This is a genomic window from Actinocatenispora sera (assembly GCF_018324685.1).
Classification (GTDB): Bacteria; Actinomycetota; Actinomycetes; order Mycobacteriales; family Micromonosporaceae; genus Actinocatenispora; species Actinocatenispora sera.
The window spans coordinates 172576-227843 of sequence record NZ_AP023354.1; the positions used below are offsets into that span (position 1 = coordinate 172576).

The window sequence follows — 55268 nt, forward strand, 5'->3', positions numbered from 1 at the left end:
TCGGTGGAAGCCGGTGGCGGTGGTGCGCTTCGCCCGGGCCGGCGATGCGTACCGCCGGGCTGCGCGACGCCGGTACGGCCGAGCAGTCCACTGTGGATAGTCGGCCGCGGCGTGGCAGAATCGGCGCGTGTTGACCCCGATCCTCGCCACCCTCGGCTACGTCACCGACGGCCGCAACGTGCTGCTGATGCACCGCGACAAGCGGCCCGACGACCTGCACTACGGGCACTACAACGGGCTGGGCGGCAAGCTCGAGCCGGACGAGGACGTCGCCGCCGGCATGCGCCGCGAGATCGCCGAGGAGTCCGGCCTCACGGTCGAACGGATGACCCTGCGCGGCACCATCTCCTGGCCCGGCTTCGGCCACCACGGTGCCGACTGGTTCGGCTTCCTGTTCCGGATCACCGAATGGCGGGGTACCGCGCACGCCGGCAACCACGAGGGCACCCTGGAGTGGGTGCCGCTGGAACGGCTGTTCGAGCTGCCGATGTGGCCGAGCGACCGGCTGTTCCTGCCGATGGTGTTCGACGACGACCCGACGCCGTTCCACGGCTGCATGCCCTTCGAGCACGGCGAGATGACCTCCTGGTCGTACTCCCGCTGACGCCGCCGTCCCCGGCAGACCGTCTACTGTGGATGTGGCGGCGCCCAGGCGCGGGCCGACCGTCCGCCGGCGCGGGCTGCTCACCGCGGCCGGGTTGCGCGCCGCGGGCCGGCGGCCCGGCGGGGGGTCGGGTGGCCGGGCGGTGATGCGGCGGCGAGCATGTCGGCGGCCACCGGACACCGGGCCGGAACGCGGCGTCGTAGGCTCACGTCATGTTCACGGTGTTGTTGACGATTCACGTGGTACTGGCGGTCTTCCTGGTCGGCCCGGTGGCGGTGCTCCCGATGACCGCGCTGCGCGCGATCCGGCAGCGTGACGCCGCCGGAGTACGCAGCGGTGCGCGGCAGACCGCGGTGTTCGGGTTCGGCTCGATCCTGGTGTTCCTGTTCGGCTTCGGCGTGATGGGCAGCAAGCCGGACTGGTTCAGCTTCTCCGACCTGTGGCTGCTGCTCTCGGTCATCGCGTACGTCGTGGCGATCGTGCTGACGCTCGCCCTGGTGGTGCCCGACCTGCGGCGGGCGTCCCGCGCGCTGGAGGCCGACCCGGTCGACGACGCCAAGCTGGCTGCGCTGCGCGGCCGGATCAGCGCGATCGCCGGGCTGGCCAGCCTGCTGTTCCTGTTCATCGTCGTGCTGATGGTCGCCCGGCCGTTCTGATCCGGCCGCGCCGGGCGGTGGCCGCGTCGGTCGGTGGCCGCGCCGGGCTGCCCCCGCGAGGTCGTGCCGACCGGAGGGTTCGGTCGGCACGGCTGACCCGGCCGACGCCGAGAGGACGAGCGCGGCGGCGCTCAGGACTCGGGCTGCGGGTAACCCGGAGCGTGCCGCGGCCAGGGGGCGGCCGCCTCCAACTGGGCAGCGACGCCGAGCAGCAGCCACTCGCTGCCGGGCGGGCCGACCAGTTGCACGCCGACGGGCAGGCCGTCCGGCCGGGTCCCCGCCGGTACGGTCAGCGCCGGCAGCGCCGCCACGTTCCAGGGCGCCGCGTACGGAGCGTAGCGCACCGCGGTCAGCACGTTGGGCAGCCAGCCGCGGGACGACCAGCGGCGGGCGGCCGGCGGCGGCCCCGCCAGTACCGGTGTGAGCAGCAGGTCGTGCCGTTCGAAGAAGGCCAGGCTGTCGTCGCGCCACCGCTCCGCGTCCGCCTGGCGGACCAGCCCGTGGCCGAAGGCGAACGCGCCGATCCGGGCGTGCCGGCGGGTACGCGGCTGCAGCGTCTCCGGGCCGAACCGCTCGGCGTCGGCGTACGCGGCGGCGAACCAGCGGGCCATGGTGGCCTTGACCAGCCGGGGCGGGTAGTGCGGGTCGGCCCGCCGGGCGCTGTGCCCGAGCCCGACCAGGACCCGGGCGATCCGGCCGACGGCGTCGCGTACCGGGGTGTCGGGCAGCACGCCGACCACGGGGCTGCGCAGCGAGACGGCGACGTTCAGCCGGGGCGGTTCGGCGGGCCGGCGGCCGACCAGCCGGCCACCGCTGTCGGCCAGTACGGCGTGGCCGAGCGCGGCGTCCGCGACCGTCCCGGCGAGGATGCCGTTCTCCGCCATGCCGAACCAGTCGGTCTCGCCGATGTCCGCCGGCACCACGCCGCGGCCGGGCTTGAGCGCCACCAGGCCGCAGCAGGCGGCCGGGATGCGCAGCGAACCGAGACCGTCGTTGCCGTGCGCGATCGGCACCATGCCGGCGGCCACCGCCGCGGCCGACCCGCCGGACGAGCCGCCCGGCGTGTGGTCGAGCTGCCACGGGTTGCGGGTGATCGCGGTCTCGTCGTCGGTGACCGGGAACAGCGCCAGCTCCGGCATCCGGGTGGTACCGACGACGACGGCGCCGGCGCCGCGCAGCCGGTGGACCACCTCGTGGTCGGCCTCGGCGGGCGGCAGGCTCGCGGCGGCCGACCCGTACCAGAGGGTCTCGCCGGCGATCGGCACGTTCTCCTTGACGGCGACCGGGACCCCGGCGAGGGCGAGCCCGCCGAGGTCGGGCAGGTCGTCGATGACGTTCGCCTCGCCGAGCGCGGGCACCGTGCGGACCTCGCGGAAGGCGTGCAGTTGCGCGTCGGCAGCGGGCAGCGCGCGCAGGTGCTCGTCGACCACCTCACCGGCGGTGGCGTCGCCGCGCCGTACCGCCCGCGCGATCTCGCCCGCCGTGGCACCGACCCAAGCCATGACCCCGCCCCCTTTTCGGCAGCAGCGCGTCCATGGTGCCAGTCCCGGCCCCGATGCAGACATCCAGGTACAGCATGTGACACGAGATCACGTACGGTCACCCGGCGCGGGTTCGGGCCACTACTGCGGGATGGGGCCGTAGGCGCCGAGGCCCTCGACGACGAGGCCGTCGCGCAGGCGGAGCACCTCGCTGACCGAGCGGCCCGCCTCGTTGCGGTAGTTGATCACCACGGTGTCCAGGCAGACCTGTACGCCGGTGACGGTGAAGTGCAGGTTGGGCAGCCGCGCCAGCCCGGCGGTCCAGTACTCCCGGAGGGCCGGCTTGCCGACGATCGTGTCGGTGCCGACGACGGTCGCCGCGAACGGGGACCGGAACACCACGTCCTCGGCGTAGCCGGCGAGGACCCGGTCGAGGTCGTGCGAGTTCCAGTTGGCTGCCCAGCTCACGGCGAACCGCAGCGCGTCGTCGATGTCCACACCGGCACCCTACCGGCGCCGGTGACGCGGCCCGGGCACCATTTCCAGATGCTGGGCGAGCCGCGGGTTCGCTTGGCGCACAAGCGAACCCGCACGCGGGTGACGGCGCGACCCGGCCGCCGTGGCGGACCGGCCGCGCCGCGACGGGACCGTCAGGCGAGCGCCTGGTCGAGATCGGCGAGCAGGTCGTCGACGTTCTCGATCCCGACCGACAGCCGGACGAGGTCGTTCGGCACCTCCAGCGGCGAGCCGGCAGCGCTGGCGTGGGTCATCCGGCCGGGGTGCTCGATCAGCGACTCGACCCCGCCGAGCGACTCGGCCAGGGTGAACAGCTTCGCCCGGTCGCAGACCCGGACCGCGGCGTCGGTGCCGGCGGCGAGCCGGAAGCTGACCATCCCGCCGTACCGGCGCATCTGCTTCGCCGCGGTCTCGTGCCCGGGGTGGGTCTCCAGGCCCGGGTACAGCACCGAGGCGACGGCGTCGTGGTTGGCCAGGAACGCGGCGACGCGTTCGGCGTTGTCGCAGTGCCGGTCCATCCGTACCGCGAGGGTCTTGGCGCCGCGCAGGGTCAGCCAGGCGTCGAACGGGCCGGCCACCGCGCCCATCGAGTTGGAGTGGAACGCGATCGCCTCGGCGGTCTCGTCGTCGTCGACCACCAGCGCACCGCCGACCACGTCGGAGTGCCCGCCCAGGTACTTGGTGGTGGAGTGCACCACGACGTCGGCACCGAGCTGCAGCGGCCGCTGCAGGTACGGCGAGGCGAACGTGTTGTCCACCACCAGCTTGGCGCCGTGCTCGTGGGTCAGGCCGGCGAGCGCGGTGATGTCGGCGATCGACAGCAGCGGGTTGGTCGGCGTCTCGCACCAGACGAGCTTGGTGGAATCGGTCAGCGCCGCCCGCACGCTGTCCACATCGGACAGCTTGGCCGCGGTCCAGGACAGCCCCCACCGCGCGGCGACCTTGCTGAACAGCCGGAACGTCCCGCCGTAGGCGTCGTCCGGGATCACCACGTGATCACCGGGCTGGCACAGGGTGCGCAGCAGGGTGTCCTCGGCGGCCATCCCGGATGCGAACGCGAAGCCACGCCGGCCGCCTTCCAGCGCGGCGAGGCAGTCCTCCAGGGCGGCCCGGGTCGGGTTCTTCGTCCGGGAGTACTCGTAGCCTTCCCGGGTGCCGCCGACCCCGTCCTGCGCGTAGGTGGACGTGGCGTAGATGGGTGGGATCACCGCGCCGGTGCGGGGATCCGGCTCCTGCCCGGCATGGATGGCAAGAGTCTCGAAACTCTGGTTCATTGGGCGAGCCTAACGGGTCGGTCGGCCCTCGGGCGCCGACCCGGGCCGGCCCGTAGGGTGTTGCCGTGGCGGACTGTCTGTTCTGTGCGATCGTGGCCGGCGCGGTGCCGGCGCAGGTGGTACTCGACGAGCCGGTCGCGGTGGCGTTCCTGGACGCGCGGCCGGTCTTCAAGGGCCACACCCTGGTGGTACCGCGGGTGCACCGGACGACGTTGACCGATATGCCGGCAGACGACCTCGGTGCCTTCTTCGGCGTGGTGCAGCGGATCACCGGTGCCGTGCAGACCGGACTGGGCGCGGCGGGCAGCTTCGTGGCGCTCAACAACACGGTCAGCCAGAGCGTGCCGCACCTGCACGTGCACGTGGTCCCGCGCAACCGCAAGGACGGGCTGCGCGGCTTCTTCTGGCCCCGGACGAAGTACGCGGACGAGGCCGAAGCGGCCGACTTCGCCGCCCGGATCCGCGCGGCGCTGTAGCCGCTGCCGCCGGGAACAGCGGGCGGGCCGATGCCGTTGCTACTGGTGAGTCACCAGCGAGTTTCGCCGGTGAATCACCAGCGAGGAGGGACGACGTGAACCTGTTCGGCCACTCGACCAGGATGCCCACCGCCGACCAGCTGCTGCCGGGCCGACCGGAGGCGATGCCGGTCGCCGACCGGCACACCGTGCTGGACGCGCCGCTGCGCGGCCCCTGGCCCGAGGGCTACCGGGTCGCCGTGTTCGGGATGGGCTGTTTCTGGGGCGCCGAGCGGATCTTCTGGCAGCTGCCAGGGGTCTACTCGACCGCGGCCGGCTACGCCGGCGGCAGCACTCCGAACCCGACGTACGAGGAGGTCTGCTCGGGTGGCACCGGGCACGCCGAGGTAGTGCAGGTGGTGTACGACCCGGCGAAGGTCTCGTACGAGCAGCTGCTGAAGACGTTCTGGGAGAACCACGACCCGACGCAGGGCATGCGGCAGGGCAACGACCGCGGCACCCAGTACCGGTCGATCGTGTTGACCACCGACGCCGAGCAGGCGGCCGCCGCGGAGCGCACCAAGCAGGCGTTCCAGCCGGAGGTGACCGCGGCCGGGCTCGGCGCGATCACCACCGAGATCGCGCCGCTGGCCGAGTTCTACTACGCCGAGGACTACCACCAGCAGTACCTGTCCGACGCGAAGAACCCGTACGGCTACTGCAATCACGGCCCGAACGGGCTGAGCTGCCCGATCGGCGTGGCCCGCACCGGTTCCTGACCGACGATCGCCACCAGACGGTACGACGGGAGTCGCTCGACGCGGCTCCCGTCGGTGTCTGCCAAGGCAACCCTTCGTGACCAGTCGCGGACGTTGCCGGCGTGGCACGAAGACGGGATGAGCCGATTCGCGAGCCACCTGTACCTTCGTGTTCGACGCACCGGAAAGCGGGAAGCGCGCCGGACACGCTGGTAGAACACGAGGGAGCAGCTCGATGAGCGACGAGACCTACGAGGCCGACGTCAACGGCGACGGTGTCGACGACACCATCGACGTGCAGCACGACGGCAACGACACCGAGTACCTGATCGACACCAACGGTGACGGCACCGCCGACTACCAGGGCGTCGACGAGGGCAGCGACGGCACCCTCGACGCCGTCGAGGCGGACACCAACGGCGACGGCACCGCCGACGTGACCGGCACCTACGACAGCAACGGCAACCTGACCTACGCCGCCGCGGACACCGATGGCGACGGCAGCTACGACCAGGCGGTCGCGCTGGGTTCCGACGGGCAGTACCACGAGGCCGACTACTCGGACCCGAACAACCCGTACATGAACACCTGAGCACCGCTCGACCACGGCGGGCCGCCCCGGTTTCGGGGTCGGCCCGCCGTCGTTTTTGCCGCGGTCCACCCGGCGGTCGGGCCGGGTCCGGGCAGTACCCTCGCGGCATGTGGTTGCGCGCGGGGGTACCGGAGGACACTCGGCGGCTGCTGGCGATCCAGCGGGCGGCGTCGCTCGCCGCCTACGGCCACATCTTCCCGGCCGAGCAGTACCCGTTCCCCGACCAGCAGGTGCTGGCCGAGTCCTGGGCGATGCTGACCGACCCGACCTGCCAGGTGCTGGTCGGCGTCGGTGACGACTCGACCGCGGTCGGGTTTGTCACCCGGCAGGCCGACCTGATCTCCCGGCTGTACGTCGATCCCGCGTACTGGCGTCGCGGGTACGGTGCGCGCCTGCTCGCCGCCGCCGTGGACGGCGCCCGGGCGGACGGGCACCGCAGCGCCCGGCTGTGGGTGCTGGCGGACAACCGCAACGCGCGCTCGCTGTACGAGCGGCACGGGTGGCGGGTCGACGGCCGCACCGGCACCGCCGGCTTCCCGCCGTACCCGACCGAGATCGGTTACCGGTTGGAGCTGGCCGAGGACGCGGTCACAACCGCCGACGCAGCAGCGCCACCGCCTTCGCGAAGTACCGGTGATCGGTCGGCCGGCTGAGGAACTGCACCAGCGCGAACACGTCGATCGCCTCGGACACCGCGCGCCAGTCGGCCGGCAGCGGCCCGCCGGCGGCCCGGAACGCCGCGACGAACCGCTCGGCGTACCCGGCGGGTCGGTCGGCGGCGAACCGCAGCGCGTTGCCGAGGTCGAACATCGGCGATCCGGCCAGCGCGAACTCCCAGTCCAGTACCGCGCTGATCCGCCAGCCGCCGGGGTCGCGCACGGCGAGGACGTTCTTCGGGTTGTAGTCGCAGTGCACCAGCCGCGCCTCGTCGCGGACGGTCTCGACCAGCGGCGCGGACCTCTCGGCCAGCGCCTGCAGCGCGTCGAGTTCGGCCGGGCTGAACGCGGCCGCGGCGTTGCTTCCCGGCAGCTGACCGGCGACGAACTCGGCCAGCCCGGTCGCCACCGGCCCGCCGCTGACGGTCAGGTCGGGGCCGAAGAAGCCGGGCCCGGCGAAGCGGACCGATCCGATCGCGGCGAGCGTCTCGCCCATCGCCGCGCCGATGCCGGCCGCATCCCGCGCCGTGCCGTACCCGATGACGCGGTCGCCGGGGGTGCCCGCGGAGAACGCGGAGACCAGCAGCGGGTCGCCGAGCAGCGCGCCGGCCGGGTCGGCGAGCAGCGGCTCGGGCACCGGTACCGCGGTGTCGGCGAGCCGCGCGGCGAGCGCGGACTCCACCGCGCAGGCGGCCGGATCGAGGTACCGGCGCAGCACGTACCGGTGGCCGGATGCGGTGCGCGCCAGCACGTTGCGGTTGCGGTACCCGCCGGTCAGCGGGCGCACCGCGACGATCGGCGCGCCGAGCCGGTCGCCCACGGCGGCCAGCTCGGCGGCGGTGAACCCGAACCGGTCGAGGACCGTGCCGGCGCCGGCAGGCATCAGGCGGTGGACAGGTAGGCGAGCAGGTCCTGCCGGGTCAGTACGCCCTTGGGCTTGCCGTCGACCAGCACCAGGGCGGCGTCCTCGTGCTCCAGCAGCGCGATCGCCTCGCCGACCGGCTGGCCGGCGCCGATCATCGGCAGCGCCGCGGACATGTGGCCCTCGATCGGGTCGTGCAGGTGCGCCTTGCCGGTGAACACCGCGTCGAGCAGGTCGCGCTCCTTCACCGAACCGACGACCTCGGCGGTGACGACGGGCGGTTCCGCCTTGACCACCGGCATCTGGCTCACGCCGTACTCGCGGAGGATGTCGATGGCGTCGCGCAGCGTCTCGGTGGGGTGCACGTGGACCAGTTCGGGCAGGGTGCCGCGCTTGCCGGCGAGCGCGTCGCCGACGGTGGCGGTCTCGCCGCCGGTGGCGAGGAAGCCGTAGCGGGCCATCCAGCCGTCGTTGAAGATCTTCGACAGGTAGCCGCGGCCGCCGTCCGGCAGCAGCACCACGACGATGTCGTCCGGCCCGGCGGTCTCGGCCACCCGTACCGCCGCGGCGGCGGCCATGCCGCAGGAGCCGCCGACGAGCAGCCCCTCCTCGCGCGCCAGCCGGCGGGTCATCTCGAACGAGTCGGAGTCGGAGACCGGGACGATCTCGTCGCACACGCTCCGGTCGTACGCATCCGGCCAGAAGTCCTCGCCGACCCCCTCGACCAGGTACGGCCGTCCGGTGCCGCCGGAGTAGACCGAGCCCTCCGGGTCGGCGCCGACGATGCGCACCGCACCGTTCGAGATCTCCTTGAGGTACCGGCCGGTGCCGGAGATGGTGCCGCCGGTGCCGATGCCCGCGACGAAGTGGGTGATCCGGCCCTCGGTCTGGTCCCACAGCTCCGGCCCGGTGGTCTCGTAGTGCGACCGCGGGTTGTTCGGGTTGGAGTACTGGTCGGGCTTCCAGGCGTTGGGGATCTCGCGCACCAGCCGGTCGGAGACGTTGTAGTAGGACCGCGGGTCCTCGGGCGCCACCGCGGTCGGGCAGACCTCCACCCGCGCCCCGTACGCCCGGAGCACGTTGATCTTGTCCTCGCCGACCTTGTCGGGGCAGACGAACACGCAGTCGTACCCCCGCTGCTGCGCCACGATGGCCAGCCCGACACCGGTGTTTCCGCTGGTCGGCTCGACGATGGTGCCGCCGGGCTTGAGCTCGCCGGACGCCTCGGCGGCGTCGATCATGCGGACCGCGATGCGGTCCTTGACGCTGCCGCCGGGGTTGAAGTACTCGACCTTGGCGAGCACGGTGGCCCGGGTGCGCTCGCCGATCACGTTGCGCAGCCGGACCAGCGGAGTGTCGCCGATCAGGTCGACGACAGAGTCGTGGTAACGCACGCCGTTGTGCTCCTTCGTTCGCGCCGGGAGGCCCGGCCACCGCCGGTGATGTGCTGTCGAGCTTAACGATGACTCGATTCCCACGGATGGCGGCGGGTGTTCTCATCTTCTACATTTCGTAGTAGCTTCTACTTATGGTAGAAGTTCGGCATCGTGCGGCGATCCCCGTGGCCGCCGACTGGGCAGACCGGCGGCTGGCCGGCGCCCGCCCGCTACGCACGCTGTTCAACAAGGTCTTCCCGGACCACTGGTCGTTCATGCTCGGCGAGATCGCGCTCTACTCGTTCGTCGTCCTGCTGCTCACCGGCACCTTCCTCGCGCTCTTCTTCACCCCGTCGTCCGCGGAGGTCGTCTACCACGGCTCGTACCTGCCGTTGCGCGGCGTGCGGATGTCCGCCGCGTACGCGTCGTCGCTCGACCTGTCGTTCGACGTGCGTGGCGGGCTGATCCTGCGGCAGATCCACCACTGGTCCGCGCTGCTGTTCATGGCCGCGATCGTGGTGCACATGCTGCGCACGTTCTTCACCGGCGCGTTCCGCCGGCCGCGCGAGCTGAACTGGATGGTCGGGTTCCTGCTGTTCTGGCTCGGATTCACCGAAGGGCTGCTCGGCTACTCGCTGCCCGACGACGCGCTGTCCGGCACCGGGCTGCGCATCGTCGACGCGATCATCATGTCGATCCCGGTCGTCGGCAGCTGGATCTCGTTCTCCCTGTTCGGCGGCGAGTTCCCCGGCACGGTGATCCTGGAACGGTTCTACATCCTGCACGTCTTCGTGGTCCCCGGCATCATTCTCGGGCTGATCGCGCTGCACCTGGCGCTGCTGGTCAAGCAGAAGCACACCCAGTGGCCCGGCCCGGGCCGCACCGAGCACAACGTGGTCGGGCACCGCATGTTCCCGGGCTTCGCGGCCAAGGGCGGCGGCTTCTTCATGATCGTGTTCGGCGTGCTGGCATTGCTGGGCGGCCTGATCCAGATCAACCCGGTGTGGCTGTTCGGGCCGTACCAGGCGGCCGTCGTGTCGTCCGCCTCGCAGCCCGACTGGTACGTGATGTTCCTGGACGGGTCGGTGCGCCTGTTCCCGGCCTGGGAGCTGCGGTTCTCGCTGCTCGGCCACCGGTACACCGTGCCCGCGGTGTTCTTCGCCGGGGTGCCGCCGCTGGTCGGAATGCTGCTCGGCGGGCTGCTGTACCCGTTCACCGACCGGCGGCTCACCCGCGACCGGGCCCACCACAACCTGCTGCAACGACCCCGCGACGTACCGGCGCGTACCGGGCTGGGCGCGATGGCGGTGACGTTCTGGCTGGTCCTGACGCTGTCCGCGGGCAACGACGTGATCGCCGACAAGTTCCACGTCAGCCTCAACGCGATGACCTGGGCCGGCCGGATCGCGCTGCTCGTCGCACCACCGCTGGCCTACTGGCTGGCGTACCGGATCTGTCTCGGGCTGCAGCAGCACGACCGGGAGGTTCTTGCCCACGGCGTCGAGACCGGCATCATCACCCGGCTGCCCAACGGCGCGTTCGTCGAGGTGCACCAGCCGCTGGCGGACGGCGACGAACCCGTGCCGTACCGGGGATGGGCGGTGCCGAAGAAGCCGAACCGGATCGGCGTGCTCGACCCCCCGGTGAAGGGGTTCTTCGTCCCCGTGCAGCCGGCGCCGGACGAGCCGGCACCCGCCGAACTCACCGGATCCCGGCGTTGACGCCGGCGGGTCGATTCTGGCGAGGCGTGTCGCTTCTAGCGGGAGGCGTCGCCCACCGGGCCGAACCGGGCTTCCGCGGGGCGCCGGCCACCGGCCGGGGCGTCGTCCGGCTCGGGCCGGTCGCCCGCCGGGGGCTGCTGCGCCCCGGCGCCGGCCGCGCCGGCCGGAGCACCGGGGTACCGAGCCGCACCCGGATGCTGGCCGCCGGGGTGGCCGGCGCCGTACTGCGGTCCGGGCGCGCCGGGGGGCGGCCCGGCGGGGGCGCCGGCACGGGAGCGCTCCCAGGACAGGAACCGCTCGCCCTCGTCGAGCAGCGCACCGGCCAGCCACAGCACCGCGACGCCGTCGTCGGCCAACCCGAACATCAGCAGGAACGCCTCCGGTACCAGGTCGATCGGCGAGACGACGTAGACCAGGGCGACGAGCATCGCGGCCAGCCGGCCCCAGGTGAGGCCGTCGTACTCGCCGTGCATCCGGGCCCGGAACAGCCGCGGCAGCGCGCCGATCCGCCGCGGCAGGCTGGCCCCGCCGCGGGCCAGCAGGGCCCGGCCCAACGCCCGGAACCCGTTGTACCTGCGCTGTGCACCACTACCGGCCATCGACGCCTCCCGGGGTCATGTTGTCCCCATGGTGCCTGTACGTCGCCATCAGTGGAAGGCTCGCGGTCCCGGCGGGTCTCGGGGCAGGCTGGGCGGTATGGATCTCGACGAGGCACGCGCCGTGGTGCGCGACCAGCACCACGCGGTACTGGCAACCATGAAGAAGGACGGCACCCCGCAGCTGAGCCCGGTGACCGTCGGTGTCGACGGCGACGGGCTGATCGTCGTCAGCACCCGGCAGACCGCGTACAAGACGCGGAACCTGCGGCGCGATCCGCGCACGTACCTGTGCGTGCTGCCGGACGGGTTCTTCGGCCGGTGGATCCAGATCACCGGTACCGCCCAGATCGTGGAGCTGCCGGACGCGATGGAGCCGCTGGTCGACTACTACCGCCGCACCGCGGGCGAGCATCCCGACTGGGACGAGTACCGGGCGGCGATGGTGCAGCAGCGCCGCGTCCTGGTCCGGATCACGCCGCTGTCCGCCGGCCCCGACCGGCAGGGCTGACCGATACGGACCGGTCCGGGCCGCCATCCGCCCGGCCGGGCGGATGAGAGGCAACAGACAGGTCGAACTAGCGCGGTCCGGCTAGCTTGAAGGGAGAGATCAACAACGAGGGAGAGATGACATGAGCCGTGCGTCTCGGGCCCATCGCATTGCCCTCGCCGCCGCGTACGGGGGCGGCGGCCTCGGGCTGCTCGGGGCGGCGGCCACCGGGCTGCTGTTCGGCGAGGCGCAGCTGGCGAAGTGGACGATCAAGGTGCCGGACGGGCCGGTGCCGAACTGCGACGGCGACTACGGCACCCAGTTCGCCGCTGACGGGGTCGAACCACTGACCGTCGCCGTGCTCGGCGACTCCACCGCCGCCGGGATGGGCGCCGAGCTGCCCCGCCAGACGCCCGGCGCGCTGCTCGCCAACGGCCTCGCCGACATCCTCCGCCGACCGGTCCGGCTGCACTGCTTCGCGGTGGTCGGCGCCCTCACCGCCGACCTGTACCCGCAGCTCAACCAGGCGCTGGAGCTGCAGCCCGACGTCGCGGTGGTGCTCGTCGGCGCGAACGACGTGACGCACGTGGTGCGGCCGCCGGTGTCGGTGCGGCACCTGTCCCGGGTGGTCGGCCAGCTCGCCGCGGCCGGCAGCCGGGTCGTCGTCGGTACCTGCCCGGATCTGGGTACGATCCGGCCGATCCGGCAGCCGCTGCGGTGGGTGTGCCGCCGGTGGAGCCGCGAGCTCGCCGCGGCGCAGACGATCGCCACGGTCGAGGCCGGCGGGCGCACCGTGTCGCTCGGCGACCTGCTCGGGCCGGAGTTCCTGGCCGCCCCGGAGGAGCTGTTCAGCGCCGACCACTTCCACCCCTCCCCCGCCGGGTACGCGAAGGCGACCGCCGCGCTGCTGCCGACGGTGGCGTCGGTGCTCGGCGGGCTGGGCGAGCCGGCGGAGGAGAAGCTGACCGCCGCCATGCTGCGGTCGCTGCCGCACGCCGCCGCGGCCGCGGCCGACCGGGCCGGTACCGAGGTCAGCGCGGCCGGGCCGACGCCGGCCGGTGGCCGGTGGGCGCAGCTACGCCGTCGGGTGCGTTTGCTCGCCGCCCGCCCCACCGACCCGCATCCACCCGGGACAATGGTGACGGAGCCAGCGACGGAAGGCTGAGCCGTCGCCGGACCGGCGAGAGACGGGAGCGCGCGATGAGGGCTGGCCAGATCGTCCGTTTCGCCGGTCGCGGCGTGCTCGTGTCCACCGCGGGGTTCGTGCTGATGTCGGTCGGGCTGCTCGCCGTCGAGGCCGGACTCGCGCTCGGCCGGCGGTACGGGCAGCCGGCGATCGGCCCGGGCATGCGCGCCACGTTCGGGCCGGCGCACGCACCCGTGCTGAAACTGGCCATGCTGGGCGATTCCACCGCCGCCGGCGTCGGCGTGCACCGGGTGGACGAGACGGTCGGCGGTCAGCTCGCGACCCGGCTCGCCGAGACCGGCGTACGGGTCGCGCTGACCAGCGCCGCGGTCTCCGGTTCGCGCACCGCCGACCTCGATCCGCAGGTGTCGCGCACCCTGCTGGTCGACCCGCCGGACCTCGCGGTGATCCTGGTCGGCGGCGCGGACGTGGTGCACCTGACCGCGCCGAGCCGGGCTGCCGCCGAGCTCGCCGCCGCGGTCACCCGGCTGCGGGCGGCGGGCATCGCCGTCGTCGTCGGTACCTGCCCGGATCTGGGCGCCTGCCGGGGCATCGGGCAGCCGCTGCGGGAGCTGGTCGGGCTGGTCGCGCAGCGGCTGGCCCGGGCCCAGGTGTCCGCGACCCGCGCCGCCGACGGCGTACCGGTCGATCTGGCGGCCGCGGTGGGCCCGCTGTTTCGCGCCGATCGGGGCATGGTGAGCTCCGACGGGTTCCACCCGTCCGCGGACGGCTACCGGATCTGGGCGCACGCGCTGTACCCGGCGGTCGCCGCCCTGCACGGGTCGACGTACTAGCCGGCGGGTCGTCCGGCGCTGGCCGCGGGTACTACCCAGCGGTAACATTCGGCCATGGCTGAAGCAGTGATTGTGGCGACGGCGCGGTCGCCGATCGGTCGGGCGGTCAAGGGCTCGCTGCGCGAGATGCGGCCCGACGACCTGGCGGCGTCCATCATCCGCGCCGCGCTCGACAAGGTGCCCGAGCTCGACCCGACCACCATCGACGACCTCTACCTCGGCTGCGGCCTGCCGGGCGGGGAGCAGGGCTTCAACATGGCCCGGGTGGTTGCCACGCTGCTCGGGTACGACACGCTGCCCGGCGCGACGATCACCCGGTACTGCGCATCCTCGCTGCAGACCACCCGGATGGCGTTCCACGCGATCAAGGCCGGCGAGGGCGACGTGTTCCTGTCCGCGGGCGTCGAGTGCGTCTCCCGGTACGCCCGGGGCAACTCCGACGCGCTGCCCGAGGAGGCGCAGGCGCTCGTGGGCGGCGGCTGGCAGAACCCGACGTTCGCCGCCGCCCGGGAACGCTCGGTGACGCGCGCCGGCGGCGGCCAGCCGGACTGGACCGATCCGCGCGACGACGGCGAGCTCCCCGACATCTACCTGGCGATGGGCCAGACCGCGGAGAACCTCGCCCAGGTGTACGACGTGAGCCGCGCCGCGATGGACGAGTTCGGCGTGCGCAGCCAGAACCTCGCCGAGAAGGCGATCGCGAGCGGCTTCTGGGCCCGCGAGATCACCCCGGTGACGCTGCCCGACGGTACGGTCGTGTCCACCGACGACGGCCCGCGCGCCGGGACGACGCTGGAGGGCGTCGCCGGGCTCAAGCCGGTGTTCCGGCCGGACGGCCGGGTCACCGCCGGCAACTGCTGCCCGCTCAACGACGGCGCCGCCGCGGTCGTGGTCATGAGCGACACGAAGGCCGCCGAGCTGGGGCTGCGGCCGCTGGCCCGGATCGTGTCCACCGGGGTGTCCGCGCTGTCGCCGGAGATCATGGGGCTGGGCCCGGTCGAGGCGTCCCGGCAGGCGCTCGCCCGCGCCGGCATGACCATCGACGACATCGACCTGGTCGAGATCAACGAGGCGTTCGCCGCCCAGGTCATCCCGTCGTACCAGCAGCTCGGCATCCCGCTGGAGAAGCTGAACGTGTCCGGCGGCGCGATCGCCGTGGGGCATCCGTTCGGGATGACCGGGGCGCGCATCACCGGGACGCTGCTGAACAACCTGGACTGGCACGACAAGCGGTTCGGGCTGGAGACCATGTGCGTCGGCGGCGGGCAGGGCATGGCCATGATCATCGAGCGGCTCGTCTGATCGGAGCAACGACCACGGCGCCGGCCGGGCCCGGGCGCATCGCCGCGCGTTCGGCCGGCGCTCCCGGGGCCGGTTTCGGAGTCCCGCGTACGGGCTGCGGCGGCCCCGAAGCAGACCCTAGAGGTCGATGACGACCTTGCCGGGGACGTGCCGACCGGCCTGGAGTTCGGCCGCACGCCGGACACGGCTGACGACCGGCGCCCGGGACCTGCTCGACGAGCTGCCCCCGGCGGCGGCGCTGCGGCGCTGGATGGACCAGTTCGGAGACTGGATCGCCACCAAGAACGGCATGCTGGACACGCTGCTCGCGATGATCGACGCGGGCGAGGTCGCCCATGCGCAGACGCGCGCCGAGCTGCTGACGGCCATCACCACGATCTGCGACGCGGGCCGCGTGGCCGGCGATCTCCGCTCCGACGTCACCGCCGAAGACCTCGCCGCCGCGCTCATCGGCATCTTCACCGTGTACCCGCGGCCCGGGCACGACGCCGGAGCGAGCCGCCTGCTGGACCTCCTGATGGACGGCCTCCGGCCCGCCTCGCGCCCGAGTCGCCCCGAACCGGCCGGGCGCGGCGCCGCATAGCCACCTCGTGCGGGGCAGGCCCACGGGACGGCATCGTCGGCTCGCGGTCAGCCCGGCGAGCGCGGCGGGCCGACGCCTCGGCCGCCTCGTGCCGTCAGTGATGCGGCTCGGGAAAGAGGGTGCGGTGCGTGGCGCGCAGGGCCGCCTCGGCCCGGGTCAGGACCGGCCTGGGGGCGTCGGCCAGGTCGGTGGCCACCACCCACAACTGGTCAGGCAGGGCCAGATCGTTGTCCAGCCGGGGCACCGGCCGGGCCGGGCGCGACTCCGCCTCGGCGCCGAGATCGGCGAGCTGCTGCACCAGGTCGTACAGCACGTCCGCGCGATGACGCGTGGCGCCCGGCTCGCCGGCGGAGTCGGGCGTCGGCGTGATGCGGGCGGCCCAGGCCCCCGGCGACCAGTGTGCGGTGCCACCGACCAGCCGGCGGGCCAGCTGCGCGAGCTCGGTCACCGGCGCAGGTAGCCGAGCATCCGCAGGATCTGCCAGTACAGGAAGATGAGGCCGACGAGCAGGGCGAACGCGCAGTACCACGCGTACTTCTGCGGTGCGCCGGCCCGGATGCCCTCCTCGACCGCGGCGAAGTCGAGCACGAACGTCAGCGCGCCCACCACGATGCAGACCAGGCTGAACACGATCGGCAGCCAGCTGACCCGGCCGGTCACGCTGTACTGGATCAGGCCGGGGTTGTGCCCGAAGGCGCTCAGCACCAGGTTGAACACGCTGAGCACCACGACGCCGATCAACGCGCCGATGACGAACTTGGTGAACTTCGGCGTCGCCCGCAGCACCCGGAACTTGTACAGCACGGTCATGCCGGCGAAGATCGCGAACGTGCCGACCACGGCCTGCAGCACGATGCCCGGGTAGAAGCTCTCGAACACCCGGCTGACCGTGCCCAGCAGCAACCCCTGGGCCACCGCGTACACCGAGATGACGGCCGGGTTGGTGATCGGCCGGAACCAGGAGAACAGCGCGATGCCGACGGTCGCGATCGCGGCGACCGCGAGCAGCACCCCGGCGAGTGGGCCGGCGGAGGGCAGCAGCACCCAGCTGAGCGCGCCGACCACACCGGTCAGCCCGATCAGGCCGAGGGTGCGGATCACGACGTCGTCGATGGTCATCGGGCGCACCTGCGGCGCCACCATGCCGGGCGTCGTCGGGTACGGCGTCTGGGTGCCGTACTGCCCGTAGCCGGGCTGGCCGTAACCCGGCTGGCCGTAGCCGGGCTGGCCGTACTGGGGGCCGTAGCCCGGCTGGCCGTAACCGGTCTGGCCGTACTGCTGGCCGTACTGCGGGGCGCCGCCGGCCGGCACCCTGTCCCGCACCGCGTTGCGCAGCATGCGGTTGAGCATCGGGTTGGAACTCCTCAACGCCGCCTCCTCGTCGCGTCCACCCAGGTCGGCGGCTGTGCGTGCCGACCGGCACCGATCCAGCGTACCGGCCGGCAGCGCGCGATTGCCCACCCGCGACGACGAACGGCACGTACCGGAGTGTTTCGACTCCGATCAGTGCCCAACGCCCGCAGCGCCGAGTTGGCCCGCGGCCTTGGCGGAGCGGAGGACGTCGGCGGTCTTGACCGAGCCGAGTGCGTCAGCGGCCCTGTGCGGAGCCGAGGACGTCGGCACCGTCGGCGGAGCCGAGGACGTCAACACCGTCGGCGGAGCTGACGTGCACGTAGTCGACGACCATCCGGGCCGGGAACGGGGTGGTGCCGTCCGGGCTACCCGGCCAGTCGCCGCCGACCGCGAGGTTGAGGATCGGGAAGAACGGGTGGTCGAACACCCACGGGTTGCCGTTGGTGTCGGCCGGCGTTCGGGTCTCGTAGGCATGGCCGTCGACCGACCAGACGACCCGGTTCGGCGACCAGTCGAGGGCGAAGGTGTGGAAGTCGTCGGCGAACGCCTGCCCGGCGGGCAGCGAGTAGGTGGCGCCGGGGCCGGCGGCACCGGAGTACCCGGGGCCGTGCATGGTGCCGTGCACGGTGCCGGGTTCGAACCCGACGTTCTCCATGATGTCCAGCTCGCCGCAGCCGGGCCAGCCGGTGCTGCCGATGTCGTCGCCGAGCGCCCAGAACGCCGGCCAGATGCCCTGCCCGGCGGGGATCTTGATCCGGGCCTCGAAGTGGCCGTACGCCTGGCTGAACGACCGCGCCGTGTTGAGCCGGGCGGAGGTGTACTGGCAGGTGCCGTACCAGCAGCGGTAGTTGGCCGGGTTCTCCTTGCGCGCCGTGATGACGAGGTGCCCGTTGCCGTCGAGGGCGGCGTTGGACGTCGAGTCGGTGTAGTACTCCAGCTCGTGGTTGTTGCCGCTGTTGTCGCCGATCTCGTGGATCCACCTGCCGCCGTCCGGCGCACTGCCGGCGGCACCGTCGAAGTCGTCGGTGAACGTGGTGGTGGCGTGCGGCCGTACGGGTGCCGCGCCGGCGGTGGGGGCGCTCGCGGTGGCGAGCACGGTACCCAGCAGGGCGGCGGCGAGGGCCACCGGGCGTCGGGGGATGCGCATCGGATACTCCTTCCGGCGGCGTAGGGAGCCGCTAATCGGAAATAAGGTGAAGTATTCGATTGTCGAGCTTCGAACCTTGAGTCCGGCTTGTCAATATTTCAAGCCTTGTACGCAGCGGGCGCGGTCAGCGGTCCAGCTCCGCGGTCGGTACCGCCGGGGTCGCGTCGTGGTTGAAGCCGCTCGCGGCGGCCGGCTCGCGCGGCACCCGCCGCTCCGGGTGGTCCAGCTTCGCCACCGCCCGGCGCAGGTCGGCGAGCAGCAGGTCGGCCATGTCGACGGACAGCCCGTGCCGGACCACGATCCGCTGCACCGCCGTCTCCTGCTGGTCCGGCGGCAGCGTGTAGGCGGGCACCAGCCAGCCCCGGGTACGCAGCTCCTCGGCCAGCTCGAACAGGTCGTACCGGTGCTCACCGGCGGCCAGCTGCCAGGTCACCGCCGGGATGCCCCGGCGCGGGTCCGCGTCGTACACCAGGTCGAAGTGACCGAGTTCGGCGACGCCGGCGGCGATGTGCTGGGCCACCTCGTACGCGGCCGCCTGCACCTTGGTGTAGCCGGTCCGGCCCAACCGGACGAAGTTGTAGTACGAGGTGATCACCTGGCCGCCGGGGCGGGAGAAGTTGAGACCGACGGTCGGCATCTCGCCGCCCAGGTAGTTCACGTTGAACACCAGCTCCTTCGGCAGGTCGTCGGTCTCGCGCCAGAGGGCCCAGCCGCTGCCCACCGGCGCCAGCCCGGTCTTGTGCCCGGATGCGTTGATCGACTTCACCCGTGGCAACCGGAAGTCCCAGCGCAGGTCCGGCGCGCAGAACGCGGCGACGAACGCGCCGCTCGCCGCGTCGACGTGGATCGGGACGTCCAGCCCGGTACGTTCCTGCAGTTCGTCCAGCGCCGCCGAGATGCCGGCGACATCCTCGAACAGGCCGGTGAACGTCTGCCCGAACGTCGGTACCACCGCGATCGTGTTCTCGTCGCAGCGCGCCACCGCCGCCTCCGGGGTGAGCAGGTGCCCGGCCGGCATCGGTACCTGGCGGATCTCGATGTCGAAGTAGCGGGCGAACTTCTCCCAGCACACCTGCACCGGGCCGCAGACGAAGTTCGGCCGGGAGTGGTCCTTGCCGGCCGCCTGCCGACGGCTACGCCAGCGCCACTTCGCCGCGAGGCCGCACAGCATCGCGGCCTCCGACGACCCGACCGTGGAGGTGCCGACGGTGTGCGCCGGATCCGGCGCGTTGAACAGGTCGGCCAGCATGTGTACGCAGCGGCGCTCCAGCTCCGCGGTCTGCGGGTACTCGTCCTTGTCGACGATGTTCTTGTCCATCGACTCGGTCATCAGCCGGCGGGCCTCGTCCTCCAGCCAGGTGGTGCAGAACGTCGCCAGGTTCATCCGGGACGCGCCGTCGAGCAGCAACTCGTCCCGGATCAGCTGGTACACCTGGCGGGCGCCGCGTTCGGCCGACGGGAACCTCTCCTTCGGCGCCGGCCGGACCATCACCGAGCTGGCGAACAGGTCCTCACCCACGGCCCCGTCACCGGTCTCCTGCGCTGCGCACATCACTGCCTCCCCCACGGCGATCCGGCGGCCACGCCGGTGCCCCGCAGCCTAACGACGCGACGGGTACGACATGCGCCGCTCGCCGCGATCCCGGCCGGCGCCGCGGGCCGTACCGATGGGTAACAGGTTCGCCGGGCGGCCTTGCCCGGCCGTTGGCGGCGGTTCTATGTTCATGAGGAAATTTCGCGATGTACCTCGTGAATACCCCCACACCGGACCCCCAAGGAGCCCCCCATGCCCCTCCCCCGCCTTCGGGGCCGGCGCGCGCTCGCCGCGCTCGCCAGCCTCGGCGCCGCCGCGGCCACCGTGTTGGCCGGCCCGGCCATCGCGCACGCGGACGGCAACGACGCCCCGGCGTACCACGAGTACGTGGCGCTCGGCGACTCGTACACCTCCTCGTCGGGCTTCGCCAACCTGCCCGACACCAGCTACGTTCCGCTCGGCTGCGCCCAGTCGGTGAACGACTACCCGCACCAGGTGGCGGCGCTGCTCGACGTCGACAAGTTCACCGACGCGTCCTGCGGCGGCGCCACCACCGACGACTTCACCGGCACGCAGAGCGTGCTCGGCGGCAGCAACGCACCCCAGTTCGACCGGCTGACCGCGACGACCGATCTGGTCACGATCGGCATCGGCGGCAACGACATCGGGCTGGTCGGCCTCGCCACCACCTGTATCGAGGACAGCCTCACCGGCAAGTCCTGCAAGAAGCACTACACCTCCGGCGGCACCGACCAGATCTCCGCGAAGATCGCCGCCGCCGAACCGAAGCTGGAAGCCGCGATCGACGGGGTACGCGCGCGCTCCCCGCAGGCCCGCATCGTGCTGGTCAACTACCTGGACGCGGTGCCGGACAACGGCAAGGCCTGCTTCCCCCGGGTACCGATCCTCAGCAACACCGACATGGCGTGGTTCACCGCCAAGTTCAAGGAGATGAACGCGATGCTGGCGACCTCGGCGGCGGGCGCCGGCGCCGACCTCGCCGACACGTACACCCCGACGATCGGCCACGACGCCTGCAAGGCGCCGACCACCCGGTACGTCGAGCCGCTGACCATCCTGTCCCTCAACCCGGTCGGCAGCCTGTCGGTTCCGTTGCACCCCAACGTATCCGGCGCCAACGCCCAGTCCCAGATCGTCTTCGACCGGATCCGCCAGGGCTGACGGGTCGACCGCCGCCGCTCCACTGCGGCGGCGGTCGCCCCGCACTCCCGTCCCGGCGCCGGGCGCCCCGATGCTGGGAGCTACTTCCCGTGCGGTGCGGTCGTTCCGGCCAGGCGCCGCGTCGTGGCGGTGCGGCCGCCCGCTGCCGTCACGGCAGCGCGTGCGCGAGCCGGTGCGCGGCGAGCAGGGCGGTCGCCCGTTCGTCCGGTGCCGCCGCCGCGGCCACCACCAGGCCGCGCAGCGCGACGTCGAGCACCGCCTCGAACGTGCCGGCCGGATCCTTCCCCCGCCGACGCTCCTGCTGCACCGTGCCGACCACGGTGGTCAGCATCAGGTGCCAGCCGAGATGCGCGATCGCCCGGTCGACGCCGGCGGCCACGAGCCGGTCGACGAACCGGCGCAGCACGACCGGGCCGAGGGCGGTACCGCCGGCGCGGGACAGCAGCAACGCGGCGCGTTCCGGATGGTCGAGCAACTGCGCGCGCAGCCCGCCGGCGACCGTACGAACCCACTCCGGCCACGGCTCGTCGGTGTCCGGCAGCACGAGCTCGGCCAGGAACCGTTCGGCCACCGCATCGAGCAGCTCCTCCCGCCCGCCGACGTGGTTGTACAGCGCGTTGGGGCGCACGCCGAGCGCCGATGCGAGCGCGCGGAGGCTGAACCGGTCGTACCCGTCGGCGTCGATCAGCTGCTCGGCGCGGGCCAGCACGGCGTCCCGGCTCAGCCGCTGCCCGGCCGGCGGCGCACCGCGCCGCCTTGCTATATGACTGCCGTCCATATAGCCTCCCTCCCGAGGAGTAAATGTACGCCGTCCATAAACGATCGGAGGAGCCATGCCGTTCTCGGTAACCGGCCGGTGCGCGCCGGTGCGCCCCACGACACCGTTGCCGCGGCGCGGCATGGCCGTCTGGGCGATCGCCACCGTGGCGTTCTTCGCCGCCGTGGGCGGGCTGCCGCGGAGCTGGACCGGCGTCGCCGGCGGCCTGGGCTCGCTGCTGGTGACCGCCGTGATCCTCGGCGCGGTGACGGCCGTCGCGCGCCGGAACCTGGACCGCTGGCTCACCGCGCCGTACGTGCTGGCCGTGCTCGCGGCGGTCGTCGGCGACGTGGCGCTGTTCCGGCACGGCAGCGTGCCCGCCGTGCTGGTCGGGCTGCTGCCCGCCGCCGCCGGGCTGTGGAGCTGGTCCCGACGAGGGGGAGGAACACGATGACGGCACGCGACGCGCTGGCCGGAGCGCTGCTGGTCAACGCGGTACCGCACGCGATCATGGGCATCGCCGGCAAGCGGTGCATGACCCCGCTGCGCGGCCCCGAGTCCGGCCCGGCCGCGAACCTCGCCTGGTCCGCGCTCAACCTCGCCGGCGGGGTCACGCTGCTGGCGACCGGCTGGCGCGGCATCGACCAGCGCACCGCGGACTGCCGGCTCGGCTGGGTCACCGTCGGCACCTTCGCCATGACCGCGTTCGGCGTCGGGTACGAGCTGAGCCGCCGGCTGCGGCGGGAAACCGCCTGACGAACGGCATCGCCGGGTGCCGGGTCAGGCCGCCGGCGCCAGCGCGGCGGCCGGATCGTCGGCGTACGGCCGGATCGACCGCACCGGCTCTCCGATCCGCACGGCACCAGGAGAAACGTTGCCGCTACGGCAGGGCCACGTCACCCGTTGCGGAGCCGGCGGCGGGGCGCGCCGGGCCGCCGGGGCCGGGCGACGGAGCGGGTGGCGGCCGCCGGCAGGGCGAGACCCGCGGCGCGCAGGGCGTCCCCGAGGCCCTGCGCGGCGAGCCGGTCGGCGGCCTCGTTGCCGGGATGACCGGCGTGGCCCTTGACCCAGTGCCACTCTACCTGGTGCCGGCTCGTCGCCGCGTCCAGCGCCCGCCACAGGTCCTCGTTCTTCACCGGCTGCCGGGCGCCGGTCTGCCAGCCGTTCCGCTTCCACTTGGCCAGCCAGGCGGTGACCCCGTTCCGCACGTACGTGGAGTCGGTGTACAGGTGGACCCGGGCCGGCCGGGTCAGCGCGTTGAGCGCCTCGGTCGGCGCGGTCAGCTCCATCCGGTTGTTCGTGGTCGACTCGACCTGGCCGCCGCACAGCTGCTTCTCGTGCTCGCCGTAGCGCAGCAGCGCACCCCAGCCGCCCGGCCCCGGGTTCGGTACGCAGGCCCCGTCGGTGAAGATCTCCACCACCGCACCGCTCGCATCGTCGATCACGCACACACCCTATGAGGTACCCGGGCGCTCGAGGCGGTCCGGGCGGAAAGCCCGTGGTGGGCGGGCTGCCGGTACGGGCAGGATGGGCGGATGGACAGCAGGCCGGAACCCGCGGTCGTCACAACCACGACGGCCCGGATCCCCGCCGGGGTGCGCACCGCGGTACTCGTCGAAGGCGACAGCGACGAGGCCGCGGTGACCATCGTGGCGGCCCGGCGCCGGCGCGACCTCGCCGCCGAGGGCATCGCGGTGGTACCGATGGGCGGGGTGACCAACATCGGCCACTTCGTCCGGCTGCTCGGCCCCGGCGGGCTCGGCGTCGCCCTGGCCGGCCTGTACGACTCCGGCGAGGAGCACGTGGTCCGCCGGGCGCTGGCACGCGCCGGCCTCGGCGCCGCGCAGACCCGCGTCGAGCTCGCCCGGCTCGGCTTCTTCGCCTGCGTCGAAGACCTCGAAGCCGAGCTGATCCGCACCCTCGGCATCCCGGCGGTCGAGCAGATCATCGCGGCGGCGGGCGAGCTGCGCTCGCTGCAGACCCTCCGCCGCCAGCCGGCCCAGCGGGGCTGGACCGACATCGCGATCCTGCGCCGCTTCATCGGAAGCCGATCGCACCGCAAGCTGCGCTACGCCACCCTGCTCGCCGGCGCCCTCGACCCGGCCACGATCCCGGCGCCACTCGACGACCTGCTCACCCACCTGGCCGCGACCGGCTGAGCCGGCCGGGCGCCTCAGGCCCTGGGTGCCCGGAGCGGGGCTCGAACCCGCACGCCTTTCGGCAGCCGCTTTTAAGGCGGCCGTGTCTGCCTCTTCCACCACCCGGGCGCGTCGGAATCACCGTATCCGTCAGCGCAGCGCCACCGGACATGCGAGACCTGTGATGTTGATCAGGCTAAAGAAGCGACGGCGGTGCCGATGGCGCGGTGGAAGGTGGGGTACGCGTCGATCATCGAGCGGAGCCGGTCGATCGGCACCTCGGCGTGTACCGCCAGGGTCAGCGCGGCGAGCACCTCGCCGCCGCACGGCCCGACGGAGGTGGCGCCGACCAGCACGTTGCGGTCCCGGTCGGCGACCAGCTTGACCACGCCGGCGTTGCCCGCCTGGTGGATCCAGCCGCGGGTCTCGGCGGCCACGTCGGCGGTGCCGATCAGGGTGTCGATGCCGGCCTTGCCGGCCTGCGCCGCGGTGAGCCCGACCGCGCCGACCTCCGGGTCGGTGAACGTCACCCGCGGCACGGCGCGGTAGTCGGCGGAGAAGCCGCCCTGGCCGAGGATGTCGCGCACCGCGATGTCCGCCTGGTACATCGCCATGTGGGTGAACCCGCCGTGCTCGGTGACGTCGCCGACGGCGTACAGGTTGTCGGCGGCCCGCATCCGGTCGTCGGTCGCGATGAACCGGTCGTTCGGCAGCCCCGCCTCGACCACGCCCAGCTCCGCCAGTTCGGTGCGGCGGCCGGTCGCGACGAGCAGCCGGCCGGCGATGTGCTCCTCGCCGCCGACCCGGGCGGTGAAGCCGCGCCAGTCGTGCCCGACGTGCTCGACCGCGGTACCGGTGCGGACCGTGACGCCGTCGGCCGAGAAGGCGGACCGGACCAGTTCGGACGACTCGGGTTCCTCGCCGGGCAGCAGCCGGTCGGCCGCCTCCAGCACCGTCACCGCGACCCCGAACCGCGCGAACACCTGGGCGAACTCGCAGCCGATCGGGCCGCCGCCGAGGATCAGCAGCGACGCCGGCAGTTCCTCGGCCCGCACCGCGTCCCGGTTCGTCCAGTACGGGGTGTCGCCGAGGCCGGGGACCTGCGGCGCGGCCGGCTCGGTTCCCGCGCCGACGATCACCGCGCGGTCGGCCCGGAAGACCCGCTCGCCGGAGCCGTCGGCCGGCCGTACCGACACGGTGTCCGGCCCGGTGAGCCGGCCCTCGCCGCGGACGAACCGGACGCCCTTGCCGACCAGCCGGTCGACCGCGACCTGGTCGTTCCAGTCGTCGGTGGCCTCGTCCCGGATCCGCCGGGCGACCCGGCCCCAGTCAGGCCGCACGTCGGTGTGGCCGGCCATCTCGGTCGCCCGGCGGGCGTCGATGAGCAGGTCCGCGGCCCGGACCATCATCTTCGTCGGTATGCAGGCGAAGTACGGGCACTCGCCGCCCACCAACCGCCGCTCGATGCCCACGACCGACAGGCCGGCCTGCGCGAGGCGACCGGCCGCCTCCTCGCCGCCGACCCCCAGGCCGAGCACCACCACATCCACCCGTTCGGCATCCGTCATGATCCAAGACTGGCAGTTCCGGCGGCGCGCTGCATCGATTTCACCGGCACGCCGAACCGCGTTGTTCGTCACGTCACGACCGGGGGATCCCGCTCGACAGCCGCGCGTCTGCAGCGCGGCCCGGCGCTGGGCGGGCGTCCGCGGCGCGGGTGCGGCCGCCCGGAGCGGCGCGGAGTGGGGGATGCATTCGGGCGAACGGCCACGGGCCGGCCGGTCGTTGGGCAGGGTGGGGCGGGGGGCCTGGGGGAATCCCGCACGGGGGCAGGTCATGGTGCAGAACACGACTCGGTTCGCGCACCGGCCGGCGCTGGACGGCGTGCGCGCGTTCGCGGTGGCCGCGGTGCTGGTCTACCACGGTGGCGTCGCCGCCGTACCGGGCGGCTTCATCGGTGTCGACGCGTTCTTCGTACTGTCCGGGTTCCTGATCACGTCGCTGCTGCTCGCCGAGATCGCCGGTACCGGCCGGGTCCGGCTGGCGGCGTTCTGGGGTCGGCGGGCCCGGCGGCTGCTGCCGGCGCTGCTGCTGATGCTCGCGGTGGTGGTGCCGGCGTCTCGCTTCCTGCTCGCGCCGGGTGACCTGCCGCCGGTGCGCGGCGACGCGCTCGCCGCCCTGCTGTACGTGGCGAACTGGCGGATGATCTTCCGCGGTTCGGACTACTTCGCGCAGACCGCCACGCCGACGCCGCTGCAGCACACCTGGTCGCTGGGCATCGAGGAGCAGTTCTACCTGGTCTGGCCGCTGGTGGTGCTGGCGGTGCTGGTCGGCGTGGCCGGGTTCCGGCGCAGCGGCGGGCGGCGGCAGCGCGGCGGCGCCCCGGACGGGCAGCCGTCCGAGCGGCGCCGGTGGGTGCTGTTCGCGGGTTGCGTCGCCGGCGGCGCGGCCTCCACGGTGTTGTGCTGGTTGCTGTACGCACCAACGGATTCCAGCCGCGCCTACTACGGCACCGACACTCGTGCGGTGGCGCTGCTGACCGGCTGCGCCCTGGCCGTCCTGCTGGCACACCGGATGCCGGCGGTGACCGCCGGCCGGCACCGGCGCGGCGGCGGCCGGCGGATCGAGCATCCGCTGCTCGGCACCGCGGCCGTGCTGGCGGTGCTCGGGCTCTGCTGGGCGGCCTCGCACGCGACCGGGTCGACCGACTGGCAGTACCACGCGGGGTTCGCGGCGATCGCGGTTGCCGTCGCGGTGATCATCGCGCACGCCGTACTGTCGCCCGGCTCACCGACCGCGTGGGTGCTGTCCCGGCCGCCGATGGTCGCGCTCGGCCGCATCTCGTACGGGGTGTACCTGTGGCACTGGCCGGTGTTCGTGTTCTGCTCGGCCGGCCGGCTGGGCTTCGCCGGGATCGGGCTGTTCGCGGTGCGCTGCGCGATCACGCTGGCCGTGTCGATCGCGTCGTACGTCCTGGTGGAGCAGCCGATCCGGCGGGGCCGGCTGGTGCCCCGGGGCAGCCGGCTGGCCCCCGCCGGGGTGCTGGCCGGGATGGCGCTGGTGGCGGTCGTCGTGCTCGGCGCGACCGCGAGCCTGCCCGGTGGCGGGCCGGCCCGGGCCACCGGTGGCGGCGGCGAACCGGTGCTGGTACCCAGCAGGTCACCGGCACCGGTCGCCCCGGTGCGCCGGCCCGGCCGTACGCCGGGGGGCGAACCGCGGATCGACTTCTTCGGCGACTCGGTGTCGTGGACGCTGGGCACCTACCTGCCGCCGCATCCGGGACTGGCCGTGCACGTCCGGGCGCTGGAGGGGTGCGGCATCGCGACGCTGCCGGACATCCGGGAACTCGACAGCCCGCACACGAACTATCCCGGCTGTACCCGGTGGGCGAGCCGCTGGCGGTCCGGCGTGACCGCCGACGACCCGGACGTGTCGGTGATCCTGCTGGACCGGTGGGAGCTGATGGACCGCAGGCTGAACGGCCGCTACCAGCACGTCGGCCAGCCGGAGTACGACGCGTACCTGACGAGTCAGCTGACCACGGCGGTACGGGTGGTCGGCGCGCGCGGCGCCGCGGTGGTGCTGCTGACCGCGCCGTACACGCACCGCGCCGAGAGCCCGGACGGCAGCCTGTACGGCGAGGACCAGCCGGCCCGGGTGAACGCCTGGAACGCGCTGCTGCGCACCGTCGCCGCGGCGCGGCACGCCACCGTGCTCGACCTCAACCACGTGCTCTGCCCGGACGGGAAGTTCACCTGGTCGATCCGCGGTGTCCAGGTGCGCAGCGACGGGCTGCACCTCACCCCGCAGGGCGACCAGCAGATCGTCGCACCGTGGCTGCTGCCGCGGCTGTCCGCGATCGCCGACGGCACCGGCCGCTGACCGCTCCGGCGCCGCGGCGCCGGTCGGCCGCGCGGGTCAGGAGTCGGCGGCGGCGGTGGACTTGCCGGCGGCGGCGCGGGCGAAGCGCTGCCGCGGCTCGTGCAGTTCGCCGAGCGCCACCGTCTCGCGTTTCAGCACCAGCGACAGCGTCCAGTCCGCGATCACCCGTACCTTGCGGTTCACCGTGGGGATCCGGGTCATGTGGTAGCTGCGGTGCATGAACCAGGCCGGCCAGCCGCGCACCCGTACGCCGTACACCTGGGCCACGCCCTTGTGCAGGCCGAGGCTCGCGACGCTGCCGACGTACGCGTGCCGGTACTCCTGCGGGACGCCGCCGCGCAGCGTGGCGAGCACGTTGCGGGCCAGCGTGTGCGCCTGCCGGACCGCGTGCTGGGCGGTCGGCCCGCACAGCGCGGTCGGATCCGGGCTGGTCAGGTCGGGCACCGCGGCGGCGTCGCCGGCGCTCCACACCCCGGGCAGCGGCAGCCCGTCCGAGACCGCCTGCAGCCGGGCGTTGCACACCACCCGGCCCCGCTCGTCCAGCGGCAGGTCGGTCTCGCGCAGCATCGGGCTCGGCCGCACCCCGGCGGTCCAGACGATCGTGTCGGCGTCGAACTCCGCCCCGTCGGACAGCACCACGTGGCCGTCCACGCAGGACTGCAGCTGGCAGGACAGCCGGACGTCGAGGCCGCGCATGCCGAGCTCGCGCGCCGTGTAGTCGGCGAGGTCGAGATCGACCTCGGGCATGATCCGGTCCGCCGCCTCGACCAGCACCCAGCGCATCTGCGCCAGGGTCAGCTCCGGGTAGTACCGGGTCGCGTCCCGGGCCATGTCCTCCAGCTCGGCGATCGCCTCGACCCCGGCGTACCCGCCGCCGACGAACACGAACGTCAGCGCCCGGTCCCGGACCGCGTGGTCGGTGGTCGCGGCCGCCACGTCGAGCCGCTCCAGTACCCGGTTGCGCAGCCAGATCGCCTCGCCGATGCTCTGGAACCCGACCGCCTGCTCGGCCAGCCCCGGGATCGGCAGCGCCCGGGTGACGCCGCCCGGGCACACCACGAGCTGGTCGTACGGCAGGTCGCGCGGCGGGCCGATCAGCGGCTGGACGTGCACCATCCGGTCGGCGTGGCTGATGCCGGTGACCGTACCGCCGACGATGCGGCAGCGGCGCAGCACGCGGCGCAGCGAGATGACCGCGTGCCGCGGTTCGATGCTGCCGGCCGCCGCCTCCGCCAGGAACGACTGGTAGGTCATGTTGGAGCGCGGGTCGACGACGGTGACCTGCGCTTCCCCCGGATGGAGTTTCCTCGTGATCCGGTGGGCGAACTCCAGGCCGAGCTGCCCACCGCCGACCACCACGATGCGTTGCGCCACGCCGCGACCTCCGAGCGTCGTACCGCTGCGCGCCACGACCGCCGGGCCGCGCGCCGGTCCGGCCCCTCGCCGACCGCGGCCGGCGGCGGGCCCCACCAAGCGTATGCCCCGCTCGATCACCTCGCCCCGGAATACCCCAGCCCGCCGGCCGGGTCGATCCCGGGATGGTCTCGCGGGCAAGCGCTTGCCGCCATGATCAAGGGGACCGGGCGCCGCGGTCGGCGGGTCAGGGGCGGCGGCGGTGCAGGAGGTAGGCCACACCGACGGCGGCACCGAGCGCGGCGAGCAGCCCGATCACCGGCAGCAGGATCGAGTTGTGGCCGGTACCCGACGGCGGCAGCAGCACCGCGGCGGCCAGCGCGAACGCCACCGTCACGAGCAGCACCCCGCCGGTGCGGGCCAGCCAGCCCAGCAGTACCGACGGGGCGAGCTGGCCGCGCACCGGCAGCGTCGCGGCCAGCGCCGCGGTGCCGTGATGCAGGTAGAGCAGCGCGGCGAGCAGCAGGGTACCGAGCAGGCCGCGCTGCTCGTGGTAGACCAGCCCACCCAGCACCCACACCCCGACGACGATCAGCTCGGTGGCGGTCACCCACGGCCCGTCCGGCCGTACGGCGGCGACCAGCGCGAGCGCCACCGCGACCAGGTAGGACCAGCCGTTGGCACGCATCGGTCCGGTCATCGCGAGGATCAGCGCGAGCACGCCGAACAGCAGTACCGAGCCGCGCACCAGGGCGGGGCCGGGGGCGAGCGAGCGCACCCGGCCGGCGCCGCGCTGCACCGCCTGCTCGGCCCGGGTCACCGTCGGGGACAGCCGCAGCGCGGCGAACCGTCCCGTACCGCCACCAGATCGCCGTCCGGCCGTCATCGCAGCACCGCCCGGGGTGCCCCGGCCATCCGGGTCACGTCGCGCAGCACCTCGTCCAGGCTGCCCGCGCCGGCCCAGGCGACGACCGGTACCCCGACCTCGCGCAGCCGGCCGATCGTGTTGTCCCGGTCCAGCCGCCACAGCCGGTACGCGAGGTCGGTCCACTCGCTGGTCTGCACCGGGCGGGCGTTGTCCGGCAGGGTGTCGACCGCCAGCACGAACCGGCCGGTCCGGGCCAGCTGGGCGAGCATGGTGGAGCTGCGCTCGTCCAGCAGCGGGGTGAGGAACAGGATCAGCGCGTTGGGCGGCAGCAGCCGCGGCGACAGCAGCCGCGAGGTGGGCGCCACGCCGGACGGCCATACCCGCACGTCCAGCAGCCACTCCAGCATGGTCAGGAACTGCCGGTGGCCGGAGCTGGCCCGCAGGTAACGGGCGGACGGGCCGAACTCCAGCACCGAGACGCGGTCGCCGCGGTGCAGGTAGTGCTCGCCGATGCCGGCGGCGGCGCGCACCGTGGTGTCCAGTACCGACGCGGACGCGGGGCCGGCGGAGCGACCGGCCTCGTGCAGCACGTCGAGTACCAGCACCACCTCGGCGTCCCGCTCGGACAGCGTCGCGTTCACGTACAGCTCGCGGTTGCGCAGCGAGACCCGCCAGTCGACCCGGCGCAGCCGGTCCCCCGGCTGGTACGGCCGGACCCCGGCGAGCTCGCCGCTCTCGCCGGGGCGGCGGGACCGGTGCGTGCCGGCGATCCCGGCCGCCTTCGGCATCGCGTCGGCCGCCTCGAACGGCTGCGCCACCGGGTGCACCTTCACCGTGGTCGCCGGCAGCCGGATCGCCCGGCTGCGCAGCAACCCGTCGGCGGCGTACCCGCGCACCTCGACCGGGCCGATCCGGTGCCGGCCCCAGCGCATCGCGCGCCCCTCGATCAGCACGTCGGTACCGGACCGGCCGGGCACCGAGGCCATGTACTCGCCGGCGCCGGTGTGCATCCGCAACCACGGGCTGGCCGGGGTACGCACCGCGACCCCGCTCAGCGGGGCCGGATCCGGGTTGTCGATCGAGACCCGGCCGAGCACCGTACCGCCCTCGGCGCTGATCGTGGTGTCCACCGTCAGCTCGGCGGTCGGTACCCGGCGTGGCCGGCGGGCCAGCCCCCAACCGGCGCCGAGCACGAACGGCAGGCCGAGCACCACCAGGTCGAGCCGGCCGATGGTGACGCCGATGATCAGCAACACCAGCGCCATCCCGACGGCTCGGCGCAACGCCCGGGTCGGCACCCAGTCGTACACCGCCGAGTCCTCGCTGGGGCCGCGCAGTACCGGCTGCTCGCCGGGCTGCGGCGGCTGCGGATTGTCCTGGGTGCGCACCCAGAGGCCGACCTCGCTCAGCGCTGCCCCCTCGGTGGCTCGGTGTAGCGGTAGACCGGGTCGGTTCCGGCCGCCGAGCCGGCCGGCTCCGGCGGCCGCGCCGCGGCATCGTCCATGACCGGCGCCTGGTAGCTGGGCCGGGCGCCGCTGGCCGGCGCGGCGGTCGCCGCGACCACCTCGGCCACCACGTGCGACGGCTCGACCCGGCGCAGCCAGACCTCTGGCTTGAGCGAGATCCGGTGCGCCAGCGCGGGAGCCGCGAACGCCTTGACGTCCTCCGGGATCACGTACGAGCGGTCGGCGAGCAGCGCCCGGGCCCGCGCGCACAGCAGCAGCGCGAGCGAGCCGCGCGGCGAGGCGCCGACCATCACCTGCGGGTGCGACCGGGTCGCGGTGACCAGATCGACGATGTAGCGGCCGATCGAGTCCTCCACCGCGATCGTCTCGACGGTGGCCTGGATGGCCCGCAGCGTGGTCGCGTCGACCACCGGCGCCAGTTCGGTCTCCTCCCGGCGGCGCGACATCCGGTTGCGCAGCACGCCCCACTCGTCGTCAGCGCTGGGATAGCCGAACGAGACCCGCAGCAGGAACCGGTCCAGCTGCGCCTCCGGCAGCGGGTAGGTGCCCTCGTACTCGATCGGGTTCGCGGTCGCGAGCACGTGGAACGGCGGGTGCAGCGGGTAGGTGGTGCCCTCGACGCTGACCTGCTTCTCCTGCATGGCCTCCAGCAGCGCCGCCTGCGTCTTCGGCGGCGTCCGGTTGATCTCGTCGGCCAGCAGCAGGTTGGTGAAGATCGGCCCGGGCCGGAACTCGAAGTCGCCGGTCGACTGGTCGTACAGGAACGAGCCGGTGACGTCGGCCGGCAGCAGGTCGGGGGTGAACTGCAACCGGCGGAACGACAGGCCGAGCGCCTGGCCGAACGACCGGGCCGCGAGCGTCTTCCCCAGCCCCGGGAAGTCCTCCAGCAGCACGTGGCCGCCGGCGAGGATGCCGGCCAGCACCAGCGCCAGCGGTTCGGCCTTGCCGACCACGACCGTACCGACCGCGTCGAGTACCTGCCGGGCCAGCGCACCGGCCTCGGGCACCGGCAGCGGCGCCGGCTCGGCCTCGGGTTGGGTGTTGACCGGTCCGCTCACCGGTTGCCTCCGTCCTGGGCGAACAGTCGCTCCATCGTTCGTACCGATTCGGTCAGCTGCGCCCGGCTCGGCGCCCGCTCGGTCGGCTCGGTCAGCAGTGTCCACAGTGGATCACCCAGCAGCGCGCGGACCCGCCCGGCACCACCGGGTCCGGTGCCGGCCAGGTCGGTACCGTGGTCGATCCGGAGCCGCTCGTCGACCAGTGCGGCGAGCCGTTCGCGCACCGTACGGTCGAAGCTGACGGCGTCGTCGTGAGTCCAGGCGAGCCGGTCCTCCCAGCGGCGGATCGCGGTGAACGGCCGGTCGGACATCTCCGTGGTCGGCGCCGACGGCGCCGGCGGGAACGGCTCCGGCGGCCCGTGCACCGCCACCGCGACCCGGTAGCCGAACGCCACGGCGAGCACCAGCGCGTCGGTCATCCCGTACGGCAGCCGGATCTGCACCACCTGCAGCATCCGCCACAGCACGTCGCCGGCGGCCAGCGCGACCAGCACCATGCCGATCACCCAGCCGGGCGTGATCTTCAACGGCTGGTACGGCTTGCGCATCGGATCCCGCTTGCCCGGTGCCATGACGTGCCCGTACGAGAAGCTCACCGCCGTCCCTCCCTCGTCGAGACGCCGGCGTCACACCCGCGATCCGCCCGCCCCCGCCCGCTCACCGGGTGCCCCCGGCGGGGGTGGCGTCGCGGACCGACAGCTCGGCGGCGAGGCGCTCGAGGGCACCGCGGGCGGCCGCCCGGTCCGCCTCGGTGACCGGGGCCGGCGCGTACCGGGCGGCCCGGTACCGCTCGGCGAGCGCGGTCAGCGCCCGCTCGGCCGGCCCGGTCAGCGCCTGGAACGGTTGCTCGCCGGACGGATCCCGGGCCACGCCGAGCATCCGGCCGACCAGATCACCCGGGGCGTCGGAGACCGAGCGCGGCACGCCGCCGCGCGACGCCAGCTCCTCCAACGTCAGCCAGCAGGCGATCACCGCGGCTCGCGGATCGTCGCCCTCGATCAGCGCCGCCCGGCTGGCCGCCATCGCCGCCCGCACCTCGTCCGCGGTCGGCGCGGCCGGCTCGTCCGGCTCCGGTTCCGGCTCCGGATGCCGGCGGCGCCGCAGCACCAGGCCGTCTCGCAGCGCGAGCATCAGGTACAGCATGATCGCGCCGTACGCGAGGGCGCACAGCGCGGCGATCACCACGACCAGCACGGTGGTACCGGTACTCGAACCGTGCGGCTGCGGCGGCGGGACGACGGTCCGGGTCGGCTGCGCCGGTGGGGTGCCGCTGACCGCCACGGTCGGGCTGATGGCGAGCGGCGGCACGTGGGTGACCCGCGGTCCGCGCGCGTTCGCGCCCAGCGCGGCGACCACCACCAGCAGCAGGATCAGCAGCACCGGCAGGTATCGCAGTCCTCGACGCAACCTGGCACCCCCGTCGCCGTTCGGCCGGCTCGTGCCGCAGGCCGCGACCCGGGCCGGGATCGGCCCAGCGGGCCCGATCCGGCGTCAGATGCCGGCCAGCGTGCGGGCGCGGCCCAACACGTCGTCCAGCATGCCCGTCGTCAGCCGTCCCGTGAAGGTGTTCTGCTGGCTGACGTGGTAACAGCCCAGCAACATTATTTCGGTGCCGACATACTCGGCGCCGTGACCGAACCGCGGGCGCGGCCGCGGCACCGGCTCACCCAGCGACGCTGCCGAGGCCCAGTACGCATTCCAGGCGAACTGCCCCAGCGCCACCACCACCCGAACCGTGCCCCGCAGCAACTCCAGCTCGCGGTTCAGCCACGCGCGGCAGGTGTCGCGCTCGGCGGTGGTCGGCTTGTTCTCCGGCGGGGCGCAGCGCACCGGCGCGCAGATCCGGGTGTGGTGCAGTACCAGCCCGTCGTCGGCGGACACGCTGCGCGGCGCGCTGGCCAGCCCGGCCCGGTGCAGCGCCGCGTACAGCACGTCGCCGGACCGGTCGCCGGTGAACATCCGGCCGGTACGGTTCGCTCCGTTCGCCGCCGGTGCCAGGCCGATCAGCACGATCCGGGCGTCGGTGGCGCCGAAGCTCGGCACCGGGCGGCCCCAGTACGTCTGGTCGGCGAACGATGCGCGCTTGCGCTCCGCCACCTCCTCGCGCCAGGCGACCAGCCGGCTGCACGCCCGGCACACCGAACTACGCGCGGCCAGCGCGGTCAGATCCGCCGAACCCTCGGCCAGCTCCGCCACCGCGGCCCGATCCGCCGCCACCGGGGTACCCGCGTCCGCCACGTCACCGGGGAACCCCGATCCCGGCAGCACGTGGCACCCGAACTCCGTCCGCCGCACCGCAACCATGGGCTCATCCTCCCCGCCCCGCGGTCGCGTCGCCCGAGCGGCCTCCGCATCGCCAGCGGGTGGCAGCCGGCCGTCAGGCGTCGGGGGGCTTCATCGTGACAAGTCCGGCCGGTTCCGCCGGCACCCTCCGGCCGCGGCGCCCGATGCGCCGGACCCGGCGACCGATGTACCCCGGCACGCCGGCGCCGGACCGCGGCCGGCGAGAGCTCAGACCGACAGCGCGATGCCGTCGAGGATGTCGTGTTCGGACGCCACCAGGCCGTCGAACCCGGCCCGCTCCAGGACGGTACCCAGGATCAACGCGCCGGCACCGATCACATCGGCGCGGCCCGGGTGCATCACCGGGATCGCGCGCCGCTGCGCGCGGGTCTGCGCCAGCAGCTCGGTACCGATCCGGGCCACCTGCGCGCGATCCATCCGGGAGTGGTGGATCCGGGTCGAGTCGTACTCCGGCAGGCCCAGCGCGATCCCGGCGATCGTGGTGACCGTACCGGCGAGGCCGATCAGGGTGCGGGCCCGGTGCGCGGACACCGCGGCGAGCGCGCCGTCCACGACCTCGGTGACGTGCTCCCGGGCGGCCGCGATCTCGGCCTCGGCCGGCGGGTCGGAGTGCAGGTAGCGCTCGGTCATCCGGACGCAGCCGATGTCGACGCTGACCGCCGCCTCGGCGCTGCCGGCGCCGACGACGAACTCGGTCGAGCCGCCGCCGATGTCCACCACCAGGTACGGGGCGGCCAGGTCCGCCGGCAGCCCGCCGACGGCGCCGGCGAACGACAGCGCCGCCTCCTCGTCCCCGGTGATCACCTCGGGCGGCGCGCCGAGCACGTCGAGCACCATGTCGCGGAACTCCGCGGCGTTACCGGCATCCCGGCTGGCGGAGGTCGCCACCATCCGCACCCGGCCCGCGCCGAGCGCGCGGATCCGCTGCGCGTACCCGGTCAGCGCCTTGCGGGTCCGTTCGATCGCTTGCGGCGCAAGCATTCCGGTCCGGTCGACGCCCTCGCCGAGCCGGACGATCTCCATCGTCCGGACCAGATCGGTGAGCCGGTCGCCGTCCCGGTCTGCGACCAGCAGCCGGATCGAGTTGGTACCGCAGTCGATCGCCGCGACCCGCTCACTCATCGTCGCCCCCGTGCTCCGTCTCGTCGACGGTCACGCACGGGCCGTCGCTCCACCAGGGCGCCATCGTCGCCAACGCCTCGTCGCCGAACGGGTTGACGCCGGGCCCGGCGGCGAGCGCGTGCGCGACGTGTACGTGCAGGCACTTGACCCGGGTCGGCATGCCGCCGGCGGACACCCCGGCGATCTCCGGCACCTCGGCCAGCTCGGCCCGGCGCCGCAGGTAGTCCTGGTGCGCGGCCCGGTACCGGGCCGCCAGATCCGGGTCGTCGGCCAGCTGCTCGGTCATCTCCCGCATCGTGCCGGCCGACTCCAGCCGGCTCACCTCGGCCGCGGCCCGCGGACAGGTGAGGTAGAACAGCGTCGGGAACGGGGTGCCGTCCGGCAGCCGCGGGCTGGTCTCGACCACGTCCGGGTGCCCGCACGGGCACCGGTGCGCGACCGCCTCGGCGCCCCGCAGCGGCCGGCCGAGCTGCGCGGACATCGCCGCCGTCGCGGCCGGCGTGACCGGCTCGCGCACCGGCGGGCCGGCCGACTCGGCGGCGCTCACCGGTCCGCCCCCTGCACGCTGGACCACACCTTGCCGTACCAGGGGCCGTCGGAGCGGACCCGGCGATCGCTCGAGCCGCTGCCGCCGGGCTTCTTCGGGTCGCCATACACGGCGTACACCTTGTCGCCGGGGCGCACCATCCTCAGCCGGCGCCGCGCCTGCGCCTCCACGTACTGCGGGTCGTCCCACTTGTCGCGCTGACTGCGCAGCTTCGCGATGCGTTCCTTCTGCTGCGCCTGCGCGTCGGTCAGCTCGGCGATCTGCGCCCGCTGGCCCAGGTAGGTCCGCACCGGGTAGGCGTAGGCCAGGATCAGCGCCACGAACACCAGCGCCAGCACCACCGCCCGCCCGGTGAACCGGCCACCCGGCCGGGGCGCCCGGGTCCGGGTGGCGCCGGCACGGCGGCCGGCCGGCCGGGCGGCCGAGTCACGGCCACGCCGTGGTGCCGCGGCGCGACCGGCTGAGGATCGGCCCGGCCGCCGACCTGGGCCGTTGCCGGTACCGGACCGGCCGCGCTGCGCCATCACTGCCTCCCGTTACGGCTTGGTGCCCGATCGCGTCTTCAGCGGGCGAAGCGCGGGAACGCGTCGGCGCCGGCGTAGCGCGCCGCGTCGTCCAGCTCCTCCTCGATCCGCATCAGCTGGTTGTACTTGGCGACCCGCTCGGACCGTGCCGGCGCACCGGACTTGATCTGGCCGCAGCCCATCGCGACCACCAGGTCGGCGATCGTGGTGTCCTCGGTCTCGCCGGACCGGTGGCTCATCATCGTCCGGTAGCCGTTGTTGTGCGCCAGCGTCACCGCGTCGAACGTCTCCGACAGCGACCCGATCTGGTTCACCTTGATCAGTACCGCGTTGGCGGCGCCCGCGTTGATGCCGCGCGCGATCCGCTCCGGGTTGGTCACGAACAGGTCGTCCCCGACGAGCTGCACCCGAGCGCCGACCGTCGAGGTCAGGTGCTCCCAGCCGGCCCAGTCGTCCTCGGCCAGCGGGTCCTCCAGCGACACGATCGGGTACCCGTCGAGCAGCTCGCCGTAGTACTCCGACATCTGCTCGGCGGTCTTCGCCTCGCCCTCGAACTGGTAGGCGCCGTCCCGGTAGAACTCGGTCGCCGCCGCGTCGATCGCGAAGGCGATGTCCCGGCCCGGGGTGAAGCCGGCCTTCTCGATCGCCTCGGTGATCAGGTCGAGTGCATCCCGGTTCGACGGCAGGTCCGGCGCGAAGCCGCCCTCGTCGCCCAGCCCGGTGGACAGCGACCGGGACTTCAGCACGCTCTTGAGCGCCTGGTACGTCTCCGAACCCCAGCGCACCGCCTCGCGGAAGCTCGCCGCACCGATCGGCGCGATCATGAACTCCTGGATGTCCACGTTCGAGTCGGCGTGCGCGCCGCCGTTGAGGATGTTCATCATCGGCACCGGCAGCAGGTGCGCGTTCGGCCCGCCCAGGTAGCGGAACAGCGGCAGCCCGACCGAGTCGGCGGCGGCCCGGGCCACCGCGAGCGACACGCCGAGGATCGCGTTCGCGCCCAGCTTGCTCTTGTTCGGGGTGCCGTCCAGGTCGAGCATCACCTGGTCGATCAGCCGCTGCTCGGACACCTCGTTGCCGAGCAACTCGCGCGCGATCACCTCGGTCACGTTCGACACCGCGTGCTCGACGCCCTTGCCGCCGAACCGGGACTTGTCCCCGTCCCGCAGTTCCACCGCCTCGAACTGGCCGGTCGACGCGCCGGACGGCACCGCCGCGCGGGCCACCACCCCGTCGTCCAGACCGACCTCGACCTCGACCGTCGGGTTGCCCCGCGAGTCGAGGATCTCGCGCGCGACGATGCCCTCGATGGTTGCCACGTAGCCTCGCTCTCCTTGTGTCACCAGCCCGGGCCGCGCTGCACGTCGACCGGGCCTGAACGCCAGCCGCCACGCTGCGGTCGGTCCGCGTCACCGCCCCGTACCACCGGCGGTTCTCCCCGCGAGCGTAGCCAGCGCCGCCGAGCCGGCCGGAACCGGCTCGCCGACGGTCCACGGCGTGTACCGCAAGGGACGAATCGCGCCGACCGGCCGGTCGGATTTGCGCCGGGCGTGCCCCGCGCGGGAATCTTGGTGCCATGCCCGCGAACGCCGCTCAGTGGTGCCCGTCCGCCCCGTCCCGGGGAGCCTCGCAGCCGACCGGCGCCCGGCCGGCGCCGGCGCGGCGCACCGCGGCCCGCCGCGTCGCGATCGCGGCGTCGATGGCGGCGGCGCTGCTGCTGACCGGCTGCTCGGCCACCGGGGCGTACCACTTCCGCGGTCGCTCCGTGGTGGTCAACGACCTCGCCGCCCAGCTCGACCACGGCCAGGCCCGGTCGTACACGGCGCACTACCGCCTGGCCGACGCGGGTCGTGCGGTGCTCGTCCAGCAGGGCAGCCCGCACCGGCTGTCCTACACGTTCTTCACCGGATCGGACTTCTCCGGCCGGTACGTGCGGCTGGTGACCCGCACGGTCCGCTGCACGGCGACGAGCTGCACGGTGGCCGACCGGGCACCGACCGACCGGATCCGGCCGCCGGACGCCGGTGCCCTGGCTGCCGCGAGCGGTGACCGTTTCGTCACCACGGAACAGATCCTCGGCCTGGTCCGGACCGCCGCCGAGCAGCGCGCCAGCACCATCGAGGTGGACCGCCGCACCGTCGGCGGCCAGCCGGTCCGGTGCCTTCGGGTCACCGGTATCAAGGCGCCGTTCACGGCCTGCCTGACCCATTCCGGCGCACCTGCACTGTTCCGCGGCACCGTCGACGGCCGGCCCATCGACCTGGCCCTGACCAGCTACCAGGCCGGTGTGGTCGGCCACCCGTTCGGCCCACGGCAGGACCTGCCCGTCGTCGACCACCGGGCCTCGCCTGCCCCGAACTGACCACGCTGCGTGTCGCTCGGGCCAACTGTCCGAGATCCGACGGAGCGGGCCGGCCCGGCCGATCGCGGCGGAAAGCAAGGGTTCCCTTCGCTGCCCGTCGTTCTGCCGACATCCGCCCTGCGTACGGCAATGCGGTGGGCGGCGAGCGGTGCTCGCGCACTATGCCGGGCGGCCCGCTGCGGAATCCAATCTGCCATGTGGCAGGTTGGGGTCTTCCTTTTTGCGCGCAGGCGGCGGATACTCGGACACAGGGAGATCTCTCAGTCACGGCGGGCGTCGACGACGGAGTCGGGGTTCGGCGACAAATCCAGCAGGCCGGCCGCAGCCGCGAAGCTCGGCCGGAAGCGGGCCGCACAAGTTCACAGAGACGACAGCCAGACGCGTGAGAGGGCGGCCATCGGATGCCGCCGAGACCGCCCTCGAAGCTCACCACCGTCGCCTGACCGGAACGGAGAGCTGCCATGGATGTTACTCCCATCACCCTGCTGTTTCGTAGTCCCACAAGGACCAACGTGGCAGCAGATCCGGTGCGGAGGTGGTCGCGATGACCATCTACTACAACCACGCCGGGGTACAGGTGACCAGCCACGAGCTGGTCGTTCAGGGCCAGCGCTACCAGCTGAACCAGCTGCAGCGGTTGCGCATCGCCCGCGGCTCGGCCAGCCCGGCCGGCACGATCTGCGCGATCCTCGCCGTGCTGTTCGTGCTGCCCGGTAGCTGCAGCCTGCAGACCTCGGCCTGGACCATCGGGCTCGGCCTGACCGCGATCGGTGTGCTCGCCCTCGGCGCCGCAGCACTGATCATCCGGCGACTGCGCCCTCGACCGTTCGAGATGTGGGCCGAACACCAGGGACACACCGTGCAGCTGTTCTGGACCCGTGACGAGCGCATCTTCAACGGCATCCGGTTCGCCATGGTCCGGGCGGCCCAATCCGACCCTCTCACCAGGTGAGATAGCGGACCCCGGCCATCGGCGACATGTCGGAGAGATAGCATGCACTCAGCATTGACCGCCTCGCGGTAAGGCCAGATGCCACCTGGCATCTCGCCCTACCGCTGTCTACTCATCGGGGAGTAGAGATGCCCGCTGGCCAGCGCCCACTCGTCAGGCGCCGTCTGCGTTTGGAGCTGCGCCAGGAACGCGAGCGCGCCGGCAAGAGCCAGTCGGACGTGGCCAAGCGGATGGACTGGTCCTTGTCGAAGATCATCCGCTTGGAGGCCGGCCAGGTCGGCATCTCCACCAACGACCTTCGCGCGTTGCTCGACATGTACCAGGTCAACGAGAGTGAACGGCGGACGTTCCTGATCGAACTGGCCAGGGCGGCCAGGCAGTCCGGTGCATGGTGGGCGGCCTACCGCGACGTCGCGGCTTCGTCGGACTACCTGGACTTTCTCGGCTACGAGAACGACGCTTCCGACCTCTACTACTATTCGCCACTCATCGTTCCCGGCCTGCTGCAGACCGAGGAATACGCACGGGAGATCCTCACCGCGCTCAGTCTCAACGCGAACGAGGAGCTCACCGAGCGTGCTGTCCAGCTGCGCATGTCCCGCAAGCGCCACGTACTCGATCGAGACAACCCACCGAGCCTGACCGCGGTGATCGACGAATCCGCGTTGCGGCACGTCGTCGGCGGCGACGAGGTCATGAACGACCAGCTCACCAGCGTGGCCGAGGTCGCAGCACTGGACAACGTGACAGTACGGGTGATCCCCTTCTCGCACGGCGCACACCCCGGACTCAGCGGCGCCTTCGAGATCCTCGACTTCGCCGATCCGATGGACACCCCGGTGCTGCAATTCGACGCTGCACCTCGCGACGTGACTCTTCGTGAGAACGGCGAGGCTCTCGACTTCTATCGGCGCTGTTATCGGCAGCTCCTGGAGAGTTCCCTGCCGGAAGCAGAGTCGATCGAATTGATCAACAACATTGCCGAGGGCATGCTGGGCGGTGAGTCGTAGCAGAGAGTAAGAGTGTTTCTCTGATCAGTGCCAGCCGGTATCCTGAACGTCCCCAACGGAGGCCGGCGGTTTCATGCTGCGTTCTGGCAAACGCCGGCTCTCCCGATTAAGGAGGCCGGCATGGGCTTGGGCCACACCCCTCGCCAGACTTGGCGGAAGAGTTCGCACAGCGGCGGCACCAACTGTGTCGAGACTCTCGATCTCGGAAACCACATTGCGGTTCGGGATTCCAAGAATCCGGAAGACGTCCTGGTCGTCGATGCGCGCGCGTGGCGCGAGTTTCTCAAGTACCAGGTTCAGGCCGGCTGACCGTCGGATTCACCTGCTTCGTTGCGCGAGAGGCGTCGCTCGTGCCGTGGCGCGAGCGACGCCTCTCGCTCAGCCCGGGACGCCGCGGGTGAGGAGGTCGCGGAGGTGGCGGGGGGACGGGGAGCCGTGCGCGAGCATCTCGTCGTGCCAGCCGCGCAGGTCGGTGTCGGCGGGCCGGGCCGCGGCGATGTCGGACATCTCGGTGTAGCCCACGAAGTACGTGGAGAGCTGGGTCGATGTGAGCAGCGCGCGCTGCCACTTGCCGACGGCCTCGCCCTCCTCCTGGAAGCCGTGCGTGGTCAGCAGCGCGATCGCCTCGGACTCGGCCAGCCCGTCGCAGTGCACCGCCTGGTCCAGGATCGTGTTCAGGGTGCTGCGTAGCTGCATCTTCAGCTGCTGCAGCCGCACCTGCGGGCCACCGAAGCCGTGCTCGGCGAGCAGCCGCTCCGCGTAGACCGCCCAGCCCTCGACGAAGGTGCCGGAGGTGAAGACCGCGCGGACCGGGGTGGCGCCGCCGAACCGGCGGGCGTGCGCGAGCTGCAGGTAGTGGCCGGGCATGCCCTCGTGCACGATCAGATTCCGCAGCATGTCGTTGTTGTACTCGCGATAGAAGGAGGCGATGCGCTCGGCGGACCAGTGCGCCGGTGGTGGGGAGATCGCGAGCAGGGTGGGCAGGCCGGGGCGCTCCATCGGCCCGGGCGCGTCGCAGTACGCGGCGGCGACACCGCGCTCGTACTCCGGCATCTCGGCGATCCGGCACGGCTCGTCGGGCAGCGTGGTCACCAGCTCGAACTGTTCGACGAACGAGGTGGCCTCGACGAAGTCGGCGCGGGCCGCCGCGACGACGTCGGCCGGGTCGGGGCGACGGTCGGCGGCCGCGGCGAGCGCCTGCCGTACCGCGTCGTCGCTGGGCTTGCCGCCGACGATGCGGGCCGCCACCTCGCGCAGCTGGTCGGCACTCTGGGACAGGTTGGACCAGGCCCGGCGGTCGAGTTCGGCCGCGGTGAGCGGGGTGTCCAGGGTGTGCCAGAGCTTGGCCTCCCAGTGCCGTCGGCCGAGCCGCGGGCTGCGGCCGGGGATCTCGGCGCGGGCGCGCAGCCAGGTGTCGAACTCGGTGAGCGCGGCGAGCGCCCCGGACCGGGTCGCCTCGACCCGGTCGCGGGCCGACGGAACCGCGGCGGCGAGCTCGTCGACCCGGCCGCGGATCAGGTCGGCGACGCCGGCGAACTGGTCGATCGCGGTACGCACGTGCAGCTGCGGGCAGTCGATGAGCACCGCGCGGGCGGTGGCGAGCGCGTCCGGCAGCGCGGCGAGCCGGTTCACCAGGTGCACCAGCCGCTCCTCCGGCGGCGCGAAGTCGCGGGAGATCAGCACGTCGAGCAGCGGCCCGGGGTTGTGCAGCAGCGGGTTCCACTCGTGTTCGGCGATCTCGGTCAGCGCGAACAGCCGGGCGTCCACGATCGCGCTGAGCATCGCGTGGTCGACCTGCTCCTCCGCCTCCAACTCCTCACCGTCCACTTCGGACAGCGCATGGGAGGCGTCGCGGAGCGTCGCCACCTGGTCGGCCACCGTACTCGCGGAGAAGTCCATCAGCTCGTCGTCCGCCACGTGCGCGCCGGCATAGTGCGCCGTCAGCGGATCCAACATCGCCGTGACGATCCGCTCGGCCAACGTCGGGAAGTCGATCGACATACCTTGACCGTACCGGCGTCGTCGACGCTCCGCGAAATGGCGCGGCGGCCAAATCGCGAATGACGTCAGCTGCCGGCGGCCCGTCGGGGCCGGGTCGCTCAGTCGTCCGGCGGGTCGAAGTGGACCTCGATCCGGACACCGGGGGCGAGGCGCTGCATCGCGGCGTACCCCCGGTACGCGCGGCGGTCGGCGTCGGTGGCCGGTGGGCCGGCGAGGCTGCGCGGCCAGAGCCGGCGGGCGCGGACCACGTTGAGTTCGGCGGCCAGCAGGATCAGCTGGCCGAGGATGAAGAACCAGGTCAGCAGGCCGATCACGATGGCGAACGTGCCGTAGGTGCTGCTGGCCGACTGCAGCCTGGTGGCAATGAAGTACCCGCCGATCCACTGCAGGATCTGCCAGCCGACCGCGGCCAGCACGGCGCCGGGCAGCACCGCACGGGTGGAGACGTCGCGTACCGTCAGGACTCGGAAAGCGATCGTGAACAGCACGACGTTCACCAGCAGCGAGGCGAGGAGCAGCAGGACTTGGGCGCCGCGGCCGACGCCCGCGCCGAGCGAGCCCGCGCCCGACGAGAGACCGCTGATCGCCGTGGTGAGCAGCACGTCGCCGCCCAGCACCACGAGCAGCCCGACGCTGCGTGCGGTGCGGCGGGGCAGGCCGGGCCGGTCGTCCAGCGGTACCTGCCAGACGGTGTTGAAGGCGTTCTGGGCGGCGTTGGCCACCGCGAGGCCGGCCCACAGCGCCAGGATCAGGCCGATCGCGAGGCCGAGACCGCTGCCGTGAATGGCGGTACCGGCGGGCATGATCTGCTGGCCGAGCCCGGGGAACTGGTCGGCGATGGTGTGCTCGACCCGATGCTGGAGTGACGCGTTGCCGGTCAGGGCGAACCCGAGCACCGTGACGAACACCAGCAGCAGCGGGAAGAACGAGAAGAACGCGTAGTACGCGATGAGCGCGGCGAGGTTGCCCGCGGCGTCCTGGCCGAACTTCTTGAGCACCGCGAGCGGCAGCGCCAGCGCCGGGCGGCTCTGCTGGTACCGGTCGAGCCGGCCGACGAGGTCTCGGCCGGCGGCGACGGGGCCGCCGTTCACTTCCGCCGCGGCCCCGGTACCAGCACCGCCACCGCCACGCCGAGCACCAGCGCCGCCGCCCCGCACAGCAGGGGCCGCTCGGCGAGCTGGCGGCCGACGAGGCCGGCCACGATCCGGACCGGGTTCGGTGCCTCCTCGGTACCGGCGGAGTCGGCCGACTCGATCTCGCCGGCCGTGCCGGTGGAGCCCGCCGGTAAAGGGGTACGACCACTCCGGCGCCGGTGCAGCAGGTCCTGGGCGAGGGCACGCGGGGTGGCTCGGTCCCGGAACGCGTGCACGTTCGCGGACAGCGAGGCGCGGGTGTCGGCCATCCGTTCCCGGATCTGCTCCGGCGTCACTTTTTCAGGCTGCGCGCCCATTCCAGGTTCTCCTTGAGAGAGGCGATGGTGAGCTGCGGTCCGTTCAGCCGACCCAGTACCGACTTCGCGATCAGCCCGGTGAGCAGCGCGAACAGCAGCCAGGCGCCGGCGACGATGAGCGCCGCCCAACCGTTGCCGAGCAGGTGACCCAGCCCGTACACGGCGCCGAGGCTGGCGAACAGCAGCATCATGAAGCCGCCGAGCAGCGCGGCCGCGATCAGGCCACCGCCGATGCCGGCCTTGACGCCCTCCTGCTTCATCTCGGCCTTGGCGATGGCAAGTTGCTCGCCCACCAGCCGGCCGACATCGCCCTTGATGTCGGAGAGGATGGCGCCGATGGGTCGATCCTCGTCGGGGTCCTCGGCCCGGTGGACCGGTTCGGCCTGGGGCTGCGTCACCGTCATGGATGCTCCCGGATGCTTCGTGGATGGGCTAACCGCGGGACCGGGCGATGCGCTTCACCAGCCGGCCGAGCACGAACCCGGCCGCGACCGCGGCCACCAGGACCATCGGGCGCTGCCGGATCAGCTCGCCGACGCGGCCGAGCGGCCCGGCGGAATCCTCGGACGGCTCGTACCAGGGTTCGTCGGACGGTTCGTCCGGATGCGCCACGGCGGTCCCGTGCAGCCGGTCGGCGAGTTCGCGCTCGTCGACCGGCGGGTCTACCGGTTGGTCAGTCATGCCGCCTCCGCGGTGCGTGACGGGCCGGGCGGGTCACCGTGGCGCGCATCGCCCGCCGGTGTCGCATCGCCGCCCCCGTCTGGTTGCCGTACCGCTCCGCCGCCGGCCCGCGCGGTCCGGTTGCGGTGCGGTTGGTACCCGGTGTACCTACCCAGGAGATCACAAGTTATCCCGTGGCCGGGTCGGCACACCGAATCAGGGTGCGTGTCGTGCGTCCGCGGCTCCCGCTTCGGTGGTACCGGCGGTGTCGGCGGCGGGCTCGGTGTCAGCGGCGGACTCGGTGTCGGCGGCGGACTCGGTGTCGGCGGCGGACTCGGTGTCGGCGGCGGACTCGGTGTCGGCGGCGGACTCGGCCTCGACGGCGGGTGCTGCGGCGGCGGGTTCGGTGTCGACGGGGGGCGCGGCGGTCGCGGGCTCGGCCTCGGCGGCGCGGACCGCGGCGGCGTAGCGGAGGGCGGCGCGGCGCAGGGCGGCCTCGGCGTCCAGGCCGGCCGCGCGGGAGCGGCGGACCAGCTCGAACAGCTGGGTGCCCAGCTCACCGTCGGGGTCGGCGGCCGGTGGCAACACCGCCTCGACGCCGGCGCGCTCGGCCCGGGACTGCAGCTTCGCGGCGAGCTGCAACGCCGGCTGGGCGAGCGGTACCCCGTCGACGGACGAGTCACGGGCCTTCTCGGCGCGCTTGATCTCGTCCCAGTTCGCCACGACCTCGTCGGCACCGCTGACCGATACGTCGCCGAACACGTGCGGGTGCCGGCGGACCAGCTTCTCGACCAGTTCACCAGCCACGTCGTCGACGTCGAACCGGTCCGCGGCGGTCGACTCGGCCGCGACCCGGCTGTGGAAGGCGACCTGGAACAGCACGTCGCCGAGCTCCTCGCGCAGGTGCGCCCGCTCGCCGGAGTCGATCGCGTCGATCGTCTCGTACGCCTCTTCGAGCAGGTACGGCGCGAGCGACGCGTGCGTCTGCTCGCGGTCCCACGGGCAGCTGGTACGCAGCCGGTCCATCACCGCGACCACGTCGAGCAGCCGCGCGCCGGGCGGGTCGAACGAGCCGTACTCGGCCTCCAGCACCGGCCCCTCGTCCGAGCGTGCGACCAGCCGTTCGGCGAGCGCCTGGCCGAGCGGGCCGTCGCCGTCCGCACCGGCGAGCCAGACCACGGTGTCGGCGTCCGCCGCGAGCAGCGCGTCGGCCTGCGCCGACGCCGGACCCGCCAGCACCGTCACGTCGGTACCGGCGGCGCGGATCGCCGCGGCCTGCGGCGTCTCGGCGCCGGCATAGACGGTGGCGTCGGCGAGCAGCCGCCAGGCGCGGGCGGTCAGCAGCCCGGCCGGCAGCCGCGGCGAGGTGTGCAGCAGCACGATGCGCGCCGGCCGCCCCATCGGATCAACCCGCGGTGGTCTTGGTGCTGACCACGTGCACGACGTTCGGCGATCCCTCGCCGAGCTGCAGCGGGATCGAGCCGGTCAACGACTTGCCGTCCGGCGTCGGCAGGGTCAGTGCGGTGATCGGGTACTCCAGCTGGCCGTACCGGGGGCTGACGTCGAGGTGGTACTTCTTGATCGCGGCCTCGAAGGTGCCGCGCAGCGCCGCGGTCTGGCCGACCTTCGGCGTCTTCTTGATCTCCGGCGCGATCTGCTCGTACGGCTTGAGCCCGAGCCCGTTGCCGGCGGCGTCCTGGGCCAGCGAGTCGTAGACGGCCCGGACCGACTTGTCGTCCGGCGCGGTGTTCCACGCGGCGTTGCGCAGCGTGTTGATCGCCGCCTGGTTCTCGGCCTCCAGCCGGACGTACTTGTTGTCCTCCGGCAGGCCGGTCTGCCGGGCCAGGCCGGCGTAGTCGGCCGGCGGGATCTCGATGTGCTGATCGGCGGCGACCCGCTGGGTCAGCTCGTGCATGATCAGCTCGCCGGCGGCGCTGGTCCGCAGGTTGGCGTAGGCCGCCTGCTGCCTGCTCGCGTCCTGCTCCTGCTGGATGCCGCGGTAGTTCGGGGCGTCGATGATCGACTGGAACACGTCGTCGACCTGGGCCTGGGTGATGCGGTCCCCACCGATGAACGCCGCGGCGCCCGGCTGCACGTTGCAGGCGGTGGCGCCGGCGACGACGGCGGCGGAGGCGGCGAAGACGGCGGCCAGCCGGACGACGCCACGCCGAGTCAGGCCGCGCCGGCCGGAGCGGCGGGATCGACCGGCCCGAAGGGTACGAGAATGCTCGGTCACGGTAGCCAGTCTGTCGCGTCGACCGGCCCGGCGGAGCACCGGGGTACGGGGCGGAGCGCGCGGATGGTGGAATCGGTGCATGGCATGGGCCGGCGCCGTCCACCTGGATCCCGGACAACTCACCTATTACGGCACGGTGAGGGATATTCCGCTGCACTCGTCGATCGCGATCGGCCTGATCCTCGTCACCGAGGGTGTGGCCGAACTTACCGACGAGGCCGGTCACACCGTCGAGCTGCGGCCCGGCGGGCCGAACGCGGCGGTGCTGCCGCCCGGCGAGTCGCACGCCAAGCCGATGCGACCGGAGGGCTCCCCCGACGACACCACGGCGGTCCTCGCCGTGCTCGATCCGGAGCGGCCGGAGGGCCAGCGGCTGATGGCCCGGGTCGGTACCGGCCGGCACCGGCCGCAGGCCTGGGTGGAAGCGGCGGCGCCGGCGACGAAGCTGGTCCGGACGCCGGCCCCGGACGACCCGGCCGGCGCGGCACTGGTCGCCGAGGTGGTCCGGGAGCTGGCGGCGTCCGAGACGGGGCCGGCGCCGAGCGTGCACCCGGCGGTACGGCGGGCCGCGGAGCTGATCCCGGCCCGGCTGGCCACCGGGGTGGAACTGCAGGACCTGGCCGCGGAGGTGGGGTTGTCGGCGAGCCGGCTCGGGCACCTGTTCGCGGTCGAGCTGGGCCTGCCGTACCGGGCGTACGTGCGGTGGTCCCGGCTGCAGCAGGTGGTGCAGGTGCTGCGCGAGGGCGCGACGCTCACCGCCGCCGCGCACGCCGCCGGCTTCACCGACTCGGCGCACATGAACCGGGTCTGCCGCAGCGTGTTCGGCGTCAACCCGTCCCAGCTGGTCAGCAACCTCACCTGGGTCTGAACCCGGCGGGGTGACCGAGACCACCGGTACACGCAGCGGAAACGTACAAGACGTTCCCGGCCTTGCGGGCCGACCGTGGGGACATGGTGCTTTCCAGGTTGGGTGAGGTACTTGCCCGGCACCGGGTGACGGTGCTGGTGGTGGCGGTACTGGCGGCGGCGCTGGCCGGCGCGTTCGGCGGCGGCGTGGCCGACAAGCTGTCCGGCGGCGGTTTCACCGACGCGCAGTCGGAGTCGGCCCGGGTGTCGGCCGCGCTCGCGGACGACTTCCACGCCGGCGAGGCGAACTTGATCGTGCTGGTCCGCGGCGACGGCCGGCCGGAGGCGCCGGCGGTGGCGGAGCCGGCGACCCGGCTGGCCCGCTGGGCACGGCACGCCGACGGTGTCGACGCGATGCAGTCGTACTGGACGTCCGGGCATCCGGCGAGCCTGCGGTCGTCCGACGGTACCCAGGCGCTGATCACGTTGCGGCTGGCCGGCGACGAGGACACGTACATGAAGGCGGCGCAGCGGTTGACGCCGCAGCTGACCGAGCACGCGGGCGGCCTGCACCTGCAGTTCGCCGGTACGGCACAGGTCTACTCGGAGCTGAACAAGCAGACGCAACACGACCTGAAGATCTCCGAGGCCATCGCCACGCCGGTCACCGCGGCACTGCTGATCCTGGTGTTCGGCAGCGTGGTGGCGGCGGTGCTGCCGCTGCTGATCGGCGGGCTGTCGATCGTGACGACGATGCTGGTGCTGGACCTGCTGACGAACGTCACGTCGGTGTCGACGTACGCGCTGAACCTGACCACGGCGCTCGGGCTGGGCCTGGCGATCGACTACAGCCTGTTCATCCTCACCCGGTTCCGCGAGGAGCTGGCGGAACGCGGCGGGAAGGGCGACCGGGCCACCGTGCGGGCAGCGATCTCGGCGACGATGCACACCGCCGGCCGCACCGTACTGTTCTCCGCGGTCACCGTGGCGCTGGCGATGGCGGCGCTCGCGGTGTTCCCGCTGGACTTCCTGCGCTCGTTCGCGTACGGCGGGGTCTCGGTGGTGGTGCTCGCCGCGGCCGGCGCGCTGCTGGTGCTGCCGGCGCTGCTCGCGCTGCTCGGTACCCGGGTGAACCGGCTGGACGTGCTCGCCCGCTGGCGCCGCTCGCGCGACCGCGGCCGGGCGGCGGGGGACCCCGGGTTCTGGCACGCGCTGGCGGTACGGGTGATGCGCCGGCCGGTGCCGTTCGGGCTCGGCGTGATCGTGATCCTCGCGGTGCTGGGCAGCCCGTTCTGGCACATCTCGTTCGGGCTGGTGGACGACCGGCAGCTGCCGGCCAGCGCCGCGGTGCAGCAGGCGTCGCAGCACCTGCGGGACGACTTCGACAGTTCCGCCGACCGATCGGTGCAGGTGGTGACGCGGGACGTGGCGACCGCCGCGCTGCCCGGCTACGCCGCCCGGCTGTCCACTTTGGACAACGTGGCCCGGGTGGACACCGCCACCGGCCGGTACGTGCATGGGCACCGGGTCGCGCCGCCGACCGCGGCGAACGCGCGGTACCGCAGCGGCGACGACGCGTGGCTGACCGTCGTCGGTACCGGCGGCGCGCAGAGCGACGCAGCCCAGCAGTTGGTCGCAGACGTGCGCGCCGCGCACTCCCCCGGGCACGACACACTCGTCGGTGGGAAGGCCGCCTACCAGTACGACAGCACGCACGCGCTGATGTCCCGGCTGCCCGCGGCCGGCGCCATCATCGCGATCGCCACGCTGGTACTGCTGTTCCTGTTCACCGGCAGCGTCGTGTTGCCGATCAAGGCGATCGTGCTGAACATCCTGAGCCTGACCGCGACGTTCGGCGCGATGGTGTTCGTGTTCCAGGACGGGCATCTCGGCGCGCTGGTCGGGCATCCGATCGCGACCGGCTACCTGGACATGACGGTCCCGGTGCTGATGTTCTGCATCGCGTTCGGGCTGTCCATGGACTACGAGGTGTTCCTGCTGTCCCGGATCCGCGAGCAGTACCTGCGCACCGGCGACAACACCGCCGCCGTCGGTACCGGGCTGCAACGCACCGGCCGGCTGATCACCGCGGCCGCGCTGCTGATCGCGCTGGTCCTGGTCGCGTTCGGTACCTCGCAGGTGGCGATGCTGAAGATGCTCGGCATCGGACTCGCGCTCGCCGTACTGGTGGATGCCACGCTGGTGCGCGGCGTGCTGGTACCGGCGTTCATGCGGTTGCTCGGCTCGGCCAACTGGTGGGCTCCGCAACCGTTGCGCTGGCTGCACGAACGCATCGGCCTGGCCGAGTCGGAGGCCGCCCCGGCGCCCGCCGCCGAGCGCGAGCCGGTCCCGGTGCCCTGACCCGGCCGGAACGCCCGGTCCCGGTGTCCTGACCTGGGCGTACGCCCGGTCCGGTGCCCGACCGGGCGTCCCGACCGGCGGCGCCGGGCGGCAGCCTCGCCGGCATGCCCACTGACCGCGGCGGCCGGATCGGCGGCCTGCGGAGCGGGCCGGCGCGGGCCGGGAAGGCGATTCGCGGTTGCGACGGAGTCCTGGTGTCAGCACCGACTACGAGGAAGGACTCCGGATGACTGAGGCAGTGACGTGACCGCCGGTCCGGTGGACACGGCCGCGGGGCCGGCGGACGCGGCCGACGAGGCGGAACTCGTCGCGGAGCTGCGGGACGACCCGGCGCGGTTCGCCGCCGTGTACGACAGGTACTTCCGGGTCATCTACCGCTACATCGCCGGCCGGCTGGGGCCGCAGCACGCCGACGACCTCGCCGCCGAGACGTTCCTCGTGGCGTACGCCAAGCGGGATCGGTTCGACCCGGCGCGCGGCGCGCTGCGGCCGTGGCTGTTCGGCATCGCCACGAACATCGTGCGGCATCACCGGCGGGTGGAGGCCCGCCGCTATCAGGCACTGGCCCGAGTGCCTGTCGAGGTTGCCGCCGAGGGGCCGGAGGACCGCGCCGTCGACATCGCCGCGGCCGGGCGGCTACGGCCCCGGCTGGCCCGCGCCTTGCGATCGCTTCCGACTCGCGAGCGTGACGTGCTGCTGCTCGTGACTCTCGGCGGGCTCACCTACGACGAGGTCGGCCAATCGCTCGGCATCCCCGCGGGCACGGCCGGATCCCGGCTCAGCAGGGCCCGCGCCAAGCTTCGTACCGCATTCGACCAGGAGACCAACCATGGATGAGGATCTGCAGGCAGTCGCCACCCTGCTGGACACGGCGGAACCGACCACCGAGGTCATCGACGACGGGCGCCGGCGACTGCAGCGGGCCACGCTGCGCCGGCCGCGCCCCGGTCGCTGGGCGATGGGGGTGGGTGCCACCGCGGTCGTCGCCGCCGGCGCCGTCGTGGCCGTCGCGGTCACGAGCGGGCCGTCCGCGCCGACCGGAGGCAGCACGACCGGTGGGCCGCGTACGCCGGCGACCAGCACCGTGTCGGGCGGGCAGAACGTGCTGCTCGCCGCCGCCACGACCGCCGCCGACACGCCCGACGCCACCGGCACGTACTGGCACGTGAAGTTGACGTACGGCTCCGGCTCGGCCGACGAGACGTGGCGCAGCCGGGACGGCCGCCTCTGGGTGCGCGGCGACAAGACCCACGGCACGGTCGTCGCGCTGCCCATGAAGACCCCGATGCGGCTGGCCGGCACCGCGATCAGCGTGCCGGAACTCCGGTCGCTGCCACAGAACGCGACCGCGCTCCGGGCCTGGATCACCAAGGCGGTCGAGCACAACGCCGCGGACGGCTCGGTGCGCACCAGCGGCGGGAAGCTCAGCGCCGCGCAGCGCAGCGAGCTGGTCGTCGACTCGCTGACGAGCCTGGTGTCGCAGTTGCCCGCGCCGGAACGGGTCCGGGCGGCCGCCTTCCGGGTCCTGGCGACCCGCCCCGGGGTGCGCGACCTCGGTCGCGTCGACGGCGGCCGGGCGATCTCGTTCCCGGCCGGGGACCACACCGCACGGCTGGTGATCGACCCGAAGACCGCCCGGGTACGGGGGACGAACTTCGTCGTCACCGCCGACGGCACCGAGGTGTGGCTGTCGGCGAGCCGTGCGGCGACCGTCACCGGCGAGTGGACCGACACGCTGCCGCGCTGACCCGAGCCCACCTCGCCCGGTCCGGCCCTGGTACCGGCCGGGCGGGGTCGGCCGTGGCGCTCAGCCGCCGATACCGGCGGGGCGCGGCTGGCGGGCGGCGCGCAGTCGCAGGCCCAGGGTGGCGATCAGCGCCGCCAGGATCGTCACGTGGTACACGATGTCGGCGGTGCGGCCGCCGCTCGCGGTGATGCTCAGCCCGACGATCACACCGACGATGCCGAAGCCCAGCGCGCCGAGCGTGAACGGGCCGGCGCCGGGCACCCGCAGCGCCGTCAGCACCGCCGCGGCCAGCAGCAACGTGCCGATCAGCCACTCGGCGACCGTCGCCGGCGGCAACCACTCGCCGTGCACGGTCGTGACGCCGAGCGGGATCCGGCCGTTCAGGTGCAGGTACCCGGCGACGCCGAAGGTGACCGCCTCGATCACCATCAGCACCCCGACCTGTCGCGTCGAGCTCATCTCGGACTCCCCTGTGCGGTGTCAGGCCCCCGCAGGACGCACCGTCGGCGCCGTGCTGTCGGACCCTCGACGAGGTGCCGGCGATCCGTACTGCCGGATCTCCGGATCTGACCCGCACAGCACAGCACCACGGTCGCCGCTCGGGCATCCGCCCGGGGATGGCACCGCCGTACCGCGATCGGCTTAGCACCGGGCAGACCCGGTGCTACGCCGGTCAGCCCGTCTTCGCCGGGGCGGGGGCGTCCAGGATGGTGGTGATCAGCTCGGCGCACCAGTTGAGCAGCGGCAGGTCACGCATCGGCTCGCCGCCGACCCGGCGGGTCGTCGGCCGGTTCACGCTGACCATGTCCACAGTGGACTTGAAGGTCGCGTCCGGGTAGAACCGCTTGAGCCGCAACTGCTTCGAGTCGGGCAGCGGCATCGGGCTGAACCGGACGTGCCGGCCCTGCAGCGACACGTCGGTCAACCCGTACCGCCGGGCGAGCAGCCGGAAGTTGGCCACCTGGAGCAGGTTCTCCACCGGGGTCGGGATCTCCCCGTACCGGTCGGAAAGCTCGGCGCGGACCTCGTCCAGCGCCGCCTCGTCGCGTACCTCGGCGAGCTTGCGGTACATCTCCAGGCGTAGCCGCTCGACCGAGATGTAGTCGTGCGGCAGGTGCGCGTCGACCGGCAGGTCGACCTTCACCTCCGCGATCTCCTCCGGCGCCTCGCCCTTGAACGCCTGCACCGCCTCGCCGACCATCCGCACGTACAGGTCGAAGCCGACGCCCTCGATGTGCCCGGACTGCTGGCCGCCCAGCAGGTTGCCGGCGCCGCGGATCTCCAGGTCCTTCATCGCCACGAACATGCCGGCGCCGAGCTCGGTGTGCTGCGCGATGGTGGCGAGCCGCTCGTGCGCCTGCTCGGTCAGCGGCTTCTCGCCCGGGTAGAGGAAGTAGGCGTAGGCGCGTTCCCGGCCGCGGCCCACCCGGCCGCGGATCTGGTGCAGCTGGGACAGGCCGAGGATGTCGGCGCGCTCCACGATCAGCGTGTTCGCGTTCGGGATGTCGATGCCCGACTCGACGATCGTGGTGCAGACCAGCACGTCGATCTCGCGGTTCCAGAAGTCGAGCATGATCTTTTCCAGGCGCTCCTCGCCCATCTGGCCGTGCGCCACCGCGACCCGCGCTTCTGGTACCAGTTCGCGGATCCGGCGGGCCGCCTTCTCGATCGACTCGACCCGGTTGTGCAGGTAGAACACCTGGCCGTCGCGCAGCAGCTCGCGCCGGACCGCGGCGGCGACCTGCTTGTCGGCGTACGCCCCGACGAAGGTGAGCACCGGGTGCCGCTCCTCCGGCGGGGTGGCGATCACCGACATCTCCCGGATGCCGGTCACCGCCATCTCCAGGGTCCGCGGGATCGGCGTGGCCGACATCGTCAGCACGTCGACGTGGGTACGCAGCTGCTTGAGGTATTCCTTGTGCTCGACGCCGAACCGCTGCTCCTCGTCGACGATGACCAGGCCCAGCTGCTTGAACCGGGTCTGCGAGGACAGCAGCCGGTGGGTGCCCAGGACGATGTCGGCGCTGCCGTCGGCGATGCCGGTCAGGGTCTGCTCGGTCTCGATCGCCGTGTTGAACCGGGACAGGGTGCGGATGTTCACCGGGAACTGCGCCATCCGCTCGGTGAACGTGTTGTAGTGCTGCTGGGCCAGCAGCGTCGTCGGCACCAGCACCGCAACCTGCTTGCCGTCCTGCACCGCCTTGAACGCCGCCCGCACGGCGATCTCGGTCTTGCCGTACCCGACGTCGCCGCAGATCAGCCGGTCCATCGGGTACTGCTTGCGCATGTCGGCCTTGACCTCGTCGATGGCCTCCAGCTGGTCCGGCGTCTCCCGGAACGGGAACGCGTCCTCCAGCTCGCGCTGCCACGGGGTGTCCGGGCCGAACGCGTGGCCGGGCGAGTTCTGCCGCGCCGCGTACAACCGGATCAGCTCGGCGGCGATCTCCTTGACCGCCTTGCGGGCCCGGGACTTGGTCTTCTGCCAGTCGGCGCCGCCCATCTTGGA

At 73.0% G+C, this 55268-nt stretch carries 58 protein-coding genes, 1 tRNA gene and 1 pseudogene (1 of these 60 running past the window's edge); 25 read left to right on the top strand and 35 right to left on the bottom strand.

Annotated features, from left to right (window positions below; genetic code table 11):
• Positions 1-127: 127 nt before the first annotated feature.
• A complete protein-coding gene (locus tag Asera_RS00725; protein ID WP_030444903.1) occupies positions 128-604 on the top strand; it encodes an NUDIX hydrolase in 477 nt (158 codons plus the stop codon).
• 212 nt (positions 605-816) lie between these two features.
• Positions 817-1260, top strand: coding sequence for a DUF2269 family protein (locus tag Asera_RS00730; RefSeq protein ID WP_030444902.1), 444 nt, complete (start codon positions 817-819; stop codon positions 1258-1260).
• 131 nt (positions 1261-1391) lie between these two features.
• Here Asera_RS00730 and Asera_RS00735 read toward each other — a convergent pair whose 3' ends face one another.
• The 3 genes from Asera_RS00735 to Asera_RS00745 form a co-directional block, all read right to left on the bottom strand.
• On the bottom strand, positions 1392-2762 hold the full coding sequence (locus tag Asera_RS00735) for an amidase (RefSeq protein ID WP_030444901.1): 1371 nt from the start codon (positions 2760-2762) through the stop codon (positions 1392-1394).
• Between the two features lie 120 nt (positions 2763-2882).
• The gene (locus Asera_RS00740; RefSeq protein ID WP_030444900.1) at positions 2883-3239 is read right to left on the bottom strand and encodes a nuclear transport factor 2 family protein; all 357 of its coding nucleotides are present in this window, start codon (positions 3237-3239) and stop codon (positions 2883-2885) included.
• Between the two features lie 152 nt (positions 3240-3391).
• The gene (locus Asera_RS00745) at positions 3392-4531 is read right to left on the bottom strand and encodes a cystathionine gamma-synthase (protein WP_030444899.1); all 1140 of its coding nucleotides are present in this window, start codon (positions 4529-4531) and stop codon (positions 3392-3394) included.
• Between the two features lie 65 nt (positions 4532-4596).
• Here Asera_RS00745 and Asera_RS00750 point away from each other — a divergent pair, with 65 nt between their 5' ends.
• From Asera_RS00750 to Asera_RS00765, 4 genes are all read left to right on the top strand, one after another.
• Complete coding sequence (locus tag Asera_RS00750) at positions 4597-5007, top strand: HIT family protein (RefSeq protein WP_030444898.1); 411 nt, start codon at positions 4597-4599, stop codon at positions 5005-5007.
• Between the two features lie 122 nt (positions 5008-5129).
• Entirely contained in the window at positions 5130-5765 is a 636-nt protein-coding gene (msrA, locus tag Asera_RS00755; RefSeq protein WP_030444897.1) for a peptide-methionine (S)-S-oxide reductase MsrA, read from the top strand.
• 214 nt (positions 5766-5979) lie between these two features.
• On the top strand, positions 5980-6336 hold the full coding sequence (locus tag Asera_RS00760; protein ID WP_051801863.1) for a hypothetical protein: 357 nt from the start codon (positions 5980-5982) through the stop codon (positions 6334-6336).
• A gap of 107 nt (positions 6337-6443) precedes the next feature.
• Entirely contained in the window at positions 6444-6989 is a 546-nt protein-coding gene (locus Asera_RS00765; RefSeq protein ID WP_051801860.1) for a GNAT family N-acetyltransferase, read from the top strand.
• Here the strand turns inward: Asera_RS00765 and Asera_RS00770 are convergent.
• The gene (locus tag Asera_RS00770; protein WP_030444894.1) at positions 6925-7875 is read right to left on the bottom strand and encodes a phosphotransferase family protein; all 951 of its coding nucleotides are present in this window, start codon (positions 7873-7875) and stop codon (positions 6925-6927) included. The genes Asera_RS00765 and Asera_RS00770 overlap by 65 nt on opposite strands.
• Positions 7875-9248, bottom strand: coding sequence for a cystathionine beta-synthase (locus Asera_RS00775; protein ID WP_030444893.1), 1374 nt, complete (start codon positions 9246-9248; stop codon positions 7875-7877). Before Asera_RS00775 ends, Asera_RS00770 begins: the two co-directional genes overlap by 1 nt.
• Before the next feature lie 134 nt (positions 9249-9382).
• On the opposite strand from Asera_RS00775, the gene qcrB reads away from it, so the two are divergent.
• On the top strand, positions 9383-10951 hold the full coding sequence (gene qcrB, locus Asera_RS00780; protein WP_212804473.1) for a cytochrome bc1 complex cytochrome b subunit: 1569 nt from the start codon (positions 9383-9385) through the stop codon (positions 10949-10951).
• A 35-nt stretch (positions 10952-10986) separates the two neighbouring features.
• Here the strand turns inward: qcrB and Asera_RS33835 are convergent, their stop codons facing one another.
• Positions 10987-11550: a YkvA family protein gene (locus Asera_RS33835; protein WP_157034655.1), complete on the bottom strand. Its 564-nt coding sequence runs from the start codon at positions 11548-11550 to the stop codon at positions 10987-10989.
• A gap of 97 nt (positions 11551-11647) precedes the next feature.
• Between Asera_RS33835 and Asera_RS00790 the strand changes: the two genes are divergently transcribed.
• The 4 genes from Asera_RS00790 to Asera_RS00805 all read left to right on the top strand — a co-directional run bounded on the left by Asera_RS00790 (position 11648) and on the right by Asera_RS00805 (position 15319).
• Entirely contained in the window at positions 11648-12058 is a 411-nt protein-coding gene (locus Asera_RS00790; protein WP_030444891.1) for a PPOX class F420-dependent oxidoreductase, read from the top strand.
• Between the two features lie 121 nt (positions 12059-12179).
• Positions 12180-13202 carry an SGNH/GDSL hydrolase family protein gene (locus tag Asera_RS00795; RefSeq protein ID WP_051801858.1) on the top strand — a complete coding sequence of 341 codons (1023 nt, stop codon included), beginning with the start codon at positions 12180-12182 and terminating at the stop codon, positions 13200-13202.
• A 35-nt stretch (positions 13203-13237) separates the two neighbouring features.
• Positions 13238-14017: an SGNH/GDSL hydrolase family protein gene (locus Asera_RS00800; RefSeq protein WP_030444889.1), complete on the top strand. Its 780-nt coding sequence runs from the start codon at positions 13238-13240 to the stop codon at positions 14015-14017.
• Positions 14018-14071: 54 nt separating this feature from the next.
• Entirely contained in the window at positions 14072-15319 is a 1248-nt protein-coding gene (locus tag Asera_RS00805) for an acetyl-CoA C-acetyltransferase (RefSeq protein ID WP_030444888.1), read from the top strand.
• A gap of 117 nt (positions 15320-15436) precedes the next feature.
• Here Asera_RS00805 and Asera_RS00810 read toward each other — a convergent pair whose 3' ends face one another.
• Positions 15437-15610, bottom strand: coding sequence for a hypothetical protein (locus Asera_RS00810; RefSeq protein ID WP_211255490.1), 174 nt, complete (start codon positions 15608-15610; stop codon positions 15437-15439).
• Between Asera_RS00810 and Asera_RS00815 the strand changes: the two genes are divergently transcribed.
• Positions 15570-15902: an SbtR family transcriptional regulator gene (locus tag Asera_RS00815; RefSeq protein ID WP_342344436.1), complete on the top strand. Its 333-nt coding sequence runs from the start codon at positions 15570-15572 to the stop codon at positions 15900-15902. The genes Asera_RS00810 and Asera_RS00815 overlap by 41 nt on opposite strands.
• A 94-nt stretch (positions 15903-15996) precedes the next feature.
• Here the strand turns inward: Asera_RS00815 and Asera_RS00820 are convergent, their stop codons facing one another.
• From Asera_RS00820 to gad, 4 genes are all read right to left on the bottom strand, one after another.
• Positions 15997-16350 (bottom strand): hypothetical protein, encoded by a 354-nt coding sequence (locus tag Asera_RS00820; protein WP_051801856.1) that lies wholly within the window; start codon positions 16348-16350, stop codon positions 15997-15999.
• On the bottom strand, positions 16347-17270 hold the full coding sequence (locus tag Asera_RS00825) for a Bax inhibitor-1/YccA family protein (protein WP_030444885.1): 924 nt from the start codon (positions 17268-17270) through the stop codon (positions 16347-16349). The genes Asera_RS00820 and Asera_RS00825 overlap by 4 nt, the downstream gene beginning before the upstream one ends.
• Positions 17271-17490: 220 nt before the next feature.
• Positions 17491-18402 carry a glycoside hydrolase family 16 protein gene (locus Asera_RS00830; RefSeq protein ID WP_084130985.1) on the bottom strand — a complete coding sequence of 304 codons (912 nt, stop codon included), beginning with the start codon at positions 18400-18402 and terminating at the stop codon, positions 17491-17493.
• Between the two features lie 124 nt (positions 18403-18526).
• Positions 18527-19954 (bottom strand): glutamate decarboxylase, encoded by a 1428-nt coding sequence (gene gad, locus Asera_RS00835; protein WP_051801852.1) that lies wholly within the window; start codon positions 19952-19954, stop codon positions 18527-18529.
• 234 nt (positions 19955-20188) lie between these two features.
• Here gad and Asera_RS00840 point away from each other — a divergent pair, with 234 nt between their 5' ends.
• Positions 20189-21118, top strand: a complete 930-nt coding sequence (locus tag Asera_RS00840; RefSeq protein WP_030444882.1) for an SGNH/GDSL hydrolase family protein — start codon at positions 20189-20191, stop codon at positions 21116-21118.
• A 148-nt stretch (positions 21119-21266) separates the two neighbouring features.
• On the opposite strand, the gene Asera_RS00845 is transcribed toward Asera_RS00840, so the two are convergent.
• Positions 21267-21896 carry a TetR/AcrR family transcriptional regulator gene (locus Asera_RS00845; RefSeq protein ID WP_169745804.1) on the bottom strand — a complete coding sequence of 210 codons (630 nt, stop codon included), beginning with the start codon at positions 21894-21896 and terminating at the stop codon, positions 21267-21269.
• Between the two features lie 55 nt (positions 21897-21951).
• Here Asera_RS00845 and Asera_RS00850 point away from each other — a divergent pair, with 55 nt between their 5' ends.
• Positions 21952-22329, top strand: coding sequence for a hypothetical protein (locus Asera_RS00850; protein WP_169745803.1), 378 nt, complete (start codon positions 21952-21954; stop codon positions 22327-22329).
• Positions 22326-22631, top strand: coding sequence for a hypothetical protein (locus tag Asera_RS00855; RefSeq protein WP_051801847.1), 306 nt, complete (start codon positions 22326-22328; stop codon positions 22629-22631). The genes Asera_RS00850 and Asera_RS00855 overlap by 4 nt, the downstream gene beginning before the upstream one ends.
• Before the next feature lie 140 nt (positions 22632-22771).
• On the opposite strand, the gene rnhA is transcribed toward Asera_RS00855, so the two are convergent.
• Complete coding sequence (gene rnhA / locus Asera_RS00860; protein ID WP_030444878.1) at positions 22772-23320, bottom strand: ribonuclease HI; 549 nt, start codon at positions 23318-23320, stop codon at positions 22772-22774.
• A 90-nt stretch (positions 23321-23410) separates the two neighbouring features.
• On the opposite strand from rnhA, the gene Asera_RS00865 reads away from it, so the two are divergent.
• The gene (locus tag Asera_RS00865) at positions 23411-24034 is read left to right on the top strand and encodes a TOPRIM nucleotidyl transferase/hydrolase domain-containing protein (protein WP_244843678.1); all 624 of its coding nucleotides are present in this window, start codon (positions 23411-23413) and stop codon (positions 24032-24034) included.
• 26 nt (positions 24035-24060) lie between these two features.
• Here Asera_RS00865 and Asera_RS00870 read toward each other — a convergent pair.
• Both Asera_RS00870 and Asera_RS00875 read right to left on the bottom strand, forming a co-directional pair.
• Positions 24061-24142: transfer RNA gene (locus tag Asera_RS00870), tRNA-Leu, on the bottom strand.
• Between the two features lie 62 nt (positions 24143-24204).
• Positions 24205-25581, bottom strand: coding sequence for a dihydrolipoyl dehydrogenase family protein (locus Asera_RS00875; protein WP_030444876.1), 1377 nt, complete (start codon positions 25579-25581; stop codon positions 24205-24207).
• A 268-nt stretch (positions 25582-25849) separates the two neighbouring features.
• On the opposite strand from Asera_RS00875, the gene Asera_RS00880 reads away from it, so the two are divergent.
• Positions 25850-27895: an acyltransferase family protein gene (locus tag Asera_RS00880; protein ID WP_084130983.1), complete on the top strand. Its 2046-nt coding sequence runs from the start codon at positions 25850-25852 to the stop codon at positions 27893-27895.
• 36 nt (positions 27896-27931) lie between these two features.
• Here Asera_RS00880 and Asera_RS00885 read toward each other — a convergent pair whose 3' ends face one another.
• From Asera_RS00885 to eno, 11 genes and pseudogenes are all read right to left on the bottom strand, one after another.
• The gene (locus Asera_RS00885) at positions 27932-29269 is read right to left on the bottom strand and encodes an NAD(P)/FAD-dependent oxidoreductase (protein ID WP_030444874.1); all 1338 of its coding nucleotides are present in this window, start codon (positions 29267-29269) and stop codon (positions 27932-27934) included.
• A gap of 226 nt (positions 29270-29495) precedes the next feature.
• A complete protein-coding gene (locus Asera_RS00890; protein WP_051801845.1) occupies positions 29496-30134 on the bottom strand; it encodes a hypothetical protein in 639 nt (212 codons plus the stop codon).
• Positions 30131-31504: a DUF58 domain-containing protein gene (locus tag Asera_RS00895; RefSeq protein ID WP_425305932.1), complete on the bottom strand. Its 1374-nt coding sequence runs from the start codon at positions 31502-31504 to the stop codon at positions 30131-30133. Before Asera_RS00895 ends, Asera_RS00890 begins: the two co-directional genes overlap by 4 nt.
• A 128-nt stretch (positions 31505-31632) precedes the next feature.
• A pseudogene (locus Asera_RS00900) lies at positions 31633-32595 on the bottom strand (AAA family ATPase); the annotation flags it as partial.
• Positions 32596-32636: 41 nt separating this feature from the next.
• Positions 32637-33236, bottom strand: coding sequence for a hypothetical protein (locus Asera_RS00905; RefSeq protein ID WP_030444870.1), 600 nt, complete (start codon positions 33234-33236; stop codon positions 32637-32639).
• Between the two features lie 61 nt (positions 33237-33297).
• Positions 33298-34047, bottom strand: a complete 750-nt coding sequence (locus Asera_RS00910; RefSeq protein WP_157034654.1) for a DUF4129 domain-containing protein — start codon at positions 34045-34047, stop codon at positions 33298-33300.
• 84 nt (positions 34048-34131) lie between these two features.
• A complete protein-coding gene (locus Asera_RS00915) occupies positions 34132-34944 on the bottom strand; it encodes a uracil-DNA glycosylase (RefSeq protein ID WP_030444868.1) in 813 nt (270 codons plus the stop codon).
• Positions 34945-35151: 207 nt separating this feature from the next.
• The gene (locus Asera_RS00920; protein WP_030444867.1) at positions 35152-36066 is read right to left on the bottom strand and encodes a Ppx/GppA phosphatase family protein; all 915 of its coding nucleotides are present in this window, start codon (positions 36064-36066) and stop codon (positions 35152-35154) included.
• Positions 36059-36547, bottom strand: a complete 489-nt coding sequence (locus Asera_RS00925) for a DUF501 domain-containing protein (protein ID WP_084131029.1) — start codon at positions 36545-36547, stop codon at positions 36059-36061. Before Asera_RS00925 ends, Asera_RS00920 begins: the two co-directional genes overlap by 8 nt.
• A 62-nt stretch (positions 36548-36609) precedes the next feature.
• Positions 36610-37137 carry a septum formation initiator family protein gene (locus Asera_RS00930; protein WP_084130981.1) on the bottom strand — a complete coding sequence of 176 codons (528 nt, stop codon included), beginning with the start codon at positions 37135-37137 and terminating at the stop codon, positions 36610-36612.
• Positions 37138-37175: 38 nt separating this feature from the next.
• Positions 37176-38456 (bottom strand): phosphopyruvate hydratase, encoded by a 1281-nt coding sequence (gene eno / locus Asera_RS00935; protein WP_030444864.1) that lies wholly within the window; start codon positions 38454-38456, stop codon positions 37176-37178.
• Positions 38457-38713: 257 nt separating this feature from the next.
• On the opposite strand from eno, the gene Asera_RS00940 reads away from it, so the two are divergent.
• The 4 genes from Asera_RS00940 (at position 38714) to Asera_RS00955 (ending at position 41770) form a co-directional block, all read left to right on the top strand.
• A complete protein-coding gene (locus Asera_RS00940; protein WP_157034653.1) occupies positions 38714-39499 on the top strand; it encodes a hypothetical protein in 786 nt (261 codons plus the stop codon).
• A gap of 544 nt (positions 39500-40043) precedes the next feature.
• Positions 40044-40451 carry a DUF6232 family protein gene (locus Asera_RS00945; protein ID WP_157034652.1) on the top strand — a complete coding sequence of 136 codons (408 nt, stop codon included), beginning with the start codon at positions 40044-40046 and terminating at the stop codon, positions 40449-40451.
• 128 nt (positions 40452-40579) lie between these two features.
• Positions 40580-41461 carry a helix-turn-helix domain-containing protein gene (locus Asera_RS00950; protein WP_030444861.1) on the top strand — a complete coding sequence of 294 codons (882 nt, stop codon included), beginning with the start codon at positions 40580-40582 and terminating at the stop codon, positions 41459-41461.
• A 120-nt stretch (positions 41462-41581) separates the two neighbouring features.
• Complete coding sequence (locus Asera_RS00955; protein WP_084130980.1) at positions 41582-41770, top strand: DUF397 domain-containing protein; 189 nt, start codon at positions 41582-41584, stop codon at positions 41768-41770.
• Between the two features lie 69 nt (positions 41771-41839).
• Here the strand turns inward: Asera_RS00955 and Asera_RS00960 are convergent, their stop codons facing one another.
• The 7 genes from Asera_RS00960 to Asera_RS00990 form a co-directional block, all read right to left on the bottom strand.
• Positions 41840-43462 carry a DUF885 domain-containing protein gene (locus tag Asera_RS00960; protein ID WP_030444860.1) on the bottom strand — a complete coding sequence of 541 codons (1623 nt, stop codon included), beginning with the start codon at positions 43460-43462 and terminating at the stop codon, positions 41840-41842.
• Between the two features lie 98 nt (positions 43463-43560).
• Positions 43561-44553, bottom strand: coding sequence for a YihY/virulence factor BrkB family protein (locus tag Asera_RS00965; protein WP_030444859.1), 993 nt, complete (start codon positions 44551-44553; stop codon positions 43561-43563).
• Positions 44550-44891 carry a DUF3618 domain-containing protein gene (locus Asera_RS00970; RefSeq protein ID WP_030444858.1) on the bottom strand — a complete coding sequence of 114 codons (342 nt, stop codon included), beginning with the start codon at positions 44889-44891 and terminating at the stop codon, positions 44550-44552. Before Asera_RS00970 ends, Asera_RS00965 begins: the two co-directional genes overlap by 4 nt.
• On the bottom strand, positions 44888-45316 hold the full coding sequence (locus tag Asera_RS00975; RefSeq protein WP_030444857.1) for a phage holin family protein: 429 nt from the start codon (positions 45314-45316) through the stop codon (positions 44888-44890). Before Asera_RS00975 ends, Asera_RS00970 begins: the two co-directional genes overlap by 4 nt.
• A 28-nt stretch (positions 45317-45344) precedes the next feature.
• The gene (locus Asera_RS00980) at positions 45345-45593 is read right to left on the bottom strand and encodes a hypothetical protein (protein ID WP_030444856.1); all 249 of its coding nucleotides are present in this window, start codon (positions 45591-45593) and stop codon (positions 45345-45347) included.
• 195 nt (positions 45594-45788) lie between these two features.
• The gene (locus Asera_RS00985; RefSeq protein WP_084130977.1) at positions 45789-46973 is read right to left on the bottom strand and encodes a nucleoside triphosphate pyrophosphohydrolase; all 1185 of its coding nucleotides are present in this window, start codon (positions 46971-46973) and stop codon (positions 45789-45791) included.
• A gap of 4 nt (positions 46974-46977) precedes the next feature.
• Positions 46978-47808 (bottom strand): hypothetical protein, encoded by an 831-nt coding sequence (locus Asera_RS00990; RefSeq protein ID WP_030444854.1) that lies wholly within the window; start codon positions 47806-47808, stop codon positions 46978-46980.
• 136 nt (positions 47809-47944) lie between these two features.
• Here Asera_RS00990 and Asera_RS00995 point away from each other — a divergent pair, with 136 nt between their 5' ends.
• The 4 genes from Asera_RS00995 (at position 47945) to Asera_RS01010 (ending at position 52762) form a co-directional block, all read left to right on the top strand.
• Complete coding sequence (locus tag Asera_RS00995; RefSeq protein ID WP_211255488.1) at positions 47945-48676, top strand: helix-turn-helix domain-containing protein; 732 nt, start codon at positions 47945-47947, stop codon at positions 48674-48676.
• Positions 48677-48759: 83 nt separating this feature from the next.
• Complete coding sequence (locus tag Asera_RS01000) at positions 48760-51015, top strand: MMPL family transporter (RefSeq protein ID WP_280529696.1); 2256 nt, start codon at positions 48760-48762, stop codon at positions 51013-51015.
• A 243-nt stretch (positions 51016-51258) separates the two neighbouring features.
• Positions 51259-51852, top strand: coding sequence for an RNA polymerase sigma factor (locus tag Asera_RS01005; protein ID WP_051801842.1), 594 nt, complete (start codon positions 51259-51261; stop codon positions 51850-51852).
• On the top strand, positions 51845-52762 hold the full coding sequence (locus Asera_RS01010) for a CU044_5270 family protein (protein WP_030444850.1): 918 nt from the start codon (positions 51845-51847) through the stop codon (positions 52760-52762). The genes Asera_RS01005 and Asera_RS01010 overlap by 8 nt, the downstream gene beginning before the upstream one ends.
• A gap of 60 nt (positions 52763-52822) precedes the next feature.
• Here Asera_RS01010 and Asera_RS01015 read toward each other — a convergent pair whose 3' ends face one another.
• Both Asera_RS01015 and mfd read right to left on the bottom strand, forming a co-directional pair.
• A complete protein-coding gene (locus tag Asera_RS01015) occupies positions 52823-53221 on the bottom strand; it encodes a hypothetical protein (protein WP_051801840.1) in 399 nt (132 codons plus the stop codon).
• 214 nt (positions 53222-53435) lie between these two features.
• Positions 53436-55268, bottom strand: the 3' portion of a protein-coding gene (gene mfd, locus Asera_RS01020; protein WP_030444848.1) for a transcription-repair coupling factor. 1818 nt of this gene lie beyond the right edge of the window; only the last 1833 of its 3651 coding nucleotides appear in the window; its start codon lies off the right edge, out of view; the stop codon is at positions 53436-53438.

Bases quoted from the DNA above. Each gene is read 5' to 3' on its own strand.
- Asera_RS00730 (WP_030444902.1), top strand. From the start codon at position 817: ATGTTCACGGTGTTGTTGACGATTCACGTGGTACTGGCGGTCTTCCTG.
- Asera_RS00735 (WP_030444901.1), bottom strand. From the start codon at position 2,762: ATGGCTTGGGTCGGTGCCACGGCGGGCGAGATCGCGCGGGCGGTACGG.
- Asera_RS00745 (WP_030444899.1), bottom strand. From the start codon at position 4,531: ATGAACCAGAGTTTCGAGACTCTTGCCATCCATGCCGGGCAGGAGCCG.
- msrA (WP_030444897.1), top strand. From the start codon at position 5,130: ATGCCCACCGCCGACCAGCTGCTGCCGGGCCGACCGGAGGCGATGCCG.
- Asera_RS00760 (WP_051801863.1), top strand. From the start codon at position 5,980: ATGAGCGACGAGACCTACGAGGCCGACGTCAACGGCGACGGTGTCGAC.
- Asera_RS00765 (WP_051801860.1), top strand. From the start codon at position 6,444: ATGTGGTTGCGCGCGGGGGTACCGGAGGACACTCGGCGGCTGCTGGCG.
- Asera_RS00770 (WP_030444894.1), bottom strand. From the start codon at position 7,875: ATGCCTGCCGGCGCCGGCACGGTCCTCGACCGGTTCGGGTTCACCGCC.
- qcrB (WP_212804473.1), top strand. From the start codon at position 9,383: ATGGTAGAAGTTCGGCATCGTGCGGCGATCCCCGTGGCCGCCGACTGG.
- Asera_RS33835 (WP_157034655.1), bottom strand. From the start codon at position 11,550: ATGGCCGGTAGTGGTGCACAGCGCAGGTACAACGGGTTCCGGGCGTTG.
- Asera_RS00790 (WP_030444891.1), top strand. From the start codon at position 11,648: ATGGATCTCGACGAGGCACGCGCCGTGGTGCGCGACCAGCACCACGCG.
- Asera_RS00795 (WP_051801858.1), top strand. From the start codon at position 12,180: ATGAGCCGTGCGTCTCGGGCCCATCGCATTGCCCTCGCCGCCGCGTAC.
- Asera_RS00800 (WP_030444889.1), top strand. From the start codon at position 13,238: ATGAGGGCTGGCCAGATCGTCCGTTTCGCCGGTCGCGGCGTGCTCGTG.
- Asera_RS00805 (WP_030444888.1), top strand. From the start codon at position 14,072: ATGGCTGAAGCAGTGATTGTGGCGACGGCGCGGTCGCCGATCGGTCGG.
- Asera_RS00815 (WP_342344436.1), top strand. From the start codon at position 15,570: ATGGACCAGTTCGGAGACTGGATCGCCACCAAGAACGGCATGCTGGAC.
- Asera_RS00810 (WP_211255490.1), bottom strand. From the start codon at position 15,610: ATGCCGTTCTTGGTGGCGATCCAGTCTCCGAACTGGTCCATCCAGCGC.
- Asera_RS00830 (WP_084130985.1), bottom strand. From the start codon at position 18,402: ATGCGCATCCCCCGACGCCCGGTGGCCCTCGCCGCCGCCCTGCTGGGT.
- gad (WP_051801852.1), bottom strand. From the start codon at position 19,954: ATGTGCGCAGCGCAGGAGACCGGTGACGGGGCCGTGGGTGAGGACCTG.
- Asera_RS00840 (WP_030444882.1), top strand. From the start codon at position 20,189: ATGCCCCTCCCCCGCCTTCGGGGCCGGCGCGCGCTCGCCGCGCTCGCC.
- Asera_RS00845 (WP_169745804.1), bottom strand. From the start codon at position 21,896: ATGGACGGCAGTCATATAGCAAGGCGGCGCGGTGCGCCGCCGGCCGGG.
- Asera_RS00850 (WP_169745803.1), top strand. From the start codon at position 21,952: ATGCCGTTCTCGGTAACCGGCCGGTGCGCGCCGGTGCGCCCCACGACA.
- Asera_RS00855 (WP_051801847.1), top strand. From the start codon at position 22,326: ATGACGGCACGCGACGCGCTGGCCGGAGCGCTGCTGGTCAACGCGGTA.
- Asera_RS00865 (WP_244843678.1), top strand. From the start codon at position 23,411: ATGGACAGCAGGCCGGAACCCGCGGTCGTCACAACCACGACGGCCCGG.
- Asera_RS00875 (WP_030444876.1), bottom strand. From the start codon at position 25,581: ATGACGGATGCCGAACGGGTGGATGTGGTGGTGCTCGGCCTGGGGGTC.
- Asera_RS00880 (WP_084130983.1), top strand. From the start codon at position 25,850: ATGGTGCAGAACACGACTCGGTTCGCGCACCGGCCGGCGCTGGACGGC.
- Asera_RS00890 (WP_051801845.1), bottom strand. From the start codon at position 30,134: ATGACGGCCGGACGGCGATCTGGTGGCGGTACGGGACGGTTCGCCGCG.
- Asera_RS00915 (WP_030444868.1), bottom strand. From the start codon at position 34,944: ATGGTTGCGGTGCGGCGGACGGAGTTCGGGTGCCACGTGCTGCCGGGA.
- Asera_RS00920 (WP_030444867.1), bottom strand. From the start codon at position 36,066: ATGAGTGAGCGGGTCGCGGCGATCGACTGCGGTACCAACTCGATCCGG.
- Asera_RS00925 (WP_084131029.1), bottom strand. From the start codon at position 36,547: ATGTCCGCGCAGCTCGGCCGGCCGCTGCGGGGCGCCGAGGCGGTCGCG.
- Asera_RS00930 (WP_084130981.1), bottom strand. From the start codon at position 37,137: ATGGCGCAGCGCGGCCGGTCCGGTACCGGCAACGGCCCAGGTCGGCGG.
- Asera_RS00940 (WP_157034653.1), top strand. From the start codon at position 38,714: ATGCCCGCGAACGCCGCTCAGTGGTGCCCGTCCGCCCCGTCCCGGGGA.
- Asera_RS00945 (WP_157034652.1), top strand. From the start codon at position 40,044: ATGACCATCTACTACAACCACGCCGGGGTACAGGTGACCAGCCACGAG.
- Asera_RS00950 (WP_030444861.1), top strand. From the start codon at position 40,580: ATGCCCGCTGGCCAGCGCCCACTCGTCAGGCGCCGTCTGCGTTTGGAG.
- Asera_RS00955 (WP_084130980.1), top strand. From the start codon at position 41,582: ATGGGCTTGGGCCACACCCCTCGCCAGACTTGGCGGAAGAGTTCGCAC.
- Asera_RS00960 (WP_030444860.1), bottom strand. From the start codon at position 43,462: ATGTCGATCGACTTCCCGACGTTGGCCGAGCGGATCGTCACGGCGATG.
- Asera_RS00975 (WP_030444857.1), bottom strand. From the start codon at position 45,316: ATGACGGTGACGCAGCCCCAGGCCGAACCGGTCCACCGGGCCGAGGAC.
- Asera_RS00980 (WP_030444856.1), bottom strand. From the start codon at position 45,593: ATGACTGACCAACCGGTAGACCCGCCGGTCGACGAGCGCGAACTCGCC.
- Asera_RS00985 (WP_084130977.1), bottom strand. From the start codon at position 46,973: ATGGGGCGGCCGGCGCGCATCGTGCTGCTGCACACCTCGCCGCGGCTG.
- Asera_RS01000 (WP_280529696.1), top strand. From the start codon at position 48,760: ATGGTGCTTTCCAGGTTGGGTGAGGTACTTGCCCGGCACCGGGTGACG.
- Asera_RS01010 (WP_030444850.1), top strand. From the start codon at position 51,845: ATGGATGAGGATCTGCAGGCAGTCGCCACCCTGCTGGACACGGCGGAA.
- Asera_RS01015 (WP_051801840.1), bottom strand. From the start codon at position 53,221: ATGAGCTCGACGCGACAGGTCGGGGTGCTGATGGTGATCGAGGCGGTC.